55 protein-coding genes and 3 pseudogenes (1 of these 58 only partly in view) are annotated in these 55,227 nt (G+C 62.9%); 28 read left to right on the forward strand and 30 right to left on the reverse strand.

Annotation, left to right across the window (positions count from 1 at the left end):
• A partial coding sequence (locus ABMA59_RS26450; protein ID WP_349007100.1) for an ATP-binding protein occupies positions 1–124 on the forward strand: 124 nt, incomplete at its 5' end.
• Positions 125–269: 145 nt separating this feature from the next.
• Entirely contained in the window at positions 270–2,009 is a 1,740-nt protein-coding gene (locus tag ABMA59_RS26455) for a phospholipase D-like domain-containing protein (RefSeq protein ID WP_349008375.1), read from the forward strand.
• An 18-nt stretch (positions 2,010–2,027) separates the two neighbouring features.
• Here the strand turns inward: ABMA59_RS26455 and ABMA59_RS26460 are convergent, their stop codons facing one another.
• The 5 genes from ABMA59_RS26460 to ABMA59_RS26480 form a co-directional block, all read right to left on the reverse strand.
• Positions 2,028–4,604 (reverse strand): UvrD-helicase domain-containing protein, encoded by a 2,577-nt coding sequence (locus ABMA59_RS26460; RefSeq protein ID WP_349008376.1) that lies wholly within the window; start codon positions 4,602–4,604, stop codon positions 2,028–2,030.
• 284 nt (positions 4,605–4,888) lie between these two features.
• Positions 4,889–5,947, reverse strand: coding sequence for an AcrVA2 family anti-CRISPR protein (locus tag ABMA59_RS26465; protein WP_349008377.1), 1,059 nt, complete (start codon positions 5,945–5,947; stop codon positions 4,889–4,891).
• Between the two features lie 260 nt (positions 5,948–6,207).
• On the reverse strand, positions 6,208–7,566 hold the full coding sequence (locus ABMA59_RS26470; RefSeq protein WP_349008378.1) for a tyrosine-type recombinase/integrase: 1,359 nt from the start codon (positions 7,564–7,566) through the stop codon (positions 6,208–6,210).
• Positions 7,567–8,045: 479 nt separating this feature from the next.
• Positions 8,046–8,531 (reverse strand): SRPBCC family protein, encoded by a 486-nt coding sequence (locus tag ABMA59_RS26475; RefSeq protein WP_349008379.1) that lies wholly within the window; start codon positions 8,529–8,531, stop codon positions 8,046–8,048.
• A 3-nt stretch (positions 8,532–8,534) separates the two neighbouring features.
• A complete protein-coding gene (locus tag ABMA59_RS26480; RefSeq protein ID WP_349008380.1) occupies positions 8,535–8,846 on the reverse strand; it encodes an ArsR/SmtB family transcription factor in 312 nt (103 codons plus the stop codon).
• 439 nt (positions 8,847–9,285) lie between these two features.
• On the opposite strand from ABMA59_RS26480, the gene ABMA59_RS26485 reads away from it, so the two are divergent.
• Positions 9,286–9,420, forward strand: coding sequence for a hypothetical protein (locus ABMA59_RS26485; RefSeq protein WP_349008381.1), 135 nt, complete (start codon positions 9,286–9,288; stop codon positions 9,418–9,420).
• Between the two features lie 153 nt (positions 9,421–9,573).
• Here ABMA59_RS26485 and ABMA59_RS26490 read toward each other — a convergent pair.
• Positions 9,574–11,702 (reverse strand): annotated as a pseudogene (locus tag ABMA59_RS26490) (heavy metal translocating P-type ATPase).
• A gap of 67 nt (positions 11,703–11,769) precedes the next feature.
• Here ABMA59_RS26490 and ABMA59_RS26495 point away from each other — a divergent pair.
• Positions 11,770–12,180, forward strand: a complete 411-nt coding sequence (locus ABMA59_RS26495) for a MerR family transcriptional regulator (RefSeq protein WP_349008382.1) — start codon at positions 11,770–11,772, stop codon at positions 12,178–12,180.
• 98 nt (positions 12,181–12,278) lie between these two features.
• On the opposite strand, the gene ABMA59_RS26500 is transcribed toward ABMA59_RS26495, so the two are convergent.
• From ABMA59_RS26500 to ABMA59_RS26530, 7 genes are all read right to left on the reverse strand, one after another.
• On the reverse strand, positions 12,279–13,493 hold the full coding sequence (locus ABMA59_RS26500) for an MFS transporter (RefSeq protein WP_349008383.1): 1,215 nt from the start codon (positions 13,491–13,493) through the stop codon (positions 12,279–12,281).
• Complete coding sequence (locus ABMA59_RS26505; protein ID WP_349008384.1) at positions 13,490–14,902, reverse strand: FAD-dependent oxidoreductase; 1,413 nt, start codon at positions 14,900–14,902, stop codon at positions 13,490–13,492. The genes ABMA59_RS26500 and ABMA59_RS26505 overlap by 4 nt, the downstream gene beginning before the upstream one ends.
• 63 nt (positions 14,903–14,965) lie before the next feature.
• Positions 14,966–15,301, reverse strand: a complete 336-nt coding sequence (locus ABMA59_RS26510) for an ArsR/SmtB family transcription factor (protein WP_349008385.1) — start codon at positions 15,299–15,301, stop codon at positions 14,966–14,968.
• A 250-nt stretch (positions 15,302–15,551) separates the two neighbouring features.
• Positions 15,552–16,109 (reverse strand): DUF488 domain-containing protein, encoded by a 558-nt coding sequence (locus tag ABMA59_RS26515; protein ID WP_349008386.1) that lies wholly within the window; start codon positions 16,107–16,109, stop codon positions 15,552–15,554.
• 17 nt (positions 16,110–16,126) lie between these two features.
• On the reverse strand, positions 16,127–16,309 hold the full coding sequence (locus tag ABMA59_RS26520; RefSeq protein WP_349008387.1) for a hypothetical protein: 183 nt from the start codon (positions 16,307–16,309) through the stop codon (positions 16,127–16,129).
• A gap of 98 nt (positions 16,310–16,407) precedes the next feature.
• Positions 16,408–17,082, reverse strand: a complete 675-nt coding sequence (locus tag ABMA59_RS26525) for a 5-formyltetrahydrofolate cyclo-ligase (RefSeq protein ID WP_349008388.1) — start codon at positions 17,080–17,082, stop codon at positions 16,408–16,410.
• On the reverse strand, positions 17,079–18,392 hold the full coding sequence (locus tag ABMA59_RS26530; protein ID WP_349008389.1) for an MFS transporter: 1,314 nt from the start codon (positions 18,390–18,392) through the stop codon (positions 17,079–17,081). Before ABMA59_RS26530 ends, ABMA59_RS26525 begins: the two co-directional genes overlap by 4 nt.
• 215 nt (positions 18,393–18,607) lie before the next feature.
• Here ABMA59_RS26530 and ABMA59_RS26535 point away from each other — a divergent pair, with 215 nt between their 5' ends.
• From ABMA59_RS26535 to ABMA59_RS26550, 4 genes are all read left to right on the forward strand, one after another.
• Entirely contained in the window at positions 18,608–18,847 is a 240-nt protein-coding gene (locus ABMA59_RS26535) for a hypothetical protein (RefSeq protein WP_349008390.1), read from the forward strand.
• A gap of 298 nt (positions 18,848–19,145) precedes the next feature.
• Positions 19,146–19,598 (forward strand): nucleoside diphosphate kinase regulator, encoded by a 453-nt coding sequence (gene rnk / locus ABMA59_RS26540; RefSeq protein WP_349008391.1) that lies wholly within the window; start codon positions 19,146–19,148, stop codon positions 19,596–19,598.
• Between the two features lie 146 nt (positions 19,599–19,744).
• Positions 19,745–20,284 (forward strand): GreA/GreB family elongation factor, encoded by a 540-nt coding sequence (locus ABMA59_RS26545; protein ID WP_349008392.1) that lies wholly within the window; start codon positions 19,745–19,747, stop codon positions 20,282–20,284.
• 27 nt (positions 20,285–20,311) lie between these two features.
• The gene (locus tag ABMA59_RS26550; protein ID WP_349008393.1) at positions 20,312–21,061 is read left to right on the forward strand and encodes a sulfite exporter TauE/SafE family protein; all 750 of its coding nucleotides are present in this window, start codon (positions 20,312–20,314) and stop codon (positions 21,059–21,061) included.
• Positions 21,062–22,547: 1,486 nt separating this feature from the next.
• On the opposite strand, the gene ABMA59_RS26555 is transcribed toward ABMA59_RS26550, so the two are convergent.
• On the reverse strand, positions 22,548–22,847 hold the full coding sequence (locus tag ABMA59_RS26555; RefSeq protein WP_349008394.1) for an XRE family transcriptional regulator: 300 nt from the start codon (positions 22,845–22,847) through the stop codon (positions 22,548–22,550).
• A 682-nt stretch (positions 22,848–23,529) separates the two neighbouring features.
• Between ABMA59_RS26555 and ABMA59_RS26560 the strand changes: the two genes are divergently transcribed.
• From ABMA59_RS26560 to ABMA59_RS26580, 5 genes and pseudogenes are all read left to right on the forward strand, one after another.
• Positions 23,530–24,087: an NUDIX hydrolase gene (locus tag ABMA59_RS26560; protein ID WP_349008395.1), complete on the forward strand. Its 558-nt coding sequence runs from the start codon at positions 23,530–23,532 to the stop codon at positions 24,085–24,087.
• Positions 24,088–24,268: 181 nt separating this feature from the next.
• The gene (locus ABMA59_RS26565; RefSeq protein WP_349008396.1) at positions 24,269–24,799 is read left to right on the forward strand and encodes a PTS sugar transporter subunit IIA; all 531 of its coding nucleotides are present in this window, start codon (positions 24,269–24,271) and stop codon (positions 24,797–24,799) included.
• A complete protein-coding gene (locus ABMA59_RS26570) occupies positions 24,796–25,635 on the forward strand; it encodes a hypothetical protein (RefSeq protein WP_349008397.1) in 840 nt (279 codons plus the stop codon). The genes ABMA59_RS26565 and ABMA59_RS26570 overlap by 4 nt, the downstream gene beginning before the upstream one ends.
• Positions 25,632–26,729: a carboxynorspermidine decarboxylase gene (locus tag ABMA59_RS26575; protein WP_349008398.1), complete on the forward strand. Its 1,098-nt coding sequence runs from the start codon at positions 25,632–25,634 to the stop codon at positions 26,727–26,729. The genes ABMA59_RS26570 and ABMA59_RS26575 overlap by 4 nt, the downstream gene beginning before the upstream one ends.
• A 38-nt stretch (positions 26,730–26,767) precedes the next feature.
• Positions 26,768–28,014, forward strand: a pseudogene (locus ABMA59_RS26580) (saccharopine dehydrogenase family protein).
• A 274-nt stretch (positions 28,015–28,288) separates the two neighbouring features.
• On the opposite strand, the gene ABMA59_RS26585 reads toward ABMA59_RS26580, so the two are convergent.
• From ABMA59_RS26585 to ABMA59_RS26605, 5 genes are all read right to left on the reverse strand, one after another.
• Positions 28,289–28,804: a uroporphyrinogen-III synthase gene (locus ABMA59_RS26585; protein ID WP_349008399.1), complete on the reverse strand. Its 516-nt coding sequence runs from the start codon at positions 28,802–28,804 to the stop codon at positions 28,289–28,291.
• A gap of 29 nt (positions 28,805–28,833) precedes the next feature.
• Positions 28,834–30,099, reverse strand: a complete 1,266-nt coding sequence (locus ABMA59_RS26590; RefSeq protein WP_349008400.1) for a Glu/Leu/Phe/Val family dehydrogenase — start codon at positions 30,097–30,099, stop codon at positions 28,834–28,836.
• A gap of 48 nt (positions 30,100–30,147) precedes the next feature.
• Positions 30,148–31,263: an alanine racemase gene (gene alr, locus ABMA59_RS26595; RefSeq protein ID WP_349008401.1), complete on the reverse strand. Its 1,116-nt coding sequence runs from the start codon at positions 31,261–31,263 to the stop codon at positions 30,148–30,150.
• On the reverse strand, positions 31,260–32,513 hold the full coding sequence (locus tag ABMA59_RS26600) for a D-amino acid dehydrogenase (protein WP_349008402.1): 1,254 nt from the start codon (positions 32,511–32,513) through the stop codon (positions 31,260–31,262). Before ABMA59_RS26600 ends, alr begins: the two co-directional genes overlap by 4 nt.
• Positions 32,514–33,183: 670 nt before the next feature.
• Positions 33,184–33,888: a Crp/Fnr family transcriptional regulator gene (locus ABMA59_RS26605; protein ID WP_349008403.1), complete on the reverse strand. Its 705-nt coding sequence runs from the start codon at positions 33,886–33,888 to the stop codon at positions 33,184–33,186.
• 225 nt (positions 33,889–34,113) lie between these two features.
• Between ABMA59_RS26605 and ABMA59_RS26610 the strand changes: the two genes are divergently transcribed.
• The 5 genes from ABMA59_RS26610 (at position 34,114) to ABMA59_RS26630 (ending at position 37,929) form a co-directional block, all read left to right on the forward strand.
• Positions 34,114–34,620, forward strand: coding sequence for a YciE/YciF ferroxidase family protein (locus ABMA59_RS26610; RefSeq protein WP_349008404.1), 507 nt, complete (start codon positions 34,114–34,116; stop codon positions 34,618–34,620).
• Positions 34,621–34,681: 61 nt separating this feature from the next.
• Entirely contained in the window at positions 34,682–34,921 is a 240-nt protein-coding gene (locus tag ABMA59_RS26615; RefSeq protein WP_349008405.1) for a hypothetical protein, read from the forward strand.
• 40 nt (positions 34,922–34,961) lie between these two features.
• Positions 34,962–37,070, forward strand: a complete 2,109-nt coding sequence (katE, locus tag ABMA59_RS26620) for a catalase (protein ID WP_349008406.1) — start codon at positions 34,962–34,964, stop codon at positions 37,068–37,070.
• Positions 37,071–37,075: 5 nt separating this feature from the next.
• Positions 37,076–37,684 carry a cysteine hydrolase family protein gene (locus ABMA59_RS26625; protein ID WP_349008407.1) on the forward strand — a complete coding sequence of 203 codons (609 nt, stop codon included), beginning with the start codon at positions 37,076–37,078 and terminating at the stop codon, positions 37,682–37,684.
• Positions 37,681–37,929, forward strand: a complete 249-nt coding sequence (locus ABMA59_RS26630) for a hypothetical protein (protein WP_349008408.1) — start codon at positions 37,681–37,683, stop codon at positions 37,927–37,929. Before ABMA59_RS26625 ends, ABMA59_RS26630 begins: the two co-directional genes overlap by 4 nt.
• 368 nt (positions 37,930–38,297) lie before the next feature.
• Here ABMA59_RS26630 and ABMA59_RS26635 read toward each other — a convergent pair whose 3' ends face one another.
• Both ABMA59_RS26635 and ABMA59_RS26640 read right to left on the reverse strand, forming a co-directional pair.
• Positions 38,298–38,882 (reverse strand): carboxymuconolactone decarboxylase family protein, encoded by a 585-nt coding sequence (locus tag ABMA59_RS26635; RefSeq protein ID WP_349008409.1) that lies wholly within the window; start codon positions 38,880–38,882, stop codon positions 38,298–38,300.
• Positions 38,883–39,709: 827 nt separating this feature from the next.
• Positions 39,710–40,129, reverse strand: a complete 420-nt coding sequence (locus tag ABMA59_RS26640) for an Lrp/AsnC family transcriptional regulator (protein ID WP_349008410.1) — start codon at positions 40,127–40,129, stop codon at positions 39,710–39,712.
• A gap of 103 nt (positions 40,130–40,232) precedes the next feature.
• On the opposite strand from ABMA59_RS26640, the gene ABMA59_RS26645 reads away from it, so the two are divergent.
• The gene (locus ABMA59_RS26645; RefSeq protein ID WP_349008411.1) at positions 40,233–40,544 is read left to right on the forward strand and encodes a cupin; all 312 of its coding nucleotides are present in this window, start codon (positions 40,233–40,235) and stop codon (positions 40,542–40,544) included.
• Between the two features lie 380 nt (positions 40,545–40,924).
• On the opposite strand, the gene ABMA59_RS26650 is transcribed toward ABMA59_RS26645, so the two are convergent.
• Positions 40,925–41,482, reverse strand: coding sequence for a TetR/AcrR family transcriptional regulator (locus ABMA59_RS26650; protein WP_349008412.1), 558 nt, complete (start codon positions 41,480–41,482; stop codon positions 40,925–40,927).
• A gap of 89 nt (positions 41,483–41,571) precedes the next feature.
• On the opposite strand from ABMA59_RS26650, the gene ABMA59_RS26655 reads away from it, so the two are divergent.
• The 3 genes from ABMA59_RS26655 (at position 41,572) to ABMA59_RS26665 (ending at position 44,509) form a co-directional block, all read left to right on the forward strand.
• A complete protein-coding gene (locus tag ABMA59_RS26655; protein ID WP_349008413.1) occupies positions 41,572–41,949 on the forward strand; it encodes an FAD-dependent oxidoreductase in 378 nt (125 codons plus the stop codon).
• A 225-nt stretch (positions 41,950–42,174) separates the two neighbouring features.
• A complete protein-coding gene (locus ABMA59_RS26660; protein ID WP_349008414.1) occupies positions 42,175–44,058 on the forward strand; it encodes a sensor histidine kinase in 1,884 nt (627 codons plus the stop codon).
• Positions 44,059–44,092: 34 nt separating this feature from the next.
• Positions 44,093–44,509 (forward strand): response regulator, encoded by a 417-nt coding sequence (locus tag ABMA59_RS26665; RefSeq protein WP_349008474.1) that lies wholly within the window; start codon positions 44,093–44,095, stop codon positions 44,507–44,509.
• 615 nt (positions 44,510–45,124) lie between these two features.
• Here ABMA59_RS26665 and groL read toward each other — a convergent pair.
• Both groL and ABMA59_RS26675 read right to left on the reverse strand, forming a co-directional pair.
• Positions 45,125–46,756 carry a chaperonin GroEL gene (gene groL / locus ABMA59_RS26670; RefSeq protein WP_349008415.1) on the reverse strand — a complete coding sequence of 544 codons (1,632 nt, stop codon included), beginning with the start codon at positions 46,754–46,756 and terminating at the stop codon, positions 45,125–45,127.
• Between the two features lie 61 nt (positions 46,757–46,817).
• Positions 46,818–47,132, reverse strand: a complete 315-nt coding sequence (locus ABMA59_RS26675; protein WP_349008416.1) for a co-chaperone GroES — start codon at positions 47,130–47,132, stop codon at positions 46,818–46,820.
• Between the two features lie 345 nt (positions 47,133–47,477).
• On the opposite strand from ABMA59_RS26675, the gene ABMA59_RS26680 reads away from it, so the two are divergent.
• Both ABMA59_RS26680 and ABMA59_RS26685 read left to right on the forward strand, forming a co-directional pair.
• On the forward strand, positions 47,478–47,825 hold the full coding sequence (locus ABMA59_RS26680) for a hypothetical protein (protein ID WP_349008417.1): 348 nt from the start codon (positions 47,478–47,480) through the stop codon (positions 47,823–47,825).
• A gap of 26 nt (positions 47,826–47,851) precedes the next feature.
• On the forward strand, positions 47,852–48,130 hold the full coding sequence (locus ABMA59_RS26685; RefSeq protein ID WP_349008418.1) for an usg protein: 279 nt from the start codon (positions 47,852–47,854) through the stop codon (positions 48,128–48,130).
• Here ABMA59_RS26685 and ABMA59_RS26690 read toward each other — a convergent pair.
• Both ABMA59_RS26690 and ABMA59_RS26695 read right to left on the reverse strand, forming a co-directional pair.
• On the reverse strand, positions 48,124–48,444 hold the full coding sequence (locus ABMA59_RS26690) for a DUF982 domain-containing protein (protein WP_349008419.1): 321 nt from the start codon (positions 48,442–48,444) through the stop codon (positions 48,124–48,126). The genes ABMA59_RS26685 and ABMA59_RS26690 overlap by 7 nt on opposite strands.
• Before the next feature lie 112 nt (positions 48,445–48,556).
• Positions 48,557–48,787 (reverse strand): hypothetical protein, encoded by a 231-nt coding sequence (locus ABMA59_RS26695; RefSeq protein ID WP_349008420.1) that lies wholly within the window; start codon positions 48,785–48,787, stop codon positions 48,557–48,559.
• A 226-nt stretch (positions 48,788–49,013) separates the two neighbouring features.
• Between ABMA59_RS26695 and ABMA59_RS26700 the strand changes: the two genes are divergently transcribed.
• The 4 genes from ABMA59_RS26700 to ABMA59_RS26715 all read left to right on the forward strand — a co-directional run bounded on the left by ABMA59_RS26700 (position 49,014) and on the right by ABMA59_RS26715 (position 51,338).
• On the forward strand, positions 49,014–49,493 hold the full coding sequence (locus ABMA59_RS26700) for an Hsp20 family protein (RefSeq protein ID WP_349008421.1): 480 nt from the start codon (positions 49,014–49,016) through the stop codon (positions 49,491–49,493).
• A 101-nt stretch (positions 49,494–49,594) separates the two neighbouring features.
• On the forward strand, positions 49,595–50,113 hold the full coding sequence (locus ABMA59_RS26705) for an Hsp20/alpha crystallin family protein (RefSeq protein ID WP_349008422.1): 519 nt from the start codon (positions 49,595–49,597) through the stop codon (positions 50,111–50,113).
• 77 nt (positions 50,114–50,190) lie between these two features.
• Positions 50,191–51,033, forward strand: coding sequence for an NADH dehydrogenase ubiquinone Fe-S protein 4 (locus ABMA59_RS26710; protein WP_349008423.1), 843 nt, complete (start codon positions 50,191–50,193; stop codon positions 51,031–51,033).
• 20 nt (positions 51,034–51,053) lie between these two features.
• Positions 51,054–51,338, forward strand: coding sequence for a DUF982 domain-containing protein (locus ABMA59_RS26715; protein ID WP_349008424.1), 285 nt, complete (start codon positions 51,054–51,056; stop codon positions 51,336–51,338).
• 273 nt (positions 51,339–51,611) lie between these two features.
• Here ABMA59_RS26715 and ABMA59_RS26720 read toward each other — a convergent pair whose 3' ends face one another.
• The 4 genes and pseudogenes from ABMA59_RS26720 to ABMA59_RS26735 form a co-directional block, all read right to left on the reverse strand.
• Positions 51,612–52,964 carry a tyrosine-type recombinase/integrase gene (locus ABMA59_RS26720; protein ID WP_349008425.1) on the reverse strand — a complete coding sequence of 451 codons (1,353 nt, stop codon included), beginning with the start codon at positions 52,962–52,964 and terminating at the stop codon, positions 51,612–51,614.
• A gap of 500 nt (positions 52,965–53,464) precedes the next feature.
• Positions 53,465–53,617 carry a hypothetical protein gene (locus ABMA59_RS26725; protein WP_349008426.1) on the reverse strand — a complete coding sequence of 51 codons (153 nt, stop codon included), beginning with the start codon at positions 53,615–53,617 and terminating at the stop codon, positions 53,465–53,467.
• 188 nt (positions 53,618–53,805) lie between these two features.
• Positions 53,806–54,629 (reverse strand): annotated as a pseudogene (locus ABMA59_RS26730) (IS3 family transposase); the annotation flags it as partial.
• Between the two features lie 95 nt (positions 54,630–54,724).
• On the reverse strand, positions 54,725–55,227 hold the final stretch of the coding sequence (locus ABMA59_RS26735; RefSeq protein ID WP_349008427.1) for an SLC13 family permease. Its footprint extends 1,270 nt past the window's final position; only the last 503 of its 1,773 coding nucleotides appear in the window; its start codon lies beyond the right edge, outside the window; the stop codon is at positions 54,725–54,727.

A 55,227-nucleotide genomic window follows, 5' to 3' on the forward strand; every position in this document is an offset into this window, starting at 1 on the left:
CGATCGCCTAACTCACCATTGCCATATCCTGGAGACCGGAAACGACAGCTTCCGCTTCAGGAACAGTTCGGCAAAACCCGTCAAACCCGCGAAGGAGAAAACCAAAAACTTGACCCCGACCTGACCCAGACCCATCATCCACCCGGGTCAGTTCTCAGTGGAAACCCCGGGTCAGTTCTTCGCGGAAATCAACAGTCCGAGGTCGACTTTGCGCTGGTTGGGAAGGGCGTCTCCATCATCGCCATGGATGAGCAGGGGAGGCCCTCTCCATGAACAACATCTACATTCCGGCCTGGCACTATCGCGCACCCGGCATCGTCCAGCGGACCTGGGGCTGGAGCCCGGTCGAGGAAATGATCCTGCTGTCCCTGGACCGAAGCCCGGGGACGATCAATCACGTCTCCGAGACGCTCAAGATCCCCCGACAGGTGGTCGGCTCCACCGTAGCGCGGCTTATGCAGTTCGGGCTTGTTGAAGTCCGGCTCTCGCCCCATCCAGTCCTCGTCACCAGCAGTATTGGTCATGACTTCATCCGCACCGGCCGCGCTCTTCCTGAACGCTCGGCCGATCGTGAGATCGGCATCAGTGTGGTCTACGAAAAGGTCGGACTGTCCGTCTTCAGGACGAGGGACGTTGACACGATCCCAGTCACCAAGCTTCCTGCCAAGGGCGCAATCATTCGGTTTCCGGAAGGGGAGCCGCCAGAGACGCATTATTCGATGATGCAACGGGTCAACGAGTTCATGGTCGGAATGCTGAGGCCCGGAGAATGGCTGCGCGGCGTGCAGGCCAACAGCTCCTTCCTGGAGGCGAAATTCCTCGTGCTCGATCTCGATGAGATCGGTGCCGGCGTCTTTCCGCAAGGTGCCAGCGACCAACTCGTCGAGGCCCTCAAAGCGACAATCAAGACCGGCGTTCTACCGAAGACCACCACACCGCCACCCGAGCGTCCCGTATCTATCCAGACCCGGTTGAGCGCCAAGGACATCGTCGTCGGAGCCGAGCAGCACTTGCAACGCTTCGAGCAGATTGTTGGCGCCGCCAAGTCCAACATAATCATCCTGTCCACGTTCGTGGCTTCTCAGTCCGATGAACAGGGCCGTGATCGTCGGGAACGCATCGTGCGAGCCCTGGAGGATGCGTGTAAGCGCGGCGTGAGATGCCACCTCTTCTTCGGCACGTCGCTCGATCGCGCCAAGCACGCCGCGGCCATGCAGGAACTCTATCTGCGCCTGTCCGCTGCACGGCAAACCAGGGGATTTCTTCTGGTGCAGAGGGATCCGGTCGAGAGCCATGCCAAGTTCCTCGTTGCCGACGACGGCCACGACGGCGCGGTGGTGCTGATGGGATCGTGCAATTGGCTCCACTCTCCCTTCTCGGCCGTTGAGGTTTCAGCCGAACTCAAAGAACCCAACGCGGTCGCAGAAGGGCTGGATCTGCTCCGCGAGATTGTGTCCAGGCTCTCAAGCGCCAGCCGATCCGTGGAGGCACTGCAGTTCATGGCGTCCGAGCTGCGGCGCCAGCGAAACATGCTGTCGACATCTGAAGAGGCGCAGGCGCCGGCAGCGACGCTTACGATCCTGCTTGCCGCTGACCATGAGCGCCTGCTGCGCGCTGCGGCCCACGATGCGCAACAGCGCTTCGTCTGCTGTACCAACAAGGTGGGCGCGAACATGGTGCCGGCGCTGTTCGATCCCGCCGAAGTCGCAGGCCGGCGTCTCGGCGACGTTCGCATCTACTATTCGCGCCGGACCGGCCCGGTGAAGCGCAGCCACGTCACAAAACACCGCGAAAGGCTCCACGGCATAGTGGAGCTCACAGGTGTGCCCGAACCCCAGTTGCATGCGAAGTTTCTGGCTTGGGACACCGACCATGTCGTCGTCAGCAGTCTAAACTGGGGATCACAGTCTCGCCTCGAGGGCAACCCACTCGATGAAATCGGGCTCTATCTGGAGGGGCCCAACCTGGCGACGTCGCTGCTCAAGACCTTCGAGCATGAACTCGAATGAAATGGCCGCAGTGATCCTCTATCTCAGCGGCGCTGTGTGCTCGCAGTCCGGGAACTGGCTACAGCCCAGAAAGCGGCGATTGGCAGGTCCGCTTCGCTCGACCAGGTGACCGGCCCGACACGCTGGGCATTGTAGCAAAAGCTCGCCGTCTATCGTCTCGAAGCGCAGATCGTCACTAGCAATCTCGGAGAGCTCACGGATGTAGCGTGAGGGTTGCCTCGCGTTGGTGAGCAGGAAGACGCCGCGGCTCGCGCGGGTCAGGGCGACGTAGAACAGCCGCCGCTCCTCCGCATATTCGAACGTTTCCGGTCGCGGCATCACAAGATTGAGCAGCTCATCATCCTCGATCTGGCTCGGCACCCCGTAGTCGCCTTCGCTGACATCGAGCAGGATCGTGTAGTCCGCTTCCAACCCCTTGGCCCGATGGAACGACAGGCCCGACACCTCGATGTTGTCGAACCGGGGCGTTGAACCCTTGAACGGGTCGAGCTGGTTGTAACGCCATAGCACCATCACCTTGAGTTTCTGGCGCGTATCGCTCCGCCACTGTTCCGAGAGACCGCCGAGGAAGCTGTCTAGGCGCCTCAAGAGGCGCCAGCAGGCGTCGCCAAAGTTGGGTTTGACTCCATCGCCCTCGATCGGAACAACCCGGATCGACCTGGCGATCGCCGCCCGCGCCGAGCGTACCGACTTCTTGAGCTGCTCGGGGTTGCGCTGAACGAAGTTCGCGGCCGTTTCGGCAATGAGCTGGTTGCAGCGATAGGTCTGCTCAAGCCGGCCCTGCCAGCTCGCGCCGAAGTTTGCTTCGAACTGCGTGAAAATCGTGATGTCGGAACCAGCAAACCGGTAGATCGACTGCCAGTCATCGCCGACGGCGAATGTCTTTGTGAATCGTCTCTGGTGCTTCAGCGCCTTCACGAGGTTCGCACTCGGCTCGGAAATATCCTGGAACTCATCGGCAAGGATCAGGGCGTAGGGGCTCTGATACCTCCCGGTTTCTACGAGGCGCGTCGCATTGGCGATCATCGAGTCGAAATCGATGCGGTTGGCTTCCTCGAGCCTTCGGGAATAGGCTTGGGTGATGATCCACACCGCCCGCGCAAATTGCTTGGCACGGGTCTGATCGTGCAGCGATCCTGCGCGATCGAGCAGCATTTCGAGGGTCAGATGACTGGCGCGGATATGCTTGATGCAGACCGCGATCAGCTTGTGATAGTGCTTGACCGCCACCGGCTCGAGGGCGTGGACGATGGCAGAGTAGCCTTTGCGCTGAAATGGGATGTTGCGCTTGGAAAGTTCGGCTTCGAGCGTCTCGACGAGGGTGCCATTCTGCGCCTGTGCCGACGTCGTTTCGAATACGTCCAGCTTCGCCACGCGATATGAAGCCCGCTTGCTTTGGGCGTGTTCGACGTAGTTGGCGAAGGGCGACGAGCCGTCGGCATTGATCGCAAGATGCTCGTGGATCGTGTGGCTTGCCGGATAGTAGAAGTCCGGATGCAGGTGCCTGGTTGCGCCCTCTTCATCCTCGACCGCAACCTGCCGCTCGTACTCGAATTCCACCGAGTGCAGCCAGAGCCAGTTGACAATGGTCTGCTCCTGCAACGACTTCACAAAGACACCGGCCATCGTGCCGATCGTCGCGTTACCCCTGCGCCTGCGCACCGACAAATAGCGATCGTGATCGGCCTTCGTATCGAAGGCTTCGGCTGGGATATCGGCCTTGGGATAGAGGACAAGAAGATCGATCCAAATCTTGGCGAACTCATGATTCGAGCCGAGCAGGTCCTCGATGATCGCCTCGATGACCTTGGCCTCACCAGCGGGGTGCTCTACCCAGTCGGCAAGTTGGGGCGGACGGCCTTCAGTCTCTTCGATGATGCTGCGGCCCAGCGCGTGAAAGGTTGTGACGCGGCATTTCAGGTTCGCCACATCGACGCCGAGCTGACGGGCGATCCGTTCCTTTAGGTCCTCGGCCGCGCTCTTGTTGAAGGCAAGCACGAGGATCTCATCCGGGCGCTGAAGCTGCTTGGCGAGGACATACGCGACCTTGCCGACCATCGTTGCGGACTTGCCTGAGCCGGCCGACGCGACGAGCAGGTTGTTGTCCTCGAGCCTGATGCAGGCTTCTCGCTGTTGGTCGGAGAGGGATCGTCCATCGAGATCATCGAAGAATCGGCGGTACCTGGAGAGTTCGGCACCGACAAACTCGTCATTGTATCGGTGCCGAACGTTCACATCCGTGAGGAAGGCGAGCGACGCAGGCAAGGTTGCCTTCAAGCCTGGCGGCATCATCTGCGGATCGAAGAGCGGATGGGACAACGCCGTTGCCGCGTCGCCAGGAACGTCCGCAATGGCCCGCGCAAGATCGGCGTGGGCGAGATACTGCCGCTGATCATCCGTGATTGCCCGAAGGCGGATGTCCACTTCGCCCAGCTGGTCCGCGTGGGATGCAATCTGTTCGGACAGGTGGTTGTTGACGAAGCGATAGAGATCGGCGGCGAGTTGCTGGGCAGCCTGTTCTCCGAGACAGGCAAGACTGTCGACCCGATGGTGGGATCGCACGTCGACGTAGTGCCAAAGCAGCGCCTTGCTCACTGAGATGGCCGTTACATCGAGGCATGCCACGTCCATGCTTCCGGACGAGACCAGTCGCAGTCGGTCCGGCGTCGACGGATTGAGCACGAGCTTCCAGCGTCCCGACGGTAGAAATCGGGCGAAAAAACCAGGGCGATATGTTCGGCTGCGTCCAGACATTCTGGACTAGGTGCCACAACAATGGCAGCGTCGTCACGATGGCACGATTATACCATCGCGACCACGGCAGTTACGAAGAGCGACTGGCAGCCTCGCCGAGAACGGCTTCGCCGTATCTAGTGCCGCTAGTTTGAAACGACATAGACGTGGCCCTCGACGTCCTCTCCACGATCCCGGCGGACCAGAACGGGCCGGATCCAGATCAGCCGGCGTTCGAGATTACCCGCGCCATGGGCCTGCCGCCGCCAATGTCCTCGGCGCCAATGCGGCAGCAATTCGCGGCCGGATGGCATTGTAAGATCGGCTTGGGCTTCGGCGGTGTTCGGCGCGTTCAGTTGCAGAGTTATGTTTCGCGCCGAAAAGAAGCCCCTTTCCGCCAATTGTCCCATTGCGGTTCGGCGACGCTTGGGGGTGGGCCCGTGCAGAGCCCCGTCGACAAGCGACTGAGGCGCGTCCGTCGGCCAGGTCGGTTCGGAGGCGACGGGCTCGGCCGATAGCAGGCAGATCGCGTTGCAGAGGAGCGCCAGCACGCTGCGCATCGTTGGCAACGCCAGGACATTGAAGGCCGCGGCACGCTCAAAGCCGGTGGTCACTGGTTCCTCTACCAAGTATCCATCTTCGGCGGCTTGCCGGATTCCATCGACGAGCGCGGCTTGGGCTTCCGGGTCGGCCTCGAGAGCGATGTCGCTCGACGTCGTTGCGCGTTCGATTGCAGCTTCGAGCGTGTCTTGGACATTCGCCAAGATCTTGAGCGGGGCGTAGAAATGCGGTTCGGGATCGGCGATCCAGGCCGACTTTGCCCGAGTGGGGCTCTCCGTGCGTCGGGTCGTGACGTAGAACGTCAGGTAACGTTGAGGCCCAGCATCGTCGTCGATCGTGAACGTCTCGACATAGGCGCCATCGATTACGTTCGGAAGGCCGGGCAGACCAACCGAGAGGCCCCCAGCGAATGCAAGATAGAAGGCCCGGAACGGAAGCCGGATGTCGGCAAGCCGGATATCGCCGAGATCGGTCCGTCCAAGAAGGGCAGTCACCTCGCTCGGCAGGAGGAATGAATTGCGCCCGGCGCTGGCGAAATTCGCAATATGCGCGAGCGTGCTGACGGTCTTGTTCACCACATCCATGGTGGATGGGCGCTGCTCTAAAGCCATCCGGCCGAGGCCGGCATTGTAGAGCTCGACCACCTTTTCGGTCATCGCGTCCAGAGTCGCGCTACGCAGCAGGCCCTGCGGGTCGCGCCGAACGGCCTGCTGAACGATCCGTTCGGAGCCCGGAACGGCACGCAGGAAGCGCATGGGGTGAACGTCTTCGGCGCGAAAACTCATAACTAGCTAGGACTCCTCCATCGCTTTGGCAGCTGAGAAGCAGGACGCCAGGCACTCACCTGTCAAGTGCGGACCCGATCATCCTCATGCGAGTAGAGGCGATCCGCGACGAAGGCGCCTCACGCTGCCAGACGATGCTCTTCCTCGGATTGGCTCGCTGGTTCTCCCACGGCTTTGATCAGGAAGAGATCAAGCGCCGCTCGGCGGGAGTCACGATCCATGGCGTAGGCCGTCTGCTTGAACTCGATGCCCTCCAGCAGCCCCTTGATGTAGCCGGAGATGGTGTCGGCGGCCATAATCAGCGCTGTGTCCACGCTATGGATGTAATTGCTCGTTACGGAGCCCTTGGAGTGGCCGACCAGCGCGGCAATCGTCACCTCGGTGAAGCCAAGATCGTTGGCGATACTGGCAAAGCTGTGGCGCAGGACATGAGGTGTGACGTCGGAGAGGGGACTGTCCCTGAAGATCTGCTCCCAATGGTTCGGGAAGCTGCCGAACGCGTTGTTCTCGCGCTGACCGGGGAAGACGTAAGTGCCCACGGCGGTCTCGCGCCGCTCCTCTAGATATTCGACCACGGGCAGTCCGATTGCGCGAATGGATTCGCCTTCCTTGCTGTCCACGAGGCGCAGGCAGCTCCCTTCGGTGTCAGCCTCGATCCACATCAGGTTGATCATTTCCGAGCGGCGGCAGCCGGTGAGCGCGATCTGCCGTATGATGTCGACCGTCATTTCGTACTTTTCGTTCTCCGCCGCCTCACGAAGCATCTGGCCTAGAACGCGGTATTCCGCTTCGCTCAGACGGCGTTTGCGGACATTATCTTTGGGCTTCTTTATGCCGTGCGCCGGATTCATCTCGATGATGCCGGTATCGACGGCAAAGGTGAGGATGCCGCCAAGCAAACCAACGGTACGCGTTGCTGTGCCGGCACCGCCGCGCACGATGGCCTTTCCGCGCAGTTTCTTCGTCTTGACGGCGACGCGGGTCTTTCCGGCCATGATGTCCTTGAGGACCTTGTTGATGTCGGCGCGGGTGAGATCCTTGACCCGTCGGGTGCCGATCAGCGGGATGATGTGCCGATTGATGCGGCCGGTGTCGGTGCCGACCGTCGTTGCCTTTTTGGGCCGTCCGCCTTTCCCGAGGATCAGCCCTGCCTCTAGATCGGCGAGGTAGAGTGTGCAGAGCTCCTTCACGGTGATCGACTTGTGATCGAGTTGACGCTCCTCGGCCGGATTCTCGCCCTGAGCCACGCGGCCGAACTGGACCTTTGCCTCCTGGCGCGCGGTCTCGGGTGTCCAGACGCCATGTAGACCGATCGTGTAGCGGCGGGACCGGCCGAGCGCGCGATACTGGATGACGTAACTGCGCTTGCCGGAGGCGAAGACGCGCAAGCCGAAACCTGGTAGATCGTCATCCCAGATGACGTAGTCCTTATGGCGGATTTCGGAGGCATCTACGAGCCGTTTGGTGATCTTGGGCATAGCCGTTCTCCTGTCGGCCCTGGAATCCTGCGTAAGCACCACGTAAGCACGCGGGGGAAAGTCAGGGCGCAGTTTTGGATAGGAACGGTCGCTTCAAACGTGAAAAATATCCAGCGATTTCAAGTGGATATCGTATTGTGGCGTGCCCTATCGCGTCTTTCGGATAAGGCAGGTTTAATTGCTCCGAAGGCAGGGGCCGTTGGTTCGAATCCAACCGGGTGCGCCAAAATTATCATGTGTCTCCAATAGCTTACTTGAATATGTGCGGCGGTTTGCTGTGTGTCGGGGCAACCTTCGCGTAAGCGGAACACCTTGGTTTTTCGCTTCCTTCTGCCGGTGCTGCCGTGTGTACCAGCGCGTAAACCACTGATTTCGTTGCGGAGGGCATTCGAGACGAGCCAGAAAATGCTTGATCGCTGCCCAGGTGGGCAGCGATCAAAGGCGACTGAAATTCGGAACTGCTCTCGCGGTGCAGCTTCTCAGGCACGGGGTCCAAACAGTTCAGCGTAACGCTGGAGGTAGAGCGGCCAGCCTCCATCGGCGGCAACCCCATCGCGCACGCTTTCCCAGCCTCCACCGTGGCGTTCGAGCTTCCGGTGCTCAAGGTCGAGGCGAGTACGGTTTCCGGTCTCGGCAGTGAAGCGGACTTCCCACTCGCTGGCGTTGTTGGGATCGGTTTCAAGCCGCCATTGAGGACTAATGTCCCAGGTCAGGAGCACACGGTTCGGCGGCTCATATGCGAGCACACGTGCCCACCGACACTCGCTTCCATCCGCGCCACGGTCAACGATATGGCCACCGACGCGCGGCTCGAACACCGTCTCAGAAATCGGCGCCGGAAGCAGGTTGTGCTCTTTAGGCTTGAACTTGCCAAAATCCTCGGTGAAGACCTTAAAGGCTCGCTCAATCGGCGCGTCGACCACGATCGAGTGTCTGACGACGGTTTCTGGTGCGTGCATGTTCATTGTTCATTCCTTGGGTGGTTGTTCGACTGCTTGCTTGTAGGCAGCGAGCGTCTTCATCCAGAACCGGTCGAGTTCGTTCCGAAGAGCCGCCAGTCCCTCGCGCTCGACGTGGTAGATTCGTTGCTTTCCAGCCGGCGTGTCGGCCACGAGCTTTGCCTTCTTAAGCACCTTGAGGTGCTGAGAAACCGCCGACCGGGTCACCGGCAGAACACGAGCCACGTCGGTGACCGAGCGAGGATGCTCGGCCAACAGTTCGAAGATCGTGCGCCTGGTCGGGTCACCCAGGGCGGTCCAGCTGTGATTCGTATTAGTCACGACTAACGTGTTAGCATCTACTAACGCGAAGAGTCAAGCCGAGGTTGCCGCCCGCGTCTCGCGCGCGAACTGGCGCGCGGCTTCCGGTTCTTGAGGATGTCAACAGCGGGTTGCGTAGCGGGGTTACGTCGAGTTGCGCTTGGCTCTTCTCGCGCACTCAAAAATACTGACGCGTCACAAAGCGGCGATACGCTCCACTGCATCAGGGATCCGATGAAACGGTGGGCATGCTAGAGGCCGCCCGCGTGCAGGGTCAGTTCGAGCCGGTCCTGGAGAAGTTGCTTTACGAACAGCCGAAGTGGGCCGTGCATGGCGCGCCTGACCCCGAGGCGGCATGACGGTTCGTGGGCGAGGCAGGCCTGGATGTCGCCAAAGGGGCGCAACGACGCGAAGGCCGCCCCGGCGGTCGGCGCCGTCCTCAACCAGGACGTCGAAAGACATGAAGGCGATCAACCTGCAAGGCACGCCCACCTTCTTCGTTAACGGGAAGCCGCTGACGTCCTTCGGGCCGCAGCAGTTCTACGATCTGGGAGCCGCCAAAGTGAAGGCAGTGGAAGGCACTGCCACGCAGTAGTCACTTCGAGAGAGATCGGGCAAGTTGATCGACGATCAGCTTCGCGTCGTCACCCGCTCCCATGACGAGCGCCGAGGCACGGTTACGCTGCCACGGGCGTCCAAGGAAGAACAGGCCCGTGACGGGAGACACGTCGCGCGGGTGGACGTCCGTTTACTTCCAAGGCCTGTAGGCAAGGAGCCTGAGCGCGTTGGCTGTGACGAGCACGGTCGCCCCGGTGTCGGCGAGGATCGCCATCCAGAGCGTCGTCACGCCGAAGAGGGTGGTCGCGAAAAACACGACCTTCAGGCCCAGCGCGAGCGCGATGTTCTGCCAGATGTTGCGCAGAGTGGCCTGCGAGAGCGAGACGAGGTCGGCCACGCCTTCAACCCGGTCGCGCAACAGCGCCGCGTCTGCGGTTTCCAGCGCGACGTCGGTGCCGCCACCCATCGCGATGCCGACGGAGGCGGCCGCCAGCGCGGGCGCGTCATTGATGCCGTCGCCGACCATGGCAATCGGGCCTGCCTCCTTTAGCCTGCCGATCTCCGCCAGCTTCGCGTCCGGCAGCAGTTCGCCTCGGCCCTCGAGATCGAGACCAGCAGCGATCGCCGTAGCCGTGCGCTGGTTGTCGCCGGAGAGCATGATGACGTTCACGCCACGGTCCTTGAGCCGCCGCACGCCCTCCGCCGCATCTCCTCGTGGCTCGTCGCGCAGCGCGATCAGGCCTTCGACCCTCTTGCCCGCGAGAAGGACGACCACCGTCTTCCCTTCCTCTTCCAGCGACAGGATGCGTTGCCGGACGCCAACGGAAAGCTCGGTCTCGTCCACCGCGTGGCGAGGAGACCCGACCGACACGAAGCCGGACTTCAGGCGCGCGGTGACCGCCTTACCCGGCACGACGATGCCACCGCCGAATGTCGCGGGAAGCTCCAGCGCGCGTTCCTTGGCCGCTGCCACGATGGCGATGCCCAACGGGTGGCTGACGTTGCGCTCCACTGCGGCTGCCTTGGCCAGCACGTCGTCCTCGGTCCCGGACACCGCCACGATGTCCGTCACCTTGGGATGTCCGCGGGTCAGCGTCCCAGTCTTGTCGAAGGCGACCGTGCAGACCCGGCCGAGCGTTTCGAGCGCCGCGCCGCCCTTGATGAGCAGGCCCTGCCGCGCGGCGGCTGCCAGGCCGGAGGCGATCGCCGCGGGAGTGGAGATCACGAGGGCGCAGGGGCATGCGATCAGCAGCGTGGCGAGGCCGCGGTAGATCCATGTCATCCAGTCGCCGCCTAAAAAGAGAGGGGGACGATGATGATGATCGCGGCGACTGCCATCGCGCAGGGTGTGTACCAGCGCGAGAAGCGGTCGATCATGCGCGCCGTGGGAGCCTTCGATTCCTGAGCCTCCTCGACCATGTGGATGATGCGCGCGATGGTGTTGTCGGCGGCGACGTGGGTGATCCTGACCTTTAGTTCCCCGTTGGCGTTGATAGCCCCGGCATAGACCTTCGCGCCAGCTTCCTTCAGCACCGGGACAGACTCGCCCGTGACGCGCGCCTCGTTCACCTCGGACGAGCCTTCCTCGACGATGCCGTCCGAAGGAATCCTGTCGCCAGGGCGTACCGCGACACGGTCGTCGATGGCGAGCGCCTCGGCGGATACGGTCTCGGTCGTTCCGGACGCGGTCACCCTAAGTGCATGCCGGGGCACGAGATCGATCAACGCCTCTATGCCCGCGCGGGCACGTCCTGCCGCAACCGTCTCCAGAAGCTCGCCGACGGCGAACAGGAAGATGACGATCGCGGCTTCTTCCGCCTCACCTATCGCGACCGCGCCGAGTGCGGCCACCGACATCAGCGTCTCGATGGTGAACGGCGATCCCTGCATCGCCCCAGCGACGGCGCGGCGTGCAAAAGGAATGACGCTGACCATAGCGGCGGCCGCGAACAGCCACGTGTCGTATTGCGGCAACGCCAGGGAAACGAGAAACGCCGCGGCAAACAAGGTGCCCGTGATGAAGACCAGGCGGGCTTTGGCACCTCGCCACAATGGCTCCTTCGTCCGTCTGGCAGGGAGAGAAGGGACGGCTTCGGGAGCCTGGCCGACAGGATGGTATCCAAGCGCCCGGACCTTCTCCTCGATCACACGCCGCTGCGTGCGGTCCTGATCGAACTTCAGCGCCAGCGTTCCCGCCTGGTAGCTGACGCTGACTTCGCTCACCCCTGGCAGCCGCTGCATCGCGGTCTCGATCTTCATCGCGCAGGACGCGCAGTCCATGCCCTTGATCTGCAGCCTGATCTGACTTGCATTTGCCACTTCGGTCACCTCGACATCCTCGACGTGACGCATTAGCTAGGGCCTGTAGTCACTACAGGGTCAAGCTATGAGTGCCAACATTCTGACGATCGGGCATCTGGCCCGGGAGACGGGGACCAAGGTCGAAACAGTCCGTTTCTACGAGAAGTCCGGGCTGCTTCCGAAGCCAACCCGGACAGAGGGCAACTACCGCTCCTATGACCGGGCGCACCTCAACCGCCTGAGCTTCATCCGGCGCGCGCGGGATCTCGGGTTCTCTCTCGACCAGATCCGCGCTCTGCTGGCGCTGTCAGACGACCGCGAGCGCTCCTGTTCTGCGGTGGACGAGATAGCCAAGGAGCACCGGGGGGAAGTCGAACGGAAGATCGCCGACCTCCAGTCCCTGAAGAAAGAACTCGACCGGATGATCGACCAGTGCGGCTGCGGGGCGGTCGCCGACTGCAGGATTATCGAGTGCTTGTCACCGGTGCAGTCCTAGCTAAGGCGGTCAGCGAATTGGCAACTTGGGGCATTAAACGGACTGGCAGCTTCTCATGAAGAGCAGACACTCACGGCTCCGCGCCAATCCATCAAGATTTATCTCCCCCCGCGCGCAGCCGCGAACCAGAACCCGACGCACAGCGTCAGCGATCCGATGAAAATCGCGGCGAGCACCGCTTCGTAGCCGCCGCTCGCCTGCCAGAGGACCGCAGCCGCCAGCGGCGCGCCCGCTTGCATGAGGTTCATCGGCGCGACCAGCGAGCCGTTGACTGCCCCGTAGGCCTCTCGAGTGACCATCTCCGGGACCGCTAGCCCGCGGACGATCGTGATCATGCCGTTCGCCGCTCCGTAGAAGGCGGCGACGAAGGCGATGACGGCGACTTGGGGCGGCGCGACGGCGAAGCCGATGACGGCCAGCGGGAACACGACGACGATCGCCGATCCCAGAGTCCGCACGGGAGCCTCGGACGCGAAGGCGTGGATCAGGACGCGGCCGGCCACCTGCGCCGGACCGATGACGGACAGCACCATGACAACCCCTGTCGAGTCCAAGCCGCGCTCGAGCAGCAGCGGGTAGAAATGGTAGGTGAGGGACGAGAACGCCGCCGCATAGGAAATCCATGCCAGCATGAGCCCCCAGTAGGCGGGCCTGCGCATCGCCGCCCCGACAGCCGCCCGGCCCGCAAGCGGAGCTGCCTCGTCGGGCTGCAGTATCCGGGCCGGGATGTCCTTCCGCGGGTCGATGGCGAAGAAGTAGAGGCCTCCGCAGACGATGGCGTTCACGCCAGCAATGACGAGCAGCGCGCCGCGCCAGCCCTGCGTCTCGATCAGGAACTGGATGACCGGGATGAACACGGTGCTGGCGAACCCGCCCCACAGCGTCAGTGCCGTGATGCCCTTGCGAGCGTTCAGCAGCCCGACGCGCCGAGCAATGACGGCGAAGGCCGGTTCGTAGAGGGTGGCTGCCTGCATGCAGCCAAGTACCGCCAGGACGGAGTAGAAGGCCACGAGTCCTTCAACCTGCGACCAGGCGGCAAGCAGGATTCCCGCCAGCACCGAAGCGCCCGACATCAAGAGGCGACCGTAGCCGCGGTCGATCGCGGCTCCCACGGGATAGGCAGCGGCGCCTGCCAGCAGCATTCCAAGCGTGGCGGCCCCGTAGAGTTCGGTCTTCGACCAGCCGAGGTCCGTCCGCATGGCCTCGGCGATAAGGGGAAAGCCGTAGAACAGGGTTCCCCAGGAACAGATCTGGGCCGCTCCGAGAGCGCTTATGAACCAGTCGTTTCCTGCTCCCTCAGGGACTGCCCTCACGCGGCGCTCCGGCAGCAGGAATCAACTGCGGCGGCTGGCTCGGGAGTTTTCTCCGAGCAGCCGCAGCCGGCTTCGCCCTTTTCTTTCGCGATGGCATCGTCGGCGCAGCACGCATCCGCGCCCACGGGAGCCGGGCCGCCGCAGCACGAGGAGGCGTGCGATGCCGCAGGTGCACTGCATACCCCCGTCTCCGGGAGCACAAGGCGAACTTCCCGGGCCGCGGCACGGTCGCCAGCGATCTCGGCGACGACGGACCTTACCTGTTCGTACCCGGTAGCCATCAGGAAGGTCGGCGCGCGGCCGTAGGATTTCGAGCCGACGATCACCAAGCCGGGTTCCGGATGCGCGAGTTCATCAATGCCGTGCGGCGGGACCGTGCCGCAGGAATGGAAGTTCGGATCGATCAAGGGCGCGAGTGCCGGCGGCGCCTCGACGGCCGGGTCGAGCGCGAGACGCACCTCGCGGAGGAAGGAGAAGTCGGGGCGGAATCCCGTTGCGACCACAATCCGATCGACCTCTTCTTTCACCGAGACATTGTCCAGCGTCGCGGTCACCACCAGACGTCCACCGGACTCCACGACGCGTTCGGCCGCGAACGGGGCGAGCATCCGGAGCCGTCCCGCGTCGATGGCTTCCTTCGCCGCGAGGCCGAGTGCTCCGCGCTCGGGGAGTTGGTCGTTCAGCCCGCCGCCGAGCAGCTTCCCGATACGGTGCCGACGAAGCGCCCACAGGACCTCCGTCCTCGGCGCCTCTGCCTGCAGCTCAAGCAGGGCGAGCGCGATGTTGATGGCGGAATGCCCGCTGCCGACTACCAACACCCGCTTGCCCGCATAGAACTCGCGTTTCGCTCCGGCGACATCGGGAATGCCGTAGGCGATCCGGTCGGAAGCCTCGGCCTCGCCGGGTACTGGAAGGCCGCCGACGCCCATCGGGTTGGGTTTCCGCCATGTGCCGGAAGCGTCGATTACAGCCCGCGCCACCAAACGGTGCTCGCCTGCCCTGTCCCGATAGCGGATGACGAACGGAGCATCCGCCCGTCCGTCGTTCGACATCAGGTCGTGGCCGAGGCGAGTGATCCCCGTCACTTCCGCGCCGAGACGAAGCCCGGCCGCGATAGACGGCACCTTCGACAGCGGCTCGAGGTACTGGTTGACGATCTCCTGACCTGTAGGCAGGTAGCCGCCAGCGGGAGCCGCGACGCCTTCGTCGGCCAAGAGCGCCCGGGCGGCCTCGTCCACGTTGTAGTCCCATGGTGAGAACACCCGGACATGTCCCCATTCCAGGAGCGCGGCGCCGACACGAGCGCCCTGCTCGAAAACGACGGGTCGCAGGCCTCTTTCAACAAGGCGGGCGGCGGCCGCGAGGCCAACCGGACCGGCACCGACGACGGCAATGGGGAGATCGGTCATGGCAGCGCTCCTTCTTCGATATTTCTCGCATGTTCGAAATAAGCAGCTAAAAAAGGGGAGCCGTCATGCACGCTCCCGCGACCTCCGCCTCGGCTGCGCTTCCGGCGGGCAGGTACCGTCTGCGCAGCACTCATCCGCGAGGTAGCCGAGCAGCGCCTGCATTGCCGGGTACTGCGCTCGGCAGATCAGGGTTGTCGCATGCCGCTCCTGGCTCAACAGCCCGGTGTCCAGCAGCCTTTTGCAGTGATGCGACAGCGTCGAGGCCGGGATGCCAAGCTTGTCCTGGATGCTGCCGACCGGCAGGCCCTCGGCGCCGGCACGCACCAGGATTCGATAGATGTTGAGCCGCGTCGGGTTTCCGAGCGCTTCAAGCTGGAGGGCTGCCTGCTGGAGTTTCATGACCTGAGCCTAATCGCGGGATGCCCATGCGGTCAATTGAATTTCGATGATTGTCGAAATTCAATTTCCTGATCATCCGCCAGATCGAGTGCTGGTTCACTAGCTCCAGCACGTCCTCCGCGCTTTCGACGCGCTCGGAATAGCAGTCGGGCAGACCGCTGAGTGGGACGGAAGGAAACGACTGCGAATGCCATCTTGGCACGAACTGCGACTACGATCAGGCGGCGCGATTCGGCCCCTTTTCGCTTGATCACAAGGTACTGGCGCCAATCTGTAGTACAGAACCGTAGGTTACCGATCCATCATCGTGGGGAATGGCTCCGTCGGTCAGGACGGCGCGTTCGATCCTGTCCGTCCCCATCAGATGGAAGACCTCGGCTCCGCTTGCGAGGAGATGGTCGGCGATGATCCGCCGATGGCAGCGCCACCAGACGGCCTCGGAGCACATGATAGCGCATCGAAACTCGCTTCCAAGCGCCAGAAGCCGATCAAACCCTGCCTTGAAGTCCCCGGTGAGGGCGTAGTCCGCATAGTTGTGGAAGCTGCGGTTGCGCCACAAACCATTGGTTTCCGCAGGCACAGCCTCGACCTTCCTGCGTCGCCCGCCGAGCGGAACGATCAGTTCGTACCTGATCTGCGCTTGGGCCAGCGAACGGGCGAGGTTCTCGCTGTCGAACTGCGGATAGGTTCTTGATCCGGGCAGCCTGCGGACGTCGACGACCATGCCTATCCTGGCCGCCCGCAGCAGATCGATGAACTCGTCGGCGGTCCGGTTCGAATGTCCGACCGTGAAGAAAGGGTGGCTCATTTGGTTCAGGAAGACAGCTATTTCTTGCGGTCGCCTCGATCTCCCTGACCGGGTTTCGTGTCGCTCTTCGCCTGCCGCTTCTGGTCCTGGCCGAGGCTCCGCCCGACATCCTCGACCTCCTTGAAACGGCCTTCGTCGTCGCGGCGGACATATCGTTTGTCGCCGGGTGTCGGTTCGATCAGTTCACGCTTGGCTGCCATCGGGCGTCTCCTTCATTGGCCGACTCCCAACGGACCGGGAATCCTTCTTGTTCCCGATGGCGACAGCGGAGGCCCGTCCAGCATGTCCAGGCGGCTCTTCAGCCTTCCGAGTTCACCTCTTCGTCGATCACCATCCTGTCGAGTGGGATGTCGTGCCATTGCGGATAGATGGTCTGAAGCCTTGCCAGCGCGTAACCCACGCCGAATGTCAGCGGCCTGCTCGGCATCGCGGCCAGGATGCGGTCGTAGAAGCCGCCGCCATAGCCGAGCCTGAACCCGGCCTCGTCATAGCCCACCACCGGAGCCACCACGATGTCCGGAAGGGCCGCCACGCCCCCGGCCGGCACCGGAATGTTCCACACGCCCTTCTCCAGCTTCTCGCCAGGAGACCAGGTGCGGAACTCAAGCGGCCGTCCCTTCTCCAGCACGACGGGAAGGGCAAGTTGACCCCCGCGCGCCGCCACGCTGGAGGCCCATTCCCGGAGGTCCGGCTCCCCGCGAAACGGCCAGTAGATCCCGACGACGCTGCCCTCGACGGTTCCGATCTCCGCGTCAAGCCGACCGGCTATCCTGCGCGCGGCCTCTGCCCGCGCATCCGCGGGGATGGCAAGGCGCTCTGCGATGAGACGCTCCCGCTGTGACTTGCGCCAGCGCGCGACATCGATGGCCGTCTGTGCATCGCCCGGAGCGATCCCCGAATAGGAAGGATCGAGCTCGTGCATGAAACAGGGTGGAGACGCGTAGCCTGCCGCATCCCTTTGCTTGTCCGTCATGTCCGTCCTCCTGTGGCTGCGTGTTCGCGAACGGGGTCAGTGCCTGCCGCTCCGTCGCACGCCGTTGTCGACGCGACGTCCGTGGTTCTTGCGTCGAGCGCAAGGGATTCGGGCGTCTGTGCAGGCAGCGCCGGCATGATACGGAAGTCGGACCGCTCAGCTGGCGGCAGCGCCCGGCTGCGCACCGAACGCCAGAGCGCATAGAGGCCGTAGAGCGCGTATACGCCGCCCATGGCGACGAAAAATCCGTCCGGACCCATCTCGTCCATCAGCCTGCCGCCGAGCTGCGGTCCGACCATGTTGCCGATCCCGTAGACGATCAGCAGCCCGCCGGACACCTGCAGGAACTCGTCGGCGCTCGCCTGGTCGTTGGCGTGGGCGACGTTCAAGGCGTAGATGGTGAAGAGGACCGAGCCGAGCGCGAACACGCCGGTGACGATCGCGACGGGATCGGTCGGGGCGACCATCACCATGCATGCGGAGATCGCGGCGCCGATCGCGCCAGCCAGCGCCATGACGTAGCGCCTGTCGATCCGGTCGGAGAGCCAGCCGAACGGCACCTGGAAAACCACGCCGCCGACCATCGCGGCGGTCAACATCGTGGCGATGCCTGTCTCGGTCAGTCCCGCCGCCTTGCCGTATAGCGGGCCGAAGTAAATCCAGTTACCGAAGATCACGCCTGCCAGAAAAGACCCCACGACCGCTGCAGGGGATTTCCGGAACAGGGCCCGTGCGTTGATCGTCACTTGCGTCAGCGGTTGGGGCGAAGGGGCGACCGATAGTGCCACCGGAAGCAGCGCCGCCCCGAAGGCGAGCGCGCCGACCATGAAGAGCGTCTCCTTCGTGATGTTCCCAAGCGGCAGGATGAACTGGCCCACCGCAACGCCCGACATCGACACGATCATGTACGCCGCGAAGACCGTCCCCCGGCTGGCGTTGTCGACGCGTTCGTTCAGCCAGCTCTCGATGACCATGTAGCCGCCGACCAGCGTCATGCCGCCCAGCGCACGGAAGAAGCCCCAGGCGACCGGATGGGGGACGAGCGCGAGCAGTAGCAGCGAGGCGGCGAGCAGCGTCTGCAGAACCGCGAAGACCCTGATGTGACCGACGCGGCTGACGAAGAGGGGCGTGAGGATGCAGCCTGCGGTGAAGGCGACGGCATAGGCAGTCCCGATCCAGGCGATGGCCGTCGATGACCAGCCTTCGGCGGACGCCCTAAGCGGGACGAGGACGTTGCCCAGCCCGGTCCCGACCATCATCAGGAAGGTTCCGAGAAGCAGGGCGGTGAAGGAGCGAAGCTGCTGCCACAAGATGTCGCTTGCCGTAGATGTCGATGCATGGAGCTTAGGCCATTCGGTCGGCACGGAACCCCTCGAATGCGTCGTCTGCCTGGCGCTTTCCCGCCATTGGCCGAGGGCGTGTGCAGACCAAAGCGTTCGGTATCGCGCCGAAGCAGAAGTTGGGCTTTGTCATCACCTGCGGTAAGCTGCCAATGGGATGCACTCGGTCGCGAGAGGGAATTGCCATGACGAAGTGGATCATGCTGGCAGTCGGCGTGCTGCTCTCGGCGAACGGCTTCTACACGCGCACCTATGACTTCCCGAATGACACCCCGGTCCGCTATTGCTTCAACATGGATGCTATCGGGGTCTACGGATGTTTCCATAACCAGCTGATGCCCATGCTGATCGCCTGGGCACCGTTCCTGATCGGGCTCGCACTCATCGCATGGTCTGTCGTCCGCGTGATCCGGAGAGCCGCCTGACTGGCTCGTCCGGTTGGGAAAGCAGCGCGGTTCCGCTGGCTTGACTTTCCGGTCGCGAAGGCCCACGTCTGGGGCATGTGCAGCACCGACCGCCACCTCCTTATGTTCTTCAGGGTGTGCCCCATCGCGGGCATCTGACCCCCGGCCAGGTCGCGTCGCGCCCCGGCCGCGGGGCATAGGCTGAATTCCCGCTGCTGCGGAGTCAGTCTCAAACAGCGGCAACATCCCAATCTCAGCAAGCGCCAGCGCCACGTCGAACACGTGCGCGCGGACCACAGTCATAAGAGGGCCGAGAACCATGGCTCAGGCAAACAAGAAGCACCGCAAGCCTGCGATCACCGTCACCCGCACCGACAGCGAGCGGCTCTGGCGGCTGGCCGAATCCTTCGCCGACCGGAATCCCGCAGTGGCCGAAGGACTCATCGCCGAACTAGACCGCGCGAAGGTCGTCGACGACGGACGGCTCGCCGCGGACGTCGTCCGCATGGGGTCTTCGCTGCGCTTCACCAGCGATCTCGGCGAGGACCGGCGCGTGACGCTCGTATTCCCGGGAGAAGCGGACATCGCCGAAGGCAAGGTATCGATCCTCACGCCGATCGGCGTCGCGCTGATCGGACTCGCCGCCGGCCAGTCCATCGACTGGACCGCGCGCGACGGACGCACCCATCGACTGACGGTTGAATCCGTCGACGCTCCCGGGTCACAGGCAGCGTCAGTCACGCCGTCGGCGGAACTGCGCGCCGCGTCATGACCGAAATCCGCCCGCCCTGCCGCCTCTCGCTTTTCGGGGGCTGCCTCATCGCAGGATAGCTGCCCCTGCGCCGCGCCAGTGCGGCCCAGGGGATTCTCCAGTGCGCCACAACGTAACCGCTCGAAGCCGAGCGATGGAGAACAGCTATGACGAGAGAGACCTGCTTCCTCACGACGAAGGACTTCACGATCCTGGAGGTGATGCGTGACCGCTGCCTCGGCCAGGACGATCCGCTCGCGCCGATCCTCAAGCGGAAGATCGAGGCGGCGACGGTGATGTTCCGCGACGACATCCCCGTCAACGTCGCCACCCTCAGCAGCCGGGTGACCTTCAGCGTCGACGGCCGCGATCCCGACACGCGCATCATCTCGCATGACCGGATGACGTCGCCGATCGGCATGTACCTGCCGATCACGACGGCGCGCGGACTGGCGCTGCTGGGCCTTTCCGAGGGCCAGGGGTTCGCCCTGCGCAACGGCGACGGCGAGGAGGAGCGGATCGTGCTTCACGAGGTTCACTACCAGCCCGAAGCCGCGAGGCGCGAGAAGGAGGCGCTGGAACGGCCCGGCACGCCGACCTTCGGCAAGCCGAGCCTCCGCGTGATCCGGGGAGCGTTCTACGACCAGCCCCGCCTCGTGCCGGTCGCCCATGACGGCTTCGACGATCCCGGCCCGTCGGCCGCCTGAACGTCCGCGGCGGCGCAGGAGAAACGAATGACCGAATACCTTGTCCTTGCCGCGGCGGCTTTCTTCGCCGGAGTGCTGAACACAATCGCGGGCGGAGGGACGTTCCTGACATTCCCTGCGCTCGTCTATACGGGCGTGCCGCTTGTTGCCGCGAATGCGACCAGCGCGGTCGCGGTGTTCCCGGGCTACCTCGGAGGAGCGATCGGCTTTCGCCGGGAGACTCGAGGCGTTCGATCTGCCGCGTCTCCTGCGCATCGTAGCCTTCACGGCGATAGGAGGACTCATCGGCTCCCTGCTCCTTCTCGTCTCCTCCAACGAAGCCTTCGCGTTCGTCGTGCCGTTCCTGCTGATGCTCGCGACCGTCGCATTCGCGTTCGGTCCCCCCGCATCCAGGGCTGGGCCAGCCGGCACAGCTTCGGCAAGGCGGAGGGACCTTGGGGCACGCTGCTCGTCTCCGTCTACGGCGGCTACTTCAACGGCGGACTGGGGATCGTGCTGCTGGCGTTTTTCTCCCTGTGGGGTATGCGCGACATCAACGTGATGAACGGGCTGAAGAACGCGCTGTCCTTCGTGCTTTCCGCGATTTCAGTCGCCACCTTCGCGGCGGCGGGCATCGTCGCATGGCCCCAGGCGGCCCTGATGATGGCGGCGGCCACGATGGGCGGCTATGTCGGCGCCCCTGTCGCAAGAGCCCTTCCGGCGTGGATGGTGAGAGCAGGGGTCATCGCGGTCGGCGTCACGATGAGTACCGTGTTCTTCTGGAGGCTCGTGGCATGAACGGGCTGACGGCATGTCGCCGGACCACGATCCGAAGACTTTGGAGGCGCGGCAGGGCCGTATTGACGCGGCCCTGCCCGTTCCGAAACGCTAACGCCGCTTTGCTCCAAGTTTCGGCGCGGCGATCGCCGACACTGTCGACGCAGCCTGAACCTTTTTCTCCTTGGGTTGCTTAGGCTTTCGGACTTCGCGGTTGCCTCTTCTCGTCGCCATTTCGGAATTCCTTCTTCCAATGTCCCAGCGCCTGGGCCGCGTCGGAACGCTCGAACCCCCGGCGGGAATGTTTCGTTCTATGGAAAGGGCAGCCCTGGTCCTGGGCGTTCGCCGCGGACCAGGGCTACAAGCCTGCTTGGGGCCGCCTACGGAAGGGGAGTCCGTATGAAGGAATTCTAGTCATGGCTCACATCATGACCAGTTAAATAGCAAAGTCAAATATAATCGAGCAAAGGCAACCAGCGACGCAAGGCCGCAGTTGATCTTTGTCTGTTGAAATATTTCGCAGAATTGACTATATATTTGATATGTTGAATTTCCGCCAAAAGAATAACTGGTTTGCTTTTCTAGCGCCATCCCTGACCCGCTCCTAGCCCCGAGCGGCTCGAACGCACGCGTTCGCCGCCTCGGGGCTTCCAAGAAGACAATCAGAGCATATCGCGATGGCGCGTTCCTCCCGTGAACGCACCCGTCGCAATGCACGCCGCCTTCGCATTCCTGCGCGCGCGGCTCGATCAACTTTTTGAACGGAGCGGCAATCATGTCCCAATTCAAGCGATCAGGAACCCATCCAGCATCAACCCGTCGCGCGGGTTTGCGCGCGACAGTCGCGGATCTCATCTCCCGCGCGACGCATCGTTGGCACCGCGGCCAGGCGGCAGCAGCGCTCCATCGTCTCGACGACTGACAGCTCGAAGACATCGGCATCTCGCGGAACGACATCCCCCGTGTCGTGGCAGGGCTGGTCCCCTCGAACATCGAAACCTCGACACGAGATGCCCGGATATCGACGCATGCCGACCGGCTCCTGACGGCGGCTAGGATGCAGTGAAGGAGGCAGTAATGGACTTGACCACCAGTACGATCGTGGCCGTAGGACTCCTCGGCATGATGATCATCGCGTTCCTTGTGATCTGAAGAGACAAGCCTCTCGCGACTGCGCGCCATCGCGATGGGCGGCCTGGTTGAGCTCGCGCTGTGCAAGCAGATCAGGATGTCCAGGCTCTGTCGTGAGCCGTGCCAGAGCGGGCGACGGCCATCCTGAACGCTGCATGTAACGGCCTGCTCCGGCACGGCCCCGACAATGCGGTTCGATTTCGCGGCAGGCCCAGTTATCGGAACGCATGCGCGAGTCGCCTACGCGACCGAGGCCTGGGTCGGGGGAAAGGCACGATCGCGGATTCGCACAGGCACAGGCCACGCAGTCTAGCACGGCGTGGTGGTCGCATGAGGGCTTGGCGCGCGTGCGGTGCGGATCGCGCAGCCAGATGCATCAGGGCACCCGGTCGTTCGCGACGATCCCTCCTTCGCCCTCCAAGCGTGCGATCCGTTTCGCTTCAGATTCGGTGAACTTCAGCCGCACGCCGATGCCGCCGCCATTCTCGTCGATGAACACGGCGCCGAGTTCCTCCAACGCTGCCTGGAGCGCCTTGATGGTGACTCCATCCGGCTTGTCGAGCTTTCGTTCGAAGTCGTGAATTACGGTTTCGTCGATTCCGGAGCGGATCGTGAGCTTCCCGCGGGTGATCTCGACTAGCGCTCTTGCCGCCCGGCACTGCGACCCAGTTATCATGCCATCCTCCTTCGGTTTTTCGTGGCGGCCAATCTTCTCCTGCGGCTCTTCGGTTGCAAGGGCGGCGTGGGGTCCGGTGGAGGTGGAACTCCTCGTCGCAAGATTCGCCGCAACGTGGCGGCGACCAGTTTCGATTCAAGGGCCGTGCCCTCTCTCATGCGTAGGTCCGTGGAGAAAACAGGCGCCGATAGTAGGCCGCTTCGCAATGAAGTCGATGATAGACAGCTGCGGTCCGCCCGGTTCGGCCAGAAAGCAGGCACATCAGTATGACTCCAGCAATGCCGGGCATCGCTTTGGCGGCATAATGTCGCCTCGGAAAGCAAGCCGCGAAGCCCTATCTAACAGCCATGTGCATGGACACTTTCATCAAGGTTTCGAGGCTTGCCGGGAACGGACGCGTCCGCCCCCGGAGCGGGCTTCCTCACCCTGAATTCCGCACCTGATCCTGCTCCGGGACATCTCTACGAAACCTGCGGTCTACCCCTGCGGCGCCAATCGCCGCATCGATGGAGCGTACGATGAGAACTCCCCGTTCACGGCTCGTCTGCCGTCCCTGCAACCGAAATCTCCCGCTGTCCGCCAGCCGCTGTCCCTGGTGTCTGACTCCTGTGCATCGCTCCCCGGGCCCGTTCCGGATGCCTGCGCTTTCGCACGTCGTCCCGTTGGACATGGGAGCGCGGTCATGATGCAGTCGATCGGCGGAACCGTCGTCTCTGACGGCCTCCTGAAGGAACATGCCGCGCTCCCGTGGCGCATGAGCGGCGACGGAACGCTGGAAGTGCTGCTGCTTCGCCCGCGGCGGGACGGCAGCTGGCGGATCCCGGCAGCCCGCTGTTCGGGTACGAGAACCGGCATCCAATCTGCAGACCGCGCGGCTTTCCACGACGCGGGCGTCACTGGAAGGGTTGGCCCCGAGCCGATCGGACGCTACGTCGCGCTGAGACACACGGCCGGAGACAGCTACAAGGCTGTGGAAGTCACGGTCCATGGACTCCATGTCTGGGGTAGCCTGGTCAGCTGGCCGAACGACGTGAAGGTGACGCGGCGGTGGATGCCTGCCGCCGAAGCGGCGGTCGCGGTCGAGGACCCCGGCCTCCGCGACCTGTTCCGGTCTCTCGTCTCCGGCGCAACACCCGTCAGACCGGTCCTGCCGACAGGCAGCCCACTGTTCGTGGCCACGACCGAACGGGTTTCAGGGCTTGCTTCGTCGGCAGGAGCAGATAGGTTCGCGCCATGCTGAAACTGCCAGCCTTCGTGCGCCTCGACGGCGCGCGCCTGCTCAAAGCGGGCATCTAACCCGGACGCGATCTGACCCCTGGCTCAGCGTCCGGGTCCGCCAGGCTACAGCAACCTCATTCGATCTTCGCGCCCGCGATCGCGGGCGGTCGCCTGCGGCGTTCGGCCGTGGCGGGGAGTCCTTCATGGAAATTCTCGATATCCTGCATCCGCAGGACGTCCTGGTGCGCGTGCCGCTGCAGGCCAAACGTCCGCTACTGGAGGTCCTGGCACGACGGCTTGCTTCAAGGAGCGGAATGTCCGCCGTTTCCGTTCTGTCGGCTCTGCTCGGCCGGGAGAAGCTGGGCGCGACCGCGATCGGACAAGGCATCGGCATTCCCCACGCGATGCTGGACGGACTGCAGGAACCCGCCGCGGTCCTTGCTGTTCTCGAGGCTCCGATCCCTTACCACGCGCCGGACGACCAGTCGGTCGATGTCGTTCTGGCCGTCATCTGGCCCCGGAACGGCTCCTCGGACTTCCTCACAGCGCTTGCGCACTTCTGCCGGCGGCTCTCCGATCCGCAGGTCCTGAGGCGGCTCAGGGGTTCGGCATCGGCCGAGGAAGCCCTCCGGCATCTTCGTGACCCGGCAGACGCGGCTTGTCCTTCCATCGCCGGGCTGTCGGCTCTCGCTGCGCCCCGGAGCCGCGCGGCAGCGAGGGGGAGCTGGCGATGAGCGCGATCGCGATGGACCGTCCCTCACGTTGGCTGGATGGGCGGATGTCCGGTCAGGAGATGGCCGATGCGCTCGGATGCGACGTTGAGTTCGTCAATGGCGTGATCGAGTCGTGGTCCCGCCACACCTTGTCGACGGCGCCCGCCGGGGGGACGCAGGGCGTGCAGACCTGCATCAGGCTGGCGGTAGCTCACGCGCTCTACGCGACCGGCGGGATGACGGTGCAGGACGCGGCTGCCGTGTCGGCGGGTAGCTGGCAGGTCTCCGCATCCCTGCTGAAGCTGCTGGAGTTCAGGCCGCGCGGCGTTCGTCCTGGCGAGAATGATCTTGCGGGTCGTGGCGGAGCCGACCCGTTGATGCTGTTCGCGCCGCACGCGGCGGAAGCGATCCCGGTGGCTGCAGCCGACGAATACCTGGACGTGGCGGACGGCAGACGCGTCTACTGGCGGAAACCGCGACGCGACGCCTATGCGCTTGCCTGCGATATCCAACGCCTGTCCGACGCAAGCAGGCGGGACGACACGCCCGCACTCCAGGAAGAGTATCTGGAACTGCTCGCCCGGCTGCGGGAGCCCGAGGACCATGTCTGCGAATGGATCGGAACGGTCGCCGACGGCCGCTTCCGTCCAGCTCCCGACAGGTTCGCAGAGCGCTCCCCCGCGATGCGCCAGGGACTTTTCGACGGGGAGAGCCGATCGTTCGCCGAGTCCTACGCGACGAAGGTGTCCGTCAACGTGTCGCTGGCGGCGCGCTCGATGAAACGCCGCGCGCTCGGCCTCGCCGTAATCGATCCGCTGAAGAGGTCGGCCGTCCGAAAAGGCAATGGCCAAGCATGATGAAGACCCCGCACTACCTGATCGACAAGTCCCGGCTGCTCCGCAACCTCGAGCGGATCGCCTTTCTGCGCGAGAAGTCGGGAGCGAGGGCGCTGCTGGCGCTGAAGTGCTTCGCGGCCTGGAGCGTGTTCGACTTCATGCGTCCCTACATGGACGGCACGACGTCTTCGTCCCTCAACGAGGTCCGGCTCGGGAGCACCAGGTTCGGCGGCGAGACCCACGCCTACAGCGTCGCCTGGGCCGATCACGAGATCGACGAAGCGGCCGGGTTCGCCGACAAGATGATCTTCAATTCGATCGGCCAGCTCGATCGGTTCGCCGCGCATTTAGGCGGCCTTTCATGCGGCCTGCGGCTCAACCCGGGCATCAGCGCCTCGCACTTCGACCTCGCCGATCCGGCGCGGCCGTTCAGCCGCCTCGGCGAGACCGATCCGGGAAGGATCGAATCCGTGCTCGACCGGATCAACGGCTTCATGATCCACAACAACTGCGAGAACGGCGACTTCTCGCTGTTCTCGGGCATGCTTGATCGGATCGAGGAAAAGTACGGCGAGCTTCTCCGCTACGCCGACTGGATCAGCCTGGGAGGCGGCATCCACTTTACGGCCGACGGCTATCCCCTCCACGCTCTGTGCGAACGTCTGAAGCGCTTCTCCGAAAGATATGGGGCGCAGGTCTATCTCGAACCCGGCGAGGCGGCGATCACCGACAGCACGACGCTGGAGGTGACGGTCCTCGACACGCTCGACACCGGGCGAAAGCTGGCGATCGTCGATGCTTCGGTCGAGGCGCACATGCTGGATCTCCTGATCTACAGGCAGGAAGCCAAGGTCGCGCCCGACAGTGGTCCTTTCGAATACATGGTCTGCGGCAAGTCCTGCCTGGCCGGGGACATTTTCGGCAGCTTCCGATTCCAGGCCCCGCTCGACGTCGGCGACCGCGTCTCGATCCAGGACGCGGCCGGCTACACCATGGTGAAGAAGAACGGGTTCAACGGCGTGGCCATGCCTGCCATCGCCGTGCGCGAACTCGACGGCTCCGTCCGCACGGTCCGCGAGTTCGGCTACGCCGACTACGAATCCAGCCTCTCTTGAAAATTCATGCCCAACAAGGAAGGAGAACCCTCCCCGAAATGGAGAAGCACGTCCTGATCATCGGCGCTGGAGGCGTCGCGAACGTCGTCGCGCACAAATGCGCGCAGAACAACGACATCCTCGGCGACATCCACATCGCCTCCCGGACGCTGGAAAAGTGCGAGGCGATCATCGCTTCGATACGGGAGAAGGACAGGACGCACTGAAGACGCATGCCCGGCTCGAGGCCCACCAACTGGACGCGCTCGATACCCCAGCCACCGAAGACTTGATCCGGCGCACAGGCGCGCAGATCGTCATCAACGTCGGCTCGGCGTTCCTGAACATGTCCGTGCTGTCGGCCTGCATCGCCACAGGCGCCGCCTACATCGACACCGCGATCCACGAGGATCCCGCGAAGGTATGCGAGACCCCGCCCTGGTACGCGAACTACGAGTGGAAGCGCCGCGAGGAATGCGCCGCAGCCAACGTGACCGCCATCCTCGGAGCGGGTTTCGATCCAGGTGTAGTGAACGCCTACGCCAAGCTGGCCAAGGACGACTATTTCGACCGGATCGATTCGCTCGACATCATCGACATCAACGCGGGCAGCCACGGCAGGTACTTCGCCACGAACTTCGATCCGGAGATCAACTTCCGGGAATTCACCGGGCAGGTCTGGTCGTGGCAGGAGGGGAAATGGACTTCCAACCGCATGTTCGAGGTCGGGCAGGAGTGGGAACTTCCCGTGGTCGGGCGGCAGAAGGCCTACCTCACGGGACATGACGAGGTGCATTCGCTGTCCCAGCTCCTTGGTATCCCGAACGTGCGATTCTGGATGGGCTTCGGCGACCACTACATCAACGTCTTCAACGTCCTGAGGAACCTCGGTCTCCTGTCCGAGAAGCCCGTCACGACCGCCGAAGGAGTCGACGTCGTCCCGCTGAAGGTGGTGAAGGCAGTGCTTCCGGACCCGTCGTCACTGGCTGACGGCTACACGGGCAAGACCTGCATCGGCACCCTCGCCAAGGGCGTGAAGGACGGCCGCGAGCGCGAGATCTTCATCTACAACGTCGCCGATCACGAGGAGGCCTGCGAGGAGGTCGGGAGCCAGGGCATCTCGTACACGGCCGGCGTGCCGGCCGTCGCCGCAGCCATCCTCGTCGCGACGCGTCGATGGGACATCGGCAGGATGGCGAACGTGGAAGAGCTGCCGCCGCGGCCGTTCCTCGGACTCCTGGGCAAGCTCGGACTGTCCACGCATCTCAGCGAAGGATGCGACGATCGGGTCTTGCTGTTCCCTTGATTTCTCAGGCGGGCGCGTCGTCCTGTGGCGCGCCCGTAAGTCCGACATCAGATCGTTCTCTGCCGGGTTTTTCCTGGGTGGCCCCAAGCCTCCAGTTCGTAGACCGCGCGAAGGATTCCGGTTCTGGTGGGCAGGAGGGCCGATAGGGACTCGATCCACGGTAGATGCGCCACCCGCCCGGCGATCTTGTCCGACAGCGACAGGGACCGTGCCGTCCTGCAGCAATGGGAAATACCCGCTGAGGCGACCAGTCCGGAGAAGGCGTCCGCTGTTTTCACCGACATGAACAGTACGGCATCGAACTCTCCGCGCCGAAGAAGGCAGCCGCCTCGTCGGGCAGCCGCGAAGCCGAACTGGTCGCGTAGACTTCAACGCGACCGCAGCTATAGCCCTGCAACGCCAGGGCCCCGGCCACATCCATCGAAACGTGTCGGCCGCTGGCATATGCGAGCGGGCCGTCCTGGGGCCGCCAGTGACGTCTGATCATTTCCAGAAGGCTGGAAGCCGTGCCGGTGGCCGCCACGATGTTGGACAGGCCTGCGGCCTCCGCGGCGGACGCCGTGTCGGGCCCCACCGCGAACACCCGGACAGCCGGGTCCAGCCCCTTCAGCGCAGGAACCGCATTGGCCGAGGTCAAGATGATCGCCGAGGCCAAGCGGAGGATCGTGTCGTCAAACGGCAGCCGATCCACCCGCAGCAGCGGCGCGACATGAACGCCGTGGCCACGGCTTCGCAGGGCTTCCCCCAGCGCGTCGGCCTGCGCCTTTGGACGGGTAAGCAGCAGGTTCACTCGGCTCTCCGGCGCGGGTATATCAATCGTCAGCTCGTGAAGAAGCTCTGCGTGCCGTGTGCCTCGATTGCATCGGCGAGACGGCCGAGCGCATGGACATAGGCTGCGGTCCGCATCGTCACCTGCTTGTCACGGCTTACGTTCCAGACTTCACGGCCTTCCCGTTCCATGATGGTCTTCAGCCGATCGTGGATGTCCTCGACGGGCCAGTAGAAGCCCTGCCGGTTCTGCACCCACTCGAAGTAGGAAACGGTCACGCCTCCGGCGTTCGCGAGGATGTCGGGAAGGACGACGGTTCCTTGCTTCTCGAGGATTTCGTCCGCTTCCGGCGTGACCGGGCCGTTGGCTAGCTCGAGCACGAGCTTGGCTTTGAGCGATGCGGCATTGCCTTCATGGATCATGTTCTCAAGCGCCGCCGGAACGAGCAGGTCGCAGTCGACCGCGAGGAGTTCGTCAGCCGCGATCCTTTCGTGACCGCCCGTACCGACTGTGCTGCTGACAGGCTTTCCGTTCGCCTTGGCATCGAGCAGAAGGTCGACATGCAGTCCGGCCGACGAAAGAACGGCTCCCTCCGAGTCCGAGACGGCGACGATCTTGTGGCCGTCCGCGGCAAGCAGGCGCGCGATATGCTGTCCGGCATTTCCGAAGCCCTGGATCGCCACCCGCATCGTCTGCCCGAGTTGCAGGTCCGATGCCAGATGCCGGACGAGGTAGTAGCCGCCCCGCGCGGTCGCGTCGCCCCGCCCGAGAGACCCGCCAAGCGAGATCGGCTTGCCCGTTATCACGGCCGGCTCGTGCTGGCCGACGATCTGCGCGTACTCGTCGGCCATCCAGCCCATGATCATGGAGTTCGTGTAGACGTCCGGCGCGGGAATGTCCCGATCGGGACCGATGATGCGCGCGAAGGCCTGGATGTAGGCGCGGGACAGCCGTTCCAGCTCTGCCTTGGACAGGGTGCGCGGGTCCACCTGGACGGCTCCCTTGCCGCCGCCATATGGCAGGTTCATTACCGCGCATTTGAAGGTCATCCAGAACGCCAGCGTCTCGACTTCCTCGGCTGTCGACGCCGGATGGAAGCGGATACCGCCCTTGGTCGGTCCGCGCGTGTCGTCGTAGCGGCATCGCCAGGCAAGGAAGGACTTCCGCGATCCGTCGTCCATGCGGATCATGAGCCTGACCTTGGTGGTCTCACGAGCGTATTTGAGCTTCTCGATGACGTCGGGATCGATGCTGAGGTGGGCGGCCGCCTCGTCCAGGCGAACCAGGGCGTCATCGAGCAGGGAATGTTCTTGCATCATGTCTCCTTCATTGGTGGATGCGTAGGTTTGGCGTGCTTGCCGAGATCACGCGGCGAGCGCCGCGTGGCGGCGGTAGTCCCGGGCGAAGCGGCGGCCGAGGCGGGTCATGATCTCGTAGCCGATGGTGCCTGCGGCACGGGCGACATCGTCCACCGTCTGGCGAGGGCAGATGAGATCCACGAATTCGCCTTCGCGCGGGGTGTCGGCGCAGTCGGTCGCATCTACGACGATGCTGTCCATCGACACGCGGCCGGTGAACGGCATCGCATGCCCTTTATAGAACGCCGAAAGAGCGGTCCCCCGCGGCCAGCCGTCGGCGTACCCGATCGACAGCGTCGCGAGCCGCGATCGCCGCTGCATCCTCGACGCATGGCCGTAGCCGACATGGGTGTGGATCGGCACCTCGCGGAGCTGCAGCACGCGGGCCGATACCGTCACCGCCTGCCGCACCGGGCTCGTCTGCCCGACGACGGGACTGATGCCGTAGAGCGCCGCTCCAGGACGGACCAGATCGAAATGGAAGTCCTTTCCAAGCAGGATTCCGGCCGAATTGGCCAGCGAGGACTTGGCGTGCTTTGGAACCACGGTCCGCAGTTTGCCGAACTCGCGCAGCTGCCTGCGGTTTGCAGGATGGGGAGCGGTGTCGGCGCAGGCGAGATGGCTCATGACCAGCTCGACGGAGAGGCCGTTCAAGAGGGCCGGGTCGGTTGCCAGCATCGCCACGTCGCCGGGCGACAAGCCCAGGCGCGACATGCCCGTGTCGAGCTGGAGGGCGACGGGCATGCTGCGTCCCTTGTCCCGGGCATATCCGCGCCACGCCGCGAGTTCTCCTGCCGTGTTGACGACCGGGATCAGCACCGATTTGAGGAAATCGCCTTCGGTGCCCGCAGGCGTGCCGTTCAGGACGAGGACGCGGGAGCTGAACCCGATCGCCTTCCGCAGTTCGAGACCTTCTTCAAGATGGGCGACGAAGAAGGTCCTGCATCCGGCCGACTGGAGCGCGAGGCCGACTTCGGACGCACCCAGCCCATAGGCGTCGGCCTTCACGACCGCGGCGCATTCGGCCTTCTCCGCCAGCTTCGACAGCAGCCGCCAATTCGATACCACCGCATCGAGATCGACCGACAGGATCGCTCCTGCGCGCGACGCTGCGGGGCTCATGATTTGTACCGCCCCGGACCGAGGTCGGTCACGTCGATCTCGGGAGCCTTTCCGGACACGATGTCAGCAAGGACCTGGCCCGAACCGCACGCCATCGTCCACCCGAGCGTGCCATGCCCGGTGTTCACAAAGAGGCCCGGCACGGACGTGGCCCCCAGGATCGGCGGGCCGTCCGGGGTCATGGGCCTTAGGCCACACCAGAAGGAGGCTTCGGTGGCGCGTCCTGCTCCCGGGAACAGGTCGGTCACCGAATGCTCGAGCGGCGCGCGGCGCGAACGTGGCAGGGACAGGTCGAAGCCCGAGATTTCGGCGGTTCCGCCCACGCGGATGCGGTCGCCAAGCCGCGTGATGGCGATCTTGTAGGTCTCGTCCATCACAGTGGACACAGGCGCGGCAGCCTCGTCCGTCATCGGCATCGTCAGCGAATACCCCTTCACGGGATAGACGGGGACGTGGATGCCCACGGGCCCCAGCAGGCGCGGCGAGTAGCTCCCGGCCGCGATGACGACGGCATCGGCAGGCAGCAGTCCCTCCGCCGTGCGGACAGCCGAGACCCTGCCGCCCTCCAGGGCGACGGCCTCGACCGCGACGCCGTACCGGAAGTCGACCGAGGCCGACGCGAGGGCCGCCAGCTTCTCGGTGAACATGCGGCAGTCGCCCGTTTCATCGCCGGGAAGCCTCAAACCCCCGACGATCTTGTGGCTCACGCGCGCCAAGGCCGGTTCGGCAGCGACGCACCCCGACGGCGCGAGCACCGAGAATTCGACGCGGAACTGCTTTAGGACTTCGATGTCGCCGACAACCCCGTCGAGCTGCTTCTGCGTCCGGAACAGCTGCAGGGTGCCATGGGTCCGCTCGTCGTATTCGATCCCCGTCGTCGCCCTGAGCTCACGGAGGCAGTCCCGGCTGTATTCCGCGATCGGAACCATGCGCGCCTTGTTCACCGCGTATCGGGACGACGTGCAGTTCGACAGCATCCTCAGGAGCCATGACCACATGGCGGGATCGAGCTTCGGGCGTATCGCGAGCGGCCCGTGCTTCATCAGCAGCCACTTGATCGCTTTCAGCGGCACCCCCGGTCCCGCCCAAGGGGACGAATAACCCGGAGAGACCTCTCCTGCATTGGCGTAGCTGGTTTCCAGAGCCGGACCCGGCTGGCGGTCTAACACGATGACTTCGTGCCCGGCGCGCGCGAGATACCACGCGGAGGTCACGCCGATGACCCCGCTTCCGACGACGATGATCCTCATGTCCGCCTCCCGCGGACGAAGATGGGGGAAGCCGCACTTAGGCGGCCGGAAAGTGCCTCGAACATCATGCATCTCCACCGGGTCGGCGGTGGCGGACCCGGAAATCAGAACCGAATTTCAGGCTTGGTTGGATTTCCGGCCCCCGGTCGACGGCCTCGCGGCCGCGCCAGGGCTAGATGCACGCGATGAGGCTTCCCGCATGGTTCATGAACCGGATGCGGGTCCTCGAATTCTTCCGGTCTGTCTGCGGCTGACGACGCAATCGTTTGCTCGCGGCTGGGGTGGCGCGGTCAACATAGCACCATAGCCGGATTGTTCAACTTCAGGATCAAGTTCGAAGTGGCCAGTTGGCGTATGGGAGAACGGGTTGAATTAGTGACGGCAGCGGTCCCGTGAGACGCCAGGATTCTTGCGGCCGTAGAAGGAGGTTGCCATCCATCCCAAAATGGCATGACACGACTACAAAAATGTTGGGCTCAGGACCGGTTCATCACGTGGACATTCCTCACGACCGTCAACCGAACCTTCTTCTGTGCCCGCCGAGCACTTTGGAACCAGCGTAAGGATAAACCCCTTCCTCGTGCATCGACAAAGCGAGGCCAAGGCTCGAACAGACGGGAACCGGAGCGCGAAAGCTGCAACCCGCGCAGACCCATCGCGAAACCACGGTCTATCGGGGTTCGCATCGGAAACTAAGGTAGGCCGCATCGAAGCCCGAGACCCTAGCCAGTTTTGGAAAGTCATGGATCCGAACATTATGCTGGTGCCATGAGACCAGACCCGTGGCGCGCAAGTCCTTCACTATCCGGTTGGTATGCACCACCGATAATCCCAGCAGATCCGCAAGCACCGCCTGGCTCACTGGCAATTTGAACTGTTGTTCCTGGGCAAGCCCGACAGCTTCCTTACGCACATACATTTCGCAGAGCAGGTGTCCCAGCCGCTCGAGCGGCGTATGTCTGCCCATGAGCGTCGTCATACGGCGCTGGATAGCCGCGTCGACCGTTGTGAGCAGCCACAGCAGCCGCGTCAAATGAGGCGCGCGCTCCGTGATCGTCCGGATTTCTTCGTGGCGAACGAAGACGGCCTTGCAAGCCGTCAACGCAACGACGCCATGATCCATCTCCCGCAAGGTTAGCCCGTGCAGGTCGACAAAGTCGCCCCCGATGTGGAGAGCCGTCAGCTGGCGAGAGCCGTTGGCGCGGACGACCGATCGAGCGGCTAGCCCTTCCTCCAGAAGGCAACTTGAATGAGGGCGCGATCCGTCCGCGACAATCTCTTCTCCTTTGGCGAAGTCTGCTTTACGCAAATGCAGCGCTTCGAGCATCTCTGCCTCGCCAGTTGGAAGAACGTCGCGGCGGCGCAGGTTGGCCATGAGTAGCTCGATAGCAGACGGCATTATCGTCACGCCCTCTTTTCGTCGCGATATCTCACTTCGGATCCCTCCCTGCGCGCCGAACAACCGAATAGCAGTCGCGGCTGCTATCGAAACCCTATCAAAATTGAATGGGAACGGTGAGTGAGCGCCCACGTTAAAAGTGAGCGATCACGTCCGCGTGAAGTCGCGCCCCGCCCAGAATCTCGCGAAAGGGACATGAAAATGGCCAAGGAAAAGACGTTGGAAGACCTCTTCCACGATACGCTCAAGGACATCTACTACGCCGAGCGCAAGATCCTGAAAGCGCTGCCCAAAATGAAGCGCGCCGCGCAGTCGGATGAGCTCAAGGCTGCCTTCGAGAAGCACCAACAGGAGACCGAGGGTCAGGTCGAGCGCCTGCAGCAGGTGTTCGAAATCATCGGCAAGCGCGCGCAGGGCAAGACCTGCGACGCTATTGAGGGAATCATCGCTGAGGGCGAAGAGATTATGGACGAGTTCAAGGACACGGCAGCACTGGATGCCGGCCTGATCTCGGCCGCCCAGGCCGTGGAGCACTACGAGATCACCCGCTACGGCACCCTGAAGCGCTGGGCGACCGAACTCGGCATGGCCGACGCGGCCAAGCTGCTCGACGCCACGCTCCAGGAAGAGTCAAAGACCGACAGCGACCTGACAAAGCTCGCCGACGCTTCGGCCAATGACAGGGCAAAGGCACGCAAAGCCGCCTGAAGCACGAACGACCCGGGAGATCGCTTCCCGGGTCGTTTGCTTGAGGCGTCGGAGGCATCCCATGCATCTGCTGGCACTCCACAGGATCGCCCGTTCCGGCGACGGGCTCGCGTCCGAACTCCAGCGGCTTCTCTCCGCCCGTGAGGCTCAGTCTGCCGACACCCGCATCGTGCAGCTGCGCCGTTTCAATCCCGCCATTCCGGATGTAGCCGGCGGATTTCCGCAGCAGACATTGTCCGGAGACGACCCGCGCAGCCGGGAGCGCCAACCACAACCACGCCCAAGGCGTCCGCCTGGCTGATCCGGACGGAGTTCGTCCGCGTTATCAACGAGGAAATCCCATGGCCCGCACCCCAGCCAAGACAACACCCGGCAAGGCAGCCAGCATCCACGACCAGAAGCTCGTCCGCGGAAACGGCGGCGAACTGCATCAGATTGCCGAAGGCGATACGGAAATGCTCACCACCGCTCAGGGCGGTCCCGTCGCCGACGACCAGAACACGCTGAAGATCGGCGAACGCGGACCCACGCTGATCGAGGATTTCCACTTTCGCGAGAAGATCTTCCACTTCGACCACGAGCGCATTCCCGAGCGCGTCGTCCATGCCCGAGGCTACGGCGCGCACGGCTATTTCGAGACGTACGAGTCGCTCGCAAAATACACCCGCGCCGACATCTTCCAGCGCGCCGGCGAGAAGACGCCCGCCTTCGTGCGCTTCTCGACGGTCGCCGGCGCTAAGGGCTCCTTCGACCTCGCCCGCGACGTGCGCGGCTTTGCGGTCAAGCTCTATACTCAGGAGGGCAACTGGGACATCGTCGGCAACAACATCCCGGTTTTTTTCATCCAGGACGCGATCAAGTTTCCCGACCTCGTGCACGCAGTGAAGGAGGAGCCAGACCGAGCCTTCCCGCAGGCCCAGTCGGCGCACGACAATTTCTGGGACTTCATTTCGCTGACGCCGGAATCCATGCACATGATCATGTGGGTCATGTCCGACCGTGCGATCCCGCGTTCATTCCGCTTCATGGAAGGCTTCGGCGTCCACACGTTCCGCTTCCTGAATGCCAAGGATGAATCGACCTTCGTCAAGTTCCTCTGGAAGCCGAAGCTCGGTCTCCAGTCGGTCGTCTGGAACGAGGCGGTGAAGATCAACGGCGCCGACCCGGATTTCCACCGCCGCGACCTCTGGGATTCGATCCAGGCCGGCGACTTCCCGGAATGGGAACTCTGTGTGCAGTTGTTCGACCAGGAGTTTGCCGACTCCTTCGACTTCGATATCCTCGACCCCACCAAGATCATTCCCGAGGAGATCATCGAACCGATGCCGGTCGGCCGGCTTGTGCTCGACCGGATGCCGGACAACTTTTTTGCCGAAACCGAGCAGGTCGCGTTTATGACGCAGAACGTGCCGCCCGGAGTCGACTTCTCCAACGATCCGCTGCTGCAGGGCCGCAACTTCTCCTATCTCGACACACAGCTGAAGCGGCTCGGCGGGCCGAACTTCACGCACATACCGATCAACGCGCCTAAATGCCCGATGCACCATTTCCAGCAGGACGGACATATGGCGATGCGCAACCCTGTGGGCCGCGCGAACTATCAACCGAACTCGTGGGGCATGGGACCGCGCGAGCACCCGCAAAAGGGGTTCCGCTCCTTCGCCGACGCCGAGGAAGGCCAGAAGGTGCGACTGCGCGCGGAAAGCTTTGCCGACCACTACAGCCAGGCACGGCAGTTCTTCGTCAGCCAGACAGTGACCGAGCAGAAGCACATCGCCATGGCTCTGACCTTCGAGCTGTCGAAGGTCGAGACGCCGGTCATTCGCGAACGGGTGGTCTCCCACCTGCTCAACATCGACGAGGGACTGGCCGAGACGGTCGCCGAGAAGCTGGGCATCCGGAAGCTGCCGAAAAAAGCAGACGCAGCAGTTGCGCCGCGCGATGATCTTCCGGCATCCGACGCGCTTTCGATCGTGAAGAACGGCCCGGACAGCTTCAAGGGCCGCAAGGTCGGCGTGCTGGTCTCGGACGGCTGCGACGGAGCCCTGGTGAAGAAGCTGGCGGCGGCGCTCATGAAGGAAGGCGCGATGATGGAGATCGTCGCGCCGAAGGTCGGCGGCGTCGAGGCCGCCGACGGCTCCGTCATCGAGGGCAAGCAGATGATCGATGGAGGTCCGTCCGTTCTGTATGACGCCGTCGCGCTCATCGTCAGTCCGGAAGGAGCAGAACAGCTCGTGAAGGAAGCGACGGCGCGCGACTTCGTCGCGGACGCCTTCGCCCACTGCAAGTTCATCGCCCATACAGAGGCGGCGAAGCCGCTGTTCGACAAGGCCGGCGTGGAGCCCGACGAGGGTGTGGTTGCGCTAGGTTCGGCAGACGACATCACTGCCTTCGTCGAGAGCTGCCGCAAGCTTCGGCTCTGGGCGCGCGAGCAGAAGGTGAAGCTGTAGGGGCCATGTCGAGCCAGGGACTGGTCCACGGGCCGCTGGGGGCAAAATGCCTGCACGTCTGCGTCGACATGCAGGCCGTCTTCCTGCCGGGTTCACCGTGGGCCAATCCCTGGATGGAGCGGGTGCTGCCGGCTGTCGAGGAACTGGCTATCCGGCATGCCGACCGAACGATTTTCAGCTGCTTCATTCCGGCGGAGAACGCGAATGCGTCGCCTGGGATGTGGAAGCGCTACTGGCGAAAGTGGGAATCCTCGACCCTGGAGCGCGTCGACCCGGCCGCACTTCGGCTCGTGCCGTCCCGCGCGCGTCTGGCGCCTCCGGCCCGCATCATCGACAAGCGCGTGGATTCGCCGTGGACCGAAGGACATTTCGAGCAGCTTCTCGGGAGTGGTGAGGTCGACACACTGGTCGTTACCGGCGGCGAGACCGACGTCTGCGTCCTCGCAACGGTGCTGGGCGCAATCGACCGGGGATTCCGCACAGTCGTCGCCGCCGATGCCATCTGCGGCTCGGCCGACGAGACGCACGACGCGGCCATGACGCTCTACACATCGCGGTTCAGCGAGCAGGTCGAGATCGCGACGACCGACGAAATCCTGACGAGTTGGCGATGACCACGCTCTATCTCGTCTACATTCGTGATCCCTTGCCTAGCGAGGATATCCTTGCTGACGCCGTCGAACTCGACATCGGTCTGTATCTCATCAGGACGGACCAGACGCGCTCGCAGCTCTACCATGCCATCAAGAGGAAGCTTTCGCCCGCCATCCTGCTAGTTGCGCCATTGAGCGACTTGCCTAAGTTCAAGGGCATGCGAGACGGCGCCACCAGGGAGGCTGTGGGCTTGATGGTCCGCTGACCGGGACCGGGCACGCCGTTCCCGGCTATCGATCCAGGACGGTCCTCACTTTCGCCGCGAATTCTTCGATCGTGCAGGGCTTGGACAACAGCTCTGTGCCGTGGTGGAGCGTGCCGTTGTACACGATGGCGTTGCGCGTGTAAGCCTGTAGTGTACAGAATCTTCAGGTTCGGCTTCAGCACCTTCACCTGTTTAACCGGTTCCCTCCCTGCCATGTCCGGGACGACCACGTCGATGAACAGGAGATCGGGCGTAGGCCCGGTCCGGATCGTCCGTCTGCTACGGGCTCACGCCCAGAACCCGCCAGTCGGTTTTCCACCCCGGCGCGGCCGCTCGACATGGAATGGGTCTCTCGTCAACTCCGCCGATCAGCGGTCGCCGACGGACAGTTCCTTCCGCACGCTGGGGTCGTCATCCAGAAACTCGGGCTCGGCCCGGGCTCCAACCGCATCAAAGTATCGGCTCAGGAAGTTCCGGAATGAAGCGGCCAAGGCGATATCGGCGATATTGAGGTCGGTCAGTCCGACGGCGCGGAGGGAATCGATCGTGTCTTGGTCAATCCGAGAGGCGTCGACTGTGATCTGCTCGGCATAGGCCAGCATGGCCACTTGCTGTTCGGTTAGCCCGGCGTTGCGATAGTCGCGATGCACGGCCAGCGCCTGTTCCCTTCCGATCATACCGGACAGCGCTTTGAAATAGACGTGGCAGCAATAGCTGGAAGGCACATGTTTGGCCGCCACCAAGGTGATCAGGCGGAAATTGACCAACTCCAGAGAAAACCCGTCTCTGATCTGGTGCAACAGGTGCTCTACCGGTGCCAGGATGTCAGGCCTGGCTGTCCAACACCGGGTAGCCTCCATCACGCGTCCCATCGAAGCCATCTCGCCGTCATAGATGGACGCGATTTCGCCTTCGGCTTCCGACGGTTCTATCGTTCGAACAAACAACTCCACCTCCTCGGTTCCCTGCCGCCTTCCGCATCGTTGCTGGTAATTTCAACGGATGGAAGTGGGGGCAGGATAGCGAAGTCGATGTGCCTGAGTTGCCAATAAGCCTCCTCGTCATGCTCTTGACGACAAGGGGCCGACTTTGCAGTACCCGGGGCCGGAAACGAACTCAAACTGGATAAAACTTGGGGCAACGTCATCGAGACCTATACGAATTTTTGTCCGTCCATCTCTGAAAGGATTCACTCTGGCAGGTCAGGGGTCGATGCCAGATGGTCGGTGCTAGGCAGCCGCTCGGTGGCAAGCCGCCGTTTCAGGTCGGCCTTGTTGGGCAAAGTTTGCCTGGTGACCTGAGACCCCATTCCCACGCGCCGCTCGAGCGGGAATCGGTCTCTCGGCAACTCCGCCAATTAGTGGTCGCCGACGGCTAATTCCTTCCGCACGCCTGGGTCGTCAACCTGAAAGTCGGGCTCGGTCGGAGCTCCAACCGCATCGCAACATCGGCTCAGGAAGCTTCGAAAGGAGGCAGCCAAGGCGATATCGGCGATGTTGAAGTCTGTCAGCCCGACGGCGCGGAAGGAGTCGCTTATGCCTCGGTCGATTCGAGGCGTAGACTGTGATTTGCTCGACCTAGCCTAGCATGGCCACTTGCTGTTCTGTCAGCACGGCGTTGCGATAATCGCGAGGCCACGCCACCCGCTTCGAGAAGCGTCTTGGCTTCTGCGAGCACCGCTCCCTTCAGATCGCCATGGTGATAGGTGCTTTCGTCTCGTGCCATTCCGGTCTAATGCCCGCAGAGTCGAAAGAAAGCGGCTACGCCGCTGAACTCGTCCTTAGTAGCTTCTAAGGATGATCTGCGAGCGCGCACGCGCGATCATCGGGCTGCTGCCGATCTGATCGTTGAGTTCGCTGAGCTCGGCTGCGCTTGGAACGGCCACATTGGCGACGGCGTCGATCTCGCCTGCCAGCGAGTGCACCGCCGTGACACCCGGCAGCGCGGCGAGCCATTTGAGCGCCTTGTCGCAGGGCCTTTCCGCGATCTCGATGAAGATCATCGCTCTGGCCATCGCCAGGCCGTCATCGGTCGAAACCGCGCGATAGCCCTGGATGGCGCCGTTCGCCTCCATCCGGGAGATACGGTCCTGCACCGCGGTCCGCGACAAGCCGATCTCGCGACCGATGGCCGCCGCGCTCATCCGCGCGTTCTTCTCCAGAAGCGCCAGGATGCGCTTGTCAGTCCTGTCCCGTTCCATCGCCAGAAACCTCGAAACGCAGGGGGATCGCGTCGCTTCGCAAGCTGAACCGCGCGATCTTCATGCCTATCATCAGTCCATCACAAGGTGGAGAAACATCCGAATGCGCACAATCCTTCCGCAAGGCTTTACCGGCACCCGGGCGTGGGACGCTCTCGATATCGAGCGCATCGGCGACGCCACCATCCGGCTTCACTGGACCGACCAGCCCTACAAGTGGCACGTCAATGACGGTCCCGAGGTGTTCGTCGTGCTCGATGGCGCCGTCGACATGCATACGAGGCAGGATGGGGTCGAACAAGTGCATCGGCTGAACGTCGGCAACATCTTCCATGCCGAGGATGGCGACGAGCATGTCGCGCATCCGCTGGGCGGAGCGCGGGTGCTCGTCATAGAACGCGCTGGCAGCGTCTAGTTCGACGATGATCCGGGAGCAAGACGCCCGCGCAGGCCTGGCGGCTGGGCCGCGCCGGACGTGCGTGCGGCTTCTTGCGGTCGCGTCACTGGCCATCGTGGTTCTGCAAGCCTCGACGGCCGGGCTGGCGGTGATGCTGGATGGGCGTTTCCATTCCTGGCATAGCCTCGGGGGCAAGACCGGCAGCCTCGTCGTCGTTCTGACTGCAGTCGCAGCGTGGTTCTGGAGCGGCGATCGCACGGCTCGCGTATACGCCCTTTTGCTTGTGGTGTCTTACCACCTTCAGGCGGCCTGGCTGCTGGCCAGATCGAGACCCTGCACTGGATGCGTGCACTGCACGTTCCCGCTGCCTTCTTCGTATTCCTGTTCGCGTAGCTGCTCTACGGCAAGTCAGCCAGCAGATAACGCTGGATGGTCCCGCCGATCATGGCGACTGCCGTTTCAGGCGCGACATCCTCGTTCGACAGGCCAAGCACGTTGCGGGCATAGGCGAGGCCGAGGATCTGGGTGGCGATCAGGCAAGCCCGCTCGCGCGCCCGATCCGAACCCGCGACGTGGGTCACCATCGCGGTCACCTGATCGGTCAGGATCGCGCGGATGCGTGCGGCGGCTTCGCCATTCGTTGCCGCCGTCCGGATCAGAACACGCAGGAGGTCGTCATCATCGTTTCCCTCCCATCTCGTAAAGAAATGCGCCGCCAGCGTTCGGCCGATGCGATCGCGATCCACCCCGGAGAGATCCGGGAATTCGAGATCGATCGAGACGGCTTCCGCGAACAGCTGCTCCTTGCCCCCGAAATAGCGGTTGATCAGCGCCGGATTGACCCCCGCTTCGGCTGCGATGTCGCGCACGGTCGTGCGCTCGAAGCCCTGGCGGGAGAACAGCATCCTGGCCGCTGTGGCCAGTCGTTCGCGCGTCGCCTGCGCATCCCGTGTCATGTCGATAGCTCCGATGTAAACTACTGTTGACTTAACTCGTCGTCAGCCGTAAGTAAACGCATGTTTACATGATAGGAAGGACGAACGCAATGAATGCCATATCCACAAAAGTCGTGATCGTGGGTGCCGGCCCTGCCGGGCTGGCAACGGCCATCGGGCTTGCTGAGCGCGGCATCGACTTCGTGATCCTGGACGCTCTGGCAGAAGCGCAGAACACGTCCCGCGCCGCCGTCATCCACGCCGCGACGCTGGACAGCCTGCGGGTGCTGAAGGTAGCCGACCGGCTCGTTGCGCAAGGCATCAAGGTACCGCAATTCAGAATCCGCGACCGCGACTCGGTTCTGCTCCACGTGGACTTCTCGCGACTGCAGACGCCCACGCCATTCGCGCTCATGATCCCGCAGGACGAGTCCCCGTCAGTTGGGACGACTGCAGACAGCCCTCGACCGCGAACACGGAGCAACTGATAAATTGCTGACTTTGCCGACATTGTCTGGAGAGTCTGAGCACTCCATAGGGGGCGGAAGCGCATGCGGCATGTCCGTAGAACGGGCCGCGGCTGAATTTACAATATCGAGTACGGCCGCTAGGCATACTGTCCGCGTTGGGATCTGTGCGCGTGCTCGATCCCAGTTCGATCAATGAACAGCGGCAGCCCCGCGACGGCTCTGCCGACAGACGATTTGGAACTTATGACCAAAACCGCTGATGAGGCTGAGCATTCGACATTCCTCGCGGGCGGCGGCGAGCTTGGGCGTCTCATCCGAGCACACGCTTGGGAGAGCACACCGCTGGGATCGCCGAGTACTTGGCCACAATCACTGCGATCAGCGCTTTCGATCTGCCTCCACTCGACCTTTCCAACCGCAATCTATTGGGGACCGGAACTGCGCCTTCTCTACAATGACGCCTGGGCACCGATCCCAGCCGAGCGCCACCCTTGGGCGCTCCGTCGGCCAGGCCCGGAGGTATGGTCGGACATCTGGGATGTTGTCGGTCCGCAGTTCGCACGCGTGATCAACACAGGCGAGGGTTTTTCGACCTTTGATCAGATGCTGCGCATGGTGCGGGATGGGGTTCGGAGGGAAACGTACTGGAACTACAGCTTTACCGCCATTCGCGGCGAGGATGGCTCGGTGGTCGGGATCTTCAACCAGGGCAACGAAACCACCGATACGGTGATTGCGCGACGGCAGGCAGAAGCTGAGGTCGAGCGACTCGGCAACCTCTTCGCTCAAGCACCAGGAGCAGTGGCAATCCTGCGTGGCCGCGCACATTTAATCGAGATTGCCAATCCGGCCTATGAGCAACTGGTCGGTCGCAGCGGCATATCAGGGAAAACGGTCGCAGAAGCACTGCCCGAAGTAGTCGGCCAAGGCTTTATAGAACTACTCGACCGCGTCTTCGATACCGGGGAGCCTTACGTCGGGCGTGCCGTCTCCGTAAGCCTGCAACGAAGTGCCGGAATGCCTGCGGAGGAACGCTTCGTCGATTTCGTGTACCAGCCTCTTACGGATTCAGCAGGAACCCGCAGCGGGGTTTTCGTTCAGGTCACGGATGTGACCAATGCAGTGCGCGCGGAGGCCGCACTTCGAGCTAGCGAGGCCAAGTCCGAAGCCATCGTCAACTCGATCGATCAGATGATCTGGTCAACGCGAGCCGATGGCTATCACGACTACTTCAACGACCGGTGGTACGAGTACACGGGTGTCCCTTACGGCTCTACAGATGGCGAGGCATGGAACGACATGTTCCATCCGGACGATCGGGAGCGGACGTGGCAGGTCTGGCGCCACTGTTTGACTACAGGCGAGCCGTACCACATCGAATATCGCCTACGGCATCGTTCGGGCCAATATCGATGGGTGATCGGCCGCGCGCAGTGCGTGCGAGGCGACGACGGAGAAATCACCCGCTGGTACGGCACCTGCACTGATATTCATGATCTGAAAGAAGCAGAGGAGAAGCGGCAACTGCTGCTGCGCGAGATGAACCATCGGGTGAAGAACCTGTTTGCCATCGCATCCGGCATGATAACCATGACGGCGCGTACCGCGCCATCGGTTAAGGCGATGGGCGAAGCACTAAAGGGCCGCCTTAGCGCCCTTGCGAAAGCGCACGAACTCATCCGGCCCGCGATCAAGAGCGACCTTGAACATTCGGAAAACGCGTCGATCCGCCCTCTCATTGAGAAGGTGATCAGGCCTCATATGGACCCGAATGGCGAGCACCGGATCGAGCTCGACGGTCCGGAAATCGAGTTAGGCGCCAACGCATCCACAAGTCTCGCCTTGATTTTTCACGAATTGGCGACGAATGCCGCGAAATACGGTGCGTTGTCTTCTCCGGAGGGTCACATCTCAATCAATTGGTCCGTGCCGAACGGACATTTGGAACTCGAATGGAAGGAACACGTTTCAAAGCGCAAGATCCAGCCGCCGAAGTCGAGTGGTTTTGGAAGCACGCTCGCCCGCGCCAGTGCGTCAGGCCAGCTGGGGGGCTCAATCAGTTTCGACTGGCGCCCAGGTGGCCTACACATCAAGTTGAATGCGCCCCTCGAACGGCTGCAGCGTTGAGTGTTTGGCAACGATGAGTCAGTTAGTGAAGGCCATGATTGATTCGAACGCCGCTCCTGGAACCGCGCTCAGTGGCCGGCGCGTGCTGATTGTTGAGGACGAGCCGTTCATTGCCTTCGATTTGGCTGACGCGATCGAAAATGCTGGTGGTGTCGTCGTCGGCCCCGCGATGTCTGTGCGGCAAGCCCTGACGCTGGTCGCGACTGACCGCGTGGAAGCTGCCATACTTGATGTCAACTTGCCTGACGGCGATATTGGGCCTGTTATCACAGCGCTAGCAGATGAAGGTATCCTGCTTCTCGTTCATACGGGAGCAGGTCTCACGCCCGCATTGCGTGAGCAGTATCCTACCTTGCGAGTATTCACGAAACCCACGCCACCGCCCGTACTGGCCCATGTCATCGCTTCGGTGTTCGCCGGCAGGTACGAGCAGGGTCCGCAGCATCCGTAGAGCGGTCGAGCCCGGAGCGCGGTATTAGGCAGGACTCTCCTGCATAAGGTTAGCCCCGGTTGGCGCAGTAGCCGCCTCCAAGGACTTCGCCCAGTCCCTGCACGCCCGTCGGACCGGACGCGCCGTCGGCGTAAGTTTCGTCATTCATTCCACGTCTGAAAATGACTGCTGTTTCAATTCGCGGTGCTCATAATGCTGCGGAGCGGGCAACAAACTTTGATCGCCCGCAGCACCCCGCGGAATTGAGTCGGATCGGTGGAACTCGCGGGCGTCCACCATCTCAAGACCGGAATAACTCGCCCGGCAGCGAGACCTAAGCTTCACGATCCGCTACCAACGGACGTTGTCGGTGTCGACACGTGCTGCGCGGCGAGGTACATCAGTGTTGAAGCAGCCGTCCGGCGGCTCCAACCGGCGGATTCGGCCATGTCGAGCAGTCCGTCCAGCAGCGGCTTCAGCGCGCTCCTACACTCCGTTTCGTGGGCCAGAAACTTTGGCGGGATGTGTCGGAGACGGAACGCTTCCAATGCCTGTCATCATATTCATGGGCACTCTCCGAAGTCGGTGTGACAGACGCCCGCTCCCGGACCGGGAGCGGGCGTCTTGATCGAGATCTCAGAAGTCCATTCCGCCACCGCCCGGCATGGCCGGGATCGGGGCTTCCTTCTTCGGCTTCTCGGCCACCATGGCTTCGGTGGTGACGAGCAGGCCGGCGACGGAGGCGGCATCCTGCAACGCTGTACGCACGACCTTGGCGGGATCGATCACGCCTTGGCTGTAAAGATCGCCGAATTCGTTGGTCTGGGCATTCCAGCCCCAGGCGAAGTCGGTCTTCTCGCGCAGCTTGCCGACGATGATGGAGCCTTCCGCTCCCGCGTTCTCGGCAATCTGGCGGGCCGGCGTCTCGATGGCCCGCCGCACGATCTCGACGCCGGTCCTCTGGTCGGCATTGTCGGTCTGGACATTGTCCAACGCCTTCGCAGCCCTCAGAAGGGCGACGCCGCCACCAGGAAGGATGCCTTCTTCGACCGCCGCGCGCGTGGCGTGCAGCGCGTCATCGACGCGGTCCTTGCGCTCCTTGACCTCGACCTCGGTCGAGCCGCCGACGCGGATCACCGCGACGCCGCCGGCGAGTTTCGCCAGCCGCTCCTGCAGCTTCTCGCGGTCGTAGTCCGAGGTCGTCTCCTCGATCTGCGCCTTGATCTGCTTCACGCGCCCTTCGATCTCGGCCTTGGAGCCGGCGCCGTCGACGATCGTTGTATTTTCCTTCTCGATCACCACCTTCTTGGCGCGGCCGAGCATCTGTAGCGTGACGTTCTCCAGCTTGATGCCGAGGTCTTCCGAGATAGCGGTGCCGCCGGTGAGGATAGCGATGTCCTCCAGCATGGCCTTGCGGCGGTCGCCGAACCCAGGGGCCTTGACGGCAGCCACCTTCAGGCCGCCGCGCAGCTTGTTGACGACCAGCGTCGCCAGCGCCTCGCCCTCGACATCCTCGGCAATGATCAGCAGTGGTTTGCCGGACTGCACGACGGCTTCGAGGACGGGAAGCATGGCCTGCAGATTGCCGAGCTTCTTCTCGTGGATCAGAACATAAGGTTCTTCGAGCTCGACCCGCATCTTGTCCTGGTTGGTGATGAAGTACGGCGAGAGGTAGCCGCGGTCGAACTGCATACCCTCGACCACTTCGAGCTCGGTCTCGGCGGTCTTGGCTTCCTCGACGGTGATCACGCCCTCGTTGCCGACCTTCTCCATCGCCTCGGCAAGGAAGCGGCCAATCTCAGCGTCGCCATTGGCCGAGATCGTGCCGACCTGGGCGATCTCGTTGTTCTGCGTCACCTTGCGAGCGTTGGCCTTGAGTTCGGCAACCACGGCGTCGACTGCCTTATCGATACCGCGCTTCAGGTCCATCGGGTTCATGCCGGAGGCCACGGCCTTGGCGCCTTCCTTGACGATCGCCTGCGCGAGGACGGTCGCGGTCGTGGTTCCGTCGCCGGCAAGATCGTTGGTCTTCGATGCCACTTCACGCACCATCTGGGCGCCCATGTTCTCGAACTTGTCTTCGAGCTCGATCTCCTTGGCGACGGTGACGCCGTCCTTGGTGATGCGCGGGGCACCGAACGACTTGTCGATCACGACATTTCGGCCCTTAGGGCCGAGCGTCACCTTCACGGCATTGGCGAGGATGTCGACGCCTCGCAGCATCTTCTCGCGGGCCTCGGTGTGGAATTTGACTTCTTTGGCAGCCATTGGATCACTCCTTCAAATCTAGGCAGCTTTCGTTGACTGGTTGGTTTCTTTGGGGCCCGGTTCACGCGGCCTTCTTGAACGCAACGCTCTGGTCGATCACGCCCATCACATCGCTTTCCTTCATGATGAGCAGGTCCTCGCCGTTTAGCTTGATCTCGGTGCCGGACCATTTGCCGAACAGGATGCGGTCGCCGACCTTCACATCGAGTTCGATGAGCTTGCCGCTCTCGTCACGCGCGCCGGGACCGACGCCGATGACCTCGCCTTCCTGCGGTTTCTCCTTCGCGGTGTCAGGGATGATGATGCCGCCGGCCGTCTTCTCGTCGGCTTCGATGCGGCGGACCAGGATACGGTCATGCAATGGACGGAATGCCATGTCGTTCTCCTTCAAGGACAAACAGATTTTGAGGTTCCTCCACACCGGATCGGCAATATCGGGCCGGTGCGGGGCGCAGCGACCCTTCGTCAGGCATCACGCGGATTTCGAGCTAGTTTTGCGATTTCGGCATTTCAAGAGGCATCACGAAATTTTTTGGCACTCGATCCTGCCGAGTGCTAGCACCATGAAAACATGCAGCTATTTGCCATTCGGTCTATGGGGCGGGACTTGAAATTTTCCCGTGGTCGAGCAAAATCCGAAAACCGCCATGCGCCATGCACGGCGTCTCGAATTGAGATCAAAACGGAGCTTTTGGAACGGCAACACGGAAGGAGGAAATCGATGGGCCGAACCGACTTTTCGATGATCATCCCGTCACTGGCACCCGAAGCCAATGACCTCGCGCTCGACCGGCTGCTGTCGCCGGAACGCCATTTCGACCATCCCGACGACGTGCTGGGCGACCGCACGCTCGACCTGAACGAAAAGCGGGCGATCCTCTCTTCGTGGGCTTCGGACGCGTGCGCGGTCGAAGCCATGCCGGCGCTGCGGCACCCGCCGGGCGCCCGGCAGCCGGTCTCGTTCGACGCCATCATGGACGCGTTGCGGCGACTGGACGGCCCGGGTTCGGCGACTGAACACCGAAACGAGGTTAGCCGCCGAGCCGAACGGCAGCGGCTGGATGCCTAGGCAGCGAGCAAGAGGAAAGGTTGAGAATGGCAGCGAGCGTGAGCCGGGAGTTCCGGATGCAAATGGAGGGCTATGGACTGACTACCGCAGAGATTCACTACCGCATGCCCGATCATCCCAGCCTGCTGCAGCTTTATGTCTGGCAGGAATATGATCTCGCGCCCGACTTTCCCGAACTCCGCGGCTTCCTCGACTACTGGAAGGAAACGCTGGAGGGCGCGCTGCACTCGGTGCGCGTCGCCCACCATCGCCTGATCAAGCCGTCCGAGTGGAAGGCGGTGGACGGCATCATCGCGATTCACTGAGCACCGGCGGCCGACACGCTTGCCTCGCCGGATGCCGGCCGATGCCAAGCTGGCGCGCTCGACCGCCGCAGGCTTGGCAACAGCCCCGCCCGATCGGCGGCCTTGACGAAACTTCGCCGTGCCGGCTTCGCGCCACACCATCCGTCGAGCGCGTCGCGACAGGCCGACTGCGCGTTGCGCCAGCTTCTGCCTCTGGCCCATTGCGGCCATTCGTTCTGAAGGCATTCGATCGCTTCGAAGCTGGTCGCGACCTTGCGGTCGCCGATGCCGGGCAAATGCAGGATGACGGGTTCCGAAAACGCGACGTCGTTCATCACTTCCTCCAGCAATTCTGATCGTCTTTTTGAAGAAGCTACCTGAAGGGCGAGCGCTCCTTTCCGACAAAACGAGGTGGCAGCTTGCGGCCCGAGTTCAAGATGCGCCGGCTCAGACGGTGCGCGACGTCTCGTCCTCGTCCGGCTCCAGCATTTCGATCAACCTGCCCACTCGGGTTCCAGGCAGCGGGCGCCCCGCACCCATCAGCGCCTCGTCGTTATGGAGCCAAGCCCATGCCTCTCTAAGTTCCTCGACCGATGCTCCGGTTCCCATCAACTCTGCGACGACTTCGTCGTCGACCGGCCCAAGGATGGACACGATCTCGCCTCGCGTAATCGCCATCGTCCAGCCTCCCAGTATTTGCGACTCGTTCCGAGCACGTGAGGTTTGGAAACGTCGAATGTCTGATCGACGTTCCGACGACAATTTGGTTGCGTAAGGGGTCTTGACGCTCGAAAAAACGATTCCTAGGTCAGTGGCGCCGGTCGCTGAACAGGACCGGCATGGTCAGGGAGCGCCGGCTTCTTGGCGCTCCTCGTACCCATGTTGCTCAATGGAGGATATGGCTATGAGAACAGCATTCGACTTTTCCCCGCTCTATAGGTCGAGCGTCGGCTTCGATCGAGTCTTCGACCTTCTCGAGAACGCGAGCCGGGCGACAACGACGATCGACAACTGGCCCCCTTATGACATCGCCAGGACCGGCGAGGACGACTACCGCATTACCATGGCGGTGGCCGGCTTCAGCCAGGACGAGCTGTCGATGACGCAGGAGCAGAACATGCTTCTGGTGACTGGCGCGAAGAAAGACGAAGACAGGGCCGAGTATCTGCATCGTGGCATCGCCGGTCGCGCGTTCGAACGCCGCTTCCAGTTGGCCGACCACGTGAAGGTCACTGGCGCTGGGTTGGAGAACGGCCTCCTGACGATCGATCTCAAACGCGAGATTCCCGAAGAGATGAAGCCGCGCCGGATCGAGATCGGCAGCGTCGCGGCCACGCCGAAGGTCGCACAGCGCAAGATCGAGGCCGAAAAGCAGGCCGCCTGAAGCTATCCACGATGATGCTCCCAAGAGCCGGACGTTCGCGTCCGGCTCCCGGCGGAGCTTTGCTGAAAGGCACACCATGAAGACATGAAAGGAGAAAACCAATGAGCGTACGTGATCTGATCCCTTGGGGCCGCAACAACGGAAACCAGCTTCCGAGCGTCTTCCGCGACGAAGATCGTGACCCGTTCCTGTCGCTGCATCGCGAGGTGAACCGGCTGTTCGACGACGCCTTCCGCGGCTTCGACAGCCGTCTTCCCGCCCTTGGCAGGTTCTCCTCTTTCGGCGGCGGAGGCTGGCCGAACGTGGAAGTCTCCGACGGGGAGAAGGAAATCCGCGTTACGGCCGAGGTCCCCGGCCTCGAGGAGAAGGACATCGAGGTCCTGCTGGAAGATGGCGTGCTGACGCTGAAGGGTGAGAAGAGGTCCGAGACCGAGGACAAGGACCGTCAGTTCACGGAGCGCTTCTACGGCCGCTTCGAGCGCCGCATCCCGCTCGGCTACGAAGTCGAGGACGACAAGGTCAGCGCCGATTTCAAGAACGGCGTGCTGACCGTCGCCCTGCCCAAAACCGAGCGTGCGCAGGCGAAAGCCAAGCGCATCGCCATCAACGGCAGGAACTGATCTGACCGAACCAGCCGGAGGCGGGTCCACGACCGGCCTCCGGCCTGACCTTCGCCTTCTTCAGGGAGGTATGAACGATGGAGACGCTGCACGAGAACAAAGCGCTTTATGAAAGAATGACCCCTGCTCGGCCGGGCAATGACAACCGGCCAGCTTCTTTCCGGGCCTTGTCGTTCGGCCGATCGGTCTTCCCGGAAGGCACGGTGGCGCGGATTTACCGGCCCGGCCGATCCGTCACGACTTCTGCGAGGACCAGATCTACCTGGCGGCTGACGTTCGAGCACCGCACCGCGCCCTTCATCGAACCGCTGATGGGCTACACCTGCGGCCGCGATACGCTGACACAAGTCGAACTGAGCTTTCCGACACTGGAATCGGCCGTCGGCTACGCCGAGCGTCAAGGCCTGAACTATGTCGTCCGGATGCCCGTCGAGCAGGTTGGCGACAGGTTGACCGACAACGACGAGAGGCTTGGGCGGCGTGGAAGCTCGATGCACACCTTCATTGGCCTTGACGCTGGAAATCCGCCTTCACATATTTTTGCCAGGTCGCTGCCGATTGCAGGGGCGGCCATTTCTCAACCACCTGAAATCGTTCGAACATTGGAGGTTTCGATGAGCGCGAGAACGTTCGACAGTCCTGTATTCGTGAGAGCCGCGGAGGGTCTCATTCAGGAGATCGCCTGCCTTGACGATGCCTTCGACTTTCTCGACGCGTGGCCCGAGCACCGCCGCGGTGTGATTTACGAAACCGCGCGACGTGCATGCTGCCGGGCCTTTGACGGCCTGATACCGTTGAAAATCGCGCGGGATGCAATTGCCGGCTTTGCCCGCTCGGTAAATATCCTTGAGGATGTCGTCACGCCGATGCCCTGGATGGCCATCGCAAAAGCGGGCGAGACCGGCGGTGTCGCCGCCTGATCGTTCGGAAGGAGGAAACGATGCTTTCTCAACCCTTCGAAAAGCCCGTTCGCGTATGGGTCGGACTTGGCTTCCCGCGGCAGTTGAACTCGGTTGTCGACGCCTTTCGGTTCCTCACGGACTGGTGCGGCAACAGTCCCGAGCAGAGGGCGGCGATCCGGGCCTGCAAAGCCGCATTGGCCGGCGACATCGATGCCGAGACTGCGCGCGGCATCCTCGTGCAGTTCGCCAGGAAGAAGGATATCCTGGTTGAAGATGGCGCGATGCCTCCGGTCACGACCGCTGGGCAACTGTGGCACATCTGACTTGCGCGGGGCGACATCGAGGCGGTGGCCAATAGGTCACCCCCTCGTCAGCGGATGCGAGACATCTTTACGCAACTTTGTACCAGCCGAGCTTAGATCGCTTGGCCTCGCCGCCATCTGAATTGCGCTAACGGAGTGGGTCGGTGGCTATCTCGTACCCAAAATGGACGCTTCCAATTTTGTCCTCGACGGTATTTTCGTTTTGTCATGTGCGGTTTCGGGAGCACCGTCATCTGACCTGAATGACCGAATGTGGGCGGAGCGGACGATCGACTATGCTGCCGGTGGTTCGGCATTCGCTTGTCTCGGAGTCGGCGTTCCCAGAAAATTCATCAGCGCTGATTTCCTGGAATTTCGATCAAGCGCATAGGCGGTGTGAGTGAAAGCGACGCCATCGAGCAGACCCTGTATGTAACCAGCGATGCTGTCGGCCGCCATGATAAGCGCGGTGTCCACCGTGTGGATGTAGCGGCTCGTTATCGTCCCTCGCGAATGCCCGACCAAGGCAGCGATCGTAGCCTCGGTGAACCCAAGATCATTGCCGATGCTAGCGAAGCTGTGCCGGAGAACATGCGGCGTGATGCCGGCCAGGTCGGAATTCTTGAGCAGCTTGGTCCACTGCCTGGGGAAGCTACCAAATGGGGTGCCATCCTCCCAGCCGGGAAAGACGTAGTCTTCAGCATCCTGCTCATCCTCGCGGCGCGCCTCGAGATATTCCAGGACCGGCAGGCCAATAGGACGTACTGACGCTCCCTCCTTGCTGTCAGTCAGGCGCAGGCAACTACCGTCGATGTCGACTTCACCGTATTGCAGACCGATGACTTCGCTGCGGCGGCAACCCGTCAGAGCGATCACCCGGATTATTTCTGCGGTGGTCCTGTACTGCCCGTCCTCGACCGCGTTCCGCAGAATGTCGCCAAGCGTGCGATACTCTTGCTCGCTGAGGCGGCGGGCGTTGACCTGGTCTTTGGGCTTGCGAACTCCATGCACGGGATTCTGTTCTATGATGCCGAGTTCAACGGCATAGCTGAGGATGCCGCCGAAGAGACCGATGGTTCGCGCCGCCGTACCGGCTCCACCGCGCACGATCGCACGCCCGCGCAGCTTGTCGGTCTTGACGTTCGCGCGGGTCTTGCCCGCCATGATGTCCTTCATGGCCTGGGTGATGTCGGACTTGGCCAAATCCCGCACCCGCCGATTGCCGAGCAGAGGAACAATGTGGCGCTCGATGCGCCCCACGTCGGTGGAGATCGTCGTGGCCTTCTTCGGCCGTCCTCGCTTGCCGAGCACAAGGCCGTTCCCAAGATCTTCGAGATAGCGGGTGCAGAGTTCCTTGACGGTGATCGCCTCGCGATCAAGCTTGCGTTCCTCGGCAGGGTTGCCGCCTCTGGCGACCTTGCCGAGCAACACCTTTGCCTCGCGCCTGGCCTCTTCCGGGGTCCACACCCCGTGCAGGCCTATCGTGAACCGACGGGATCGGCCAGCAGCACGGTATTGAACGACGTAGCTCCGCTTCCCCGAGGCGAAGACGCGCAGCCCAAACCCGGGTAGTTCGTCATCCCAGAGGACATAGTCCGAGGTTCTGATTTCTGTGCTATCGACGGTGCGTTTGGTCAGCTTCGCCATGCGTGGGCATCTCCTTGAGGGATTCCGCGCGTAAGCAAAGCGTAAGCACGGCAGGGTAGGATTTCGGCCGCCCTGTCGTAGCCTCGACGTTTTTTGAGATCAATTTTGTTTTGTGATTTCAGTGGCATAGCGCGCAATCGGATAGAATTGGATAGTTTCGGCGGAACCGATTATCCATTCTCCGAAGGCAGAGGCCGTTGGTTCGAGTCCAACCGGGTGCGCCAATTCCTGATTGTGTTTCAAGTAGTTAGCCATACAAGTTAGTTACCTGAAGTCCTCAGGGTTGAGCGGCGTAAGCATTGGGAACCCGAGTTTAATTAGTATCATATCGCCACACTCTGCGGATTTTCGGCAGAACGGTGCGAAAACGGCACTTTCCGGCGGGTGAGCATCAAAATGAAGGTGGAGCGTTGCCCACGAAGGCAGCAGTCAGCTTGTCTGGTCAGTAAGGGCCTGCGCGTTATGTGCGAACTTCGGGCCGCCGAGCTGCGTCAACGATCTCACCGCGGGCGACTTATCGCCGCTGCGGTCCAGAAGCCGACGCATAGGACGATCGCTCCGATGCCGATGGCGATCAGCACCGCATCGTAGCCGCCCGTTGCCGACCAGATCCACGCGGCCGCCAGCGGAGCGACCGCCAAGGTTGCGTTCATCGGTGCGACGAGCGCTCCATTGATCGCGCCGGTGGATCCCGGCTGATCATCTCTGGCAGCATGAATCCACGCACGATCGTGATAATGCCGTTGGCGGCGCCGTAGCATGCGGCGATGGCGGCGATGACCAGAGCGCTCGGCGGCGCCCAGGCGAACCCTGCCACAGCGATCGGGAACACGATCACGATCATGAATGCGTTGTCCGTGGGCTTGCCCGGCCGCGAGAAGTCGAGCTCGACACCCTTCTGGTATGCCCACAGATCGAGTCGCGGGAGATGAACTCGGAACCCTGGTCGACCCTGATCGCGGTCGGATAGCCGACCGTCTTGCATGCCAGCTCCAGGGTCTTGACCACATCCTCGCCGCGGTAGCTGAACCTTGGATCGACCACCGGCGAGAAACGCGAGAAGGTGTCGAGACGGCGAGCACACGGATCTTGCGGCCCGTGGCCAATTGGTCATGGACGAAGTCCATCGCCCACACCTGATTGCCCTGGGTCGCATCGGTCCGGTCCTCTCGCAGCTTCGCCTTCACCCGGCGCTTCGGCGTCTTGTTCCGCAGCTGCAGGCCCATCTCCTTGTAAAGGCGATAGATCCGCTTCGGATTGACCACCCAGCCCTCGCGACGCAGCAGGACATGCACGCGCCGGTAGCCATAACGCACCCGCGTCTGGGTGATCTCCCTGATCCTGGCTTTTAGGTCGGCCTGCTCGCCGTGCTTCGACTTGTAGTGATAGAGCGACGTATCGATCCGGAACGTCGCACGGGCCCGGCGGATCGACACCTTCCAATCCGCCCGGACCTCATCCACAAGCCGCCGCCGACGGGCAGGCCTCATAGCTTTCGGCGGACGAAATCCTGCAGCATGGCCTTGTCGAGCGTCAGGTCGGCGACGATCTTCTTCAGCCGGCTGTTCTCGTCCTCCAGCTGGCGCATGCGCTTGACCTCGGACGGCGTCAGGCGCCGTAGCGCTTCTTCCAGTTGTAGAACGTCGCGTCGGAGATGCCCGCCTTGCAGCCTGCCGCTCTACCTGCTGCCGGAGTCCGTCGTGCCAAGCGAAGAATTTGTCGTCGAATGCAACAGACTGCCAGCGGCTTTCCCGGCTAAATTAGAGCGGCCACACTAGGACGATGAGCGGCACGCCAAGCAAGACCACGATGAACGAGAGGGGCAGCCCCAACTTCCAGTAGTCACCGAACCGGTATCCTCCCGGTCCCATGACCAGCGTGTTGCACTGGTGACCGACCGGGGTAAGAAAGTCGCAAGCCGCACCCACAGATACCGCCATAAGAAACGCATCGGGCCTGGAGCCGATCTGCCCGGCAAAGGTAGCCGCAATGGGCGCCATCACAAGTACGGTCGCTGCATTGTTCAGAAACGGGGTTACCGCCATTGTCGCTACCATCATCAACGCGAGCGAACCGTAGGACGGCAAGGTGCCGGCGAATTGATAGACCCATCCGGCGATGAGATCGGCACCGCCAGTCGTTCTGATCGATTCGCTGACCGGAAGCAGCGCTCCGAGCATCACCAGAATGGGCCAATCGATAGCTTCGTAAGCCTCGCGGAGCGACAGCGCCCCGAAGAGAACCGTCAATACCGCAGCGGTAA

This window comes from Mesorhizobium yinganensis (genome assembly GCF_040081985.1).
In the GTDB taxonomy this organism is placed as follows: Bacteria; Pseudomonadota; Alphaproteobacteria; order Rhizobiales; family Rhizobiaceae; genus Kumtagia; species Kumtagia yinganensis.

What these genes read in the sequence shown, in the direction of transcription:
- ABMA59_RS26455 (WP_349008375.1), top strand. Translation starts at nt 270, where the DNA reads ATGAACAACATCTACATTCCGGCCTGGCACTATCGCGCACCCGGCATC.
- ABMA59_RS26470 (WP_349008378.1), bottom strand. Translation starts at nt 7,566, where the DNA reads ATGCCCAAGATCACCAAACGGCTCGTAGATGCCTCCGAAATCCGCCAT.
- ABMA59_RS26475 (WP_349008379.1), bottom strand. Translation starts at nt 8,531, where the DNA reads ATGAACATGCACGCACCAGAAACCGTCGTCAGACACTCGATCGTGGTC.
- ABMA59_RS26485 (WP_349008381.1), top strand. Translation starts at nt 9,286, where the DNA reads ATGAAGGCGATCAACCTGCAAGGCACGCCCACCTTCTTCGTTAACGGG.
- ABMA59_RS26495 (WP_349008382.1), top strand. Translation starts at nt 11,770, where the DNA reads ATGAGTGCCAACATTCTGACGATCGGGCATCTGGCCCGGGAGACGGGG.
- ABMA59_RS26505 (WP_349008384.1), bottom strand. Translation starts at nt 14,902, where the DNA reads ATGACCGATCTCCCCATTGCCGTCGTCGGTGCCGGTCCGGTTGGCCTC.
- ABMA59_RS26510 (WP_349008385.1), bottom strand. Translation starts at nt 15,301, where the DNA reads ATGAAACTCCAGCAGGCAGCCCTCCAGCTTGAAGCGCTCGGAAACCCG.
- ABMA59_RS26515 (WP_349008386.1), bottom strand. Translation starts at nt 16,109, where the DNA reads ATGAGCCACCCTTTCTTCACGGTCGGACATTCGAACCGGACCGCCGAC.
- ABMA59_RS26520 (WP_349008387.1), bottom strand. Translation starts at nt 16,309, where the DNA reads ATGGCAGCCAAGCGTGAACTGATCGAACCGACACCCGGCGACAAACGA.
- ABMA59_RS26525 (WP_349008388.1), bottom strand. Translation starts at nt 17,082, where the DNA reads ATGACGGACAAGCAAAGGGATGCGGCAGGCTACGCGTCTCCACCCTGT.
- ABMA59_RS26535 (WP_349008390.1), top strand. Translation starts at nt 18,608, where the DNA reads ATGACGAAGTGGATCATGCTGGCAGTCGGCGTGCTGCTCTCGGCGAAC.
- rnk (WP_349008391.1), top strand. Translation starts at nt 19,146, where the DNA reads ATGGCTCAGGCAAACAAGAAGCACCGCAAGCCTGCGATCACCGTCACC.
- ABMA59_RS26545 (WP_349008392.1), top strand. Translation starts at nt 19,745, where the DNA reads ATGACGAGAGAGACCTGCTTCCTCACGACGAAGGACTTCACGATCCTG.
- ABMA59_RS26550 (WP_349008393.1), top strand. Translation starts at nt 20,312, where the DNA reads ATGACCGAATACCTTGTCCTTGCCGCGGCGGCTTTCTTCGCCGGAGTG.
- ABMA59_RS26555 (WP_349008394.1), bottom strand. Translation starts at nt 22,847, where the DNA reads ATGATAACTGGGTCGCAGTGCCGGGCGGCAAGAGCGCTAGTCGAGATC.
- ABMA59_RS26560 (WP_349008395.1), top strand. Translation starts at nt 23,530, where the DNA reads ATGATGCAGTCGATCGGCGGAACCGTCGTCTCTGACGGCCTCCTGAAG.
- ABMA59_RS26565 (WP_349008396.1), top strand. Translation starts at nt 24,269, where the DNA reads ATGGAAATTCTCGATATCCTGCATCCGCAGGACGTCCTGGTGCGCGTG.
- ABMA59_RS26570 (WP_349008397.1), top strand. Translation starts at nt 24,796, where the DNA reads ATGAGCGCGATCGCGATGGACCGTCCCTCACGTTGGCTGGATGGGCGG.
- ABMA59_RS26575 (WP_349008398.1), top strand. Translation starts at nt 25,632, where the DNA reads ATGATGAAGACCCCGCACTACCTGATCGACAAGTCCCGGCTGCTCCGC.
- ABMA59_RS26590 (WP_349008400.1), bottom strand. Translation starts at nt 30,099, where the DNA reads ATGCAAGAACATTCCCTGCTCGATGACGCCCTGGTTCGCCTGGACGAG.
- alr (WP_349008401.1), bottom strand. Translation starts at nt 31,263, where the DNA reads ATGAGCCCCGCAGCGTCGCGCGCAGGAGCGATCCTGTCGGTCGATCTC.
- ABMA59_RS26600 (WP_349008402.1), bottom strand. Translation starts at nt 32,513, where the DNA reads ATGAGGATCATCGTCGTCGGAAGCGGGGTCATCGGCGTGACCTCCGCG.
- ABMA59_RS26605 (WP_349008403.1), bottom strand. Translation starts at nt 33,888, where the DNA reads ATGGCCAACCTGCGCCGCCGCGACGTTCTTCCAACTGGCGAGGCAGAG.
- ABMA59_RS26610 (WP_349008404.1), top strand. Translation starts at nt 34,114, where the DNA reads ATGGCCAAGGAAAAGACGTTGGAAGACCTCTTCCACGATACGCTCAAG.
- ABMA59_RS26615 (WP_349008405.1), top strand. Translation starts at nt 34,682, where the DNA reads ATGCATCTGCTGGCACTCCACAGGATCGCCCGTTCCGGCGACGGGCTC.
- katE (WP_349008406.1), top strand. Translation starts at nt 34,962, where the DNA reads ATGGCCCGCACCCCAGCCAAGACAACACCCGGCAAGGCAGCCAGCATC.
- ABMA59_RS26625 (WP_349008407.1), top strand. Translation starts at nt 37,076, where the DNA reads ATGTCGAGCCAGGGACTGGTCCACGGGCCGCTGGGGGCAAAATGCCTG.
- ABMA59_RS26630 (WP_349008408.1), top strand. Translation starts at nt 37,681, where the DNA reads ATGACCACGCTCTATCTCGTCTACATTCGTGATCCCTTGCCTAGCGAG.
- ABMA59_RS26640 (WP_349008410.1), bottom strand. Translation starts at nt 40,129, where the DNA reads ATGGAACGGGACAGGACTGACAAGCGCATCCTGGCGCTTCTGGAGAAG.
- ABMA59_RS26645 (WP_349008411.1), top strand. Translation starts at nt 40,233, where the DNA reads ATGCGCACAATCCTTCCGCAAGGCTTTACCGGCACCCGGGCGTGGGAC.
- ABMA59_RS26650 (WP_349008412.1), bottom strand. Translation starts at nt 41,482, where the DNA reads ATGACACGGGATGCGCAGGCGACGCGCGAACGACTGGCCACAGCGGCC.
- ABMA59_RS26655 (WP_349008413.1), top strand. Translation starts at nt 41,572, where the DNA reads ATGAATGCCATATCCACAAAAGTCGTGATCGTGGGTGCCGGCCCTGCC.
- ABMA59_RS26660 (WP_349008414.1), top strand. Translation starts at nt 42,175, where the DNA reads ATGACCAAAACCGCTGATGAGGCTGAGCATTCGACATTCCTCGCGGGC.
- ABMA59_RS26665 (WP_349008474.1), top strand. Translation starts at nt 44,093, where the DNA reads ATGATTGATTCGAACGCCGCTCCTGGAACCGCGCTCAGTGGCCGGCGC.
- groL (WP_349008415.1), bottom strand. Translation starts at nt 46,756, where the DNA reads ATGGCTGCCAAAGAAGTCAAATTCCACACCGAGGCCCGCGAGAAGATG.
- ABMA59_RS26675 (WP_349008416.1), bottom strand. Translation starts at nt 47,132, where the DNA reads ATGGCATTCCGTCCATTGCATGACCGTATCCTGGTCCGCCGCATCGAA.
- ABMA59_RS26680 (WP_349008417.1), top strand. Translation starts at nt 47,478, where the DNA reads ATGGGCCGAACCGACTTTTCGATGATCATCCCGTCACTGGCACCCGAA.
- ABMA59_RS26685 (WP_349008418.1), top strand. Translation starts at nt 47,852, where the DNA reads ATGGCAGCGAGCGTGAGCCGGGAGTTCCGGATGCAAATGGAGGGCTAT.
- ABMA59_RS26690 (WP_349008419.1), bottom strand. Translation starts at nt 48,444, where the DNA reads ATGAACGACGTCGCGTTTTCGGAACCCGTCATCCTGCATTTGCCCGGC.
- ABMA59_RS26695 (WP_349008420.1), bottom strand. Translation starts at nt 48,787, where the DNA reads ATGGCGATTACGCGAGGCGAGATCGTGTCCATCCTTGGGCCGGTCGAC.
- ABMA59_RS26700 (WP_349008421.1), top strand. Translation starts at nt 49,014, where the DNA reads ATGAGAACAGCATTCGACTTTTCCCCGCTCTATAGGTCGAGCGTCGGC.
- ABMA59_RS26705 (WP_349008422.1), top strand. Translation starts at nt 49,595, where the DNA reads ATGAGCGTACGTGATCTGATCCCTTGGGGCCGCAACAACGGAAACCAG.
- ABMA59_RS26710 (WP_349008423.1), top strand. Translation starts at nt 50,191, where the DNA reads ATGGAGACGCTGCACGAGAACAAAGCGCTTTATGAAAGAATGACCCCT.
- ABMA59_RS26715 (WP_349008424.1), top strand. Translation starts at nt 51,054, where the DNA reads ATGCTTTCTCAACCCTTCGAAAAGCCCGTTCGCGTATGGGTCGGACTT.
- ABMA59_RS26720 (WP_349008425.1), bottom strand. Translation starts at nt 52,964, where the DNA reads ATGGCGAAGCTGACCAAACGCACCGTCGATAGCACAGAAATCAGAACC.
- ABMA59_RS26725 (WP_349008426.1), bottom strand. Translation starts at nt 53,617, where the DNA reads ATGAACGCAACCTTGGCGGTCGCTCCGCTGGCGGCCGCGTGGATCTGG.